This is a genomic window from Campylobacter sp. CNRCH_2015_0814 (assembly GCF_025772765.1).
In the GTDB taxonomy this organism is placed as follows: Bacteria; Campylobacterota; Campylobacteria; order Campylobacterales; family Campylobacteraceae; genus Campylobacter_D.
The window spans coordinates 1-57671 of the sequence record NZ_JAKMSR010000005.1; the positions used below are offsets into that span (position 1 = coordinate 1).

At 30.4% G+C, this 57671-nt stretch carries 59 protein-coding genes and 1 tRNA gene; 34 read left to right on the forward strand and 26 right to left on the reverse strand.

What is annotated here, in order from left to right; genetic code table 11:
• The 9 genes from L8X24_RS03465 to rpsU form a co-directional block, all read right to left on the reverse strand.
• Positions 1 to 415: PepSY-like domain-containing protein (locus L8X24_RS03465; RefSeq protein WP_263663656.1), on the reverse strand; the 415-nt coding region annotated here is incomplete at its 3' end.
• Between the two features lie 63 nt (positions 416 to 478).
• On the reverse strand, positions 479 to 2191 hold the full coding sequence (locus L8X24_RS03470; protein ID WP_263663657.1) for an ATP-binding protein: 1713 nt from the start codon (positions 2189 to 2191) through the stop codon (positions 479 to 481).
• Between the two features lie 8 nt (positions 2192 to 2199).
• A complete protein-coding gene (locus tag L8X24_RS03475) occupies positions 2200 to 2679 on the reverse strand; it encodes a hypothetical protein (protein ID WP_263663658.1) in 480 nt (159 codons plus the stop codon).
• The gene (locus tag L8X24_RS03480; RefSeq protein ID WP_257396434.1) at positions 2676 to 3167 is read right to left on the reverse strand and encodes a YajQ family cyclic di-GMP-binding protein; all 492 of its coding nucleotides are present in this window, start codon (positions 3165 to 3167) and stop codon (positions 2676 to 2678) included. Before L8X24_RS03480 ends, L8X24_RS03475 begins: the two co-directional genes overlap by 4 nt.
• On the reverse strand, positions 3157 to 4089 hold the full coding sequence (locus tag L8X24_RS03485) for a D-2-hydroxyacid dehydrogenase (protein WP_263663659.1): 933 nt from the start codon (positions 4087 to 4089) through the stop codon (positions 3157 to 3159). Before L8X24_RS03485 ends, L8X24_RS03480 begins: the two co-directional genes overlap by 11 nt.
• A complete protein-coding gene (locus tag L8X24_RS03490) occupies positions 4089 to 5261 on the reverse strand; it encodes a glutathionylspermidine synthase family protein (RefSeq protein ID WP_263663660.1) in 1173 nt (390 codons plus the stop codon). The genes L8X24_RS03485 and L8X24_RS03490 overlap by 1 nt, the downstream gene beginning before the upstream one ends.
• 9 nt (positions 5262 to 5270) lie before the next feature.
• The gene (locus L8X24_RS03495; protein WP_263663661.1) at positions 5271 to 5888 is read right to left on the reverse strand and encodes a UPF0323 family lipoprotein; all 618 of its coding nucleotides are present in this window, start codon (positions 5886 to 5888) and stop codon (positions 5271 to 5273) included.
• Positions 5889 to 5963: 75 nt separating this feature from the next.
• A complete protein-coding gene (locus L8X24_RS03500) occupies positions 5964 to 6569 on the reverse strand; it encodes a LysE family transporter (protein ID WP_263663662.1) in 606 nt (201 codons plus the stop codon).
• A 41-nt stretch (positions 6570 to 6610) separates the two neighbouring features.
• Positions 6611 to 6823 carry a 30S ribosomal protein S21 gene (gene rpsU, locus L8X24_RS03505; RefSeq protein ID WP_002780697.1) on the reverse strand — a complete coding sequence of 71 codons (213 nt, stop codon included), beginning with the start codon at positions 6821 to 6823 and terminating at the stop codon, positions 6611 to 6613.
• Between the two features lie 184 nt (positions 6824 to 7007).
• Between rpsU and ccoG the strand changes: the two genes are divergently transcribed.
• The 5 genes from ccoG (at position 7008) to L8X24_RS03530 (ending at position 14743) form a co-directional block, all read left to right on the forward strand.
• Positions 7008 to 8384 carry a cytochrome c oxidase accessory protein CcoG gene (gene ccoG, locus L8X24_RS03510; RefSeq protein ID WP_263663663.1) on the forward strand — a complete coding sequence of 459 codons (1377 nt, stop codon included), beginning with the start codon at positions 7008 to 7010 and terminating at the stop codon, positions 8382 to 8384.
• Positions 8381 to 9007: a TetR/AcrR family transcriptional regulator gene (locus L8X24_RS03515; RefSeq protein WP_263663664.1), complete on the forward strand. Its 627-nt coding sequence runs from the start codon at positions 8381 to 8383 to the stop codon at positions 9005 to 9007. The genes ccoG and L8X24_RS03515 overlap by 4 nt, the downstream gene beginning before the upstream one ends.
• Positions 9008 to 9088: 81 nt before the next feature.
• Positions 9089 to 10186: an efflux RND transporter periplasmic adaptor subunit gene (locus L8X24_RS03520; RefSeq protein WP_263663665.1), complete on the forward strand. Its 1098-nt coding sequence runs from the start codon at positions 9089 to 9091 to the stop codon at positions 10184 to 10186.
• Positions 10186 to 13308: an efflux RND transporter permease subunit gene (locus L8X24_RS03525; protein ID WP_263663666.1), complete on the forward strand. Its 3123-nt coding sequence runs from the start codon at positions 10186 to 10188 to the stop codon at positions 13306 to 13308. The genes L8X24_RS03520 and L8X24_RS03525 overlap by 1 nt, the downstream gene beginning before the upstream one ends.
• Positions 13301 to 14743, forward strand: a complete 1443-nt coding sequence (locus L8X24_RS03530) for an efflux transporter outer membrane subunit (RefSeq protein WP_263663667.1) — start codon at positions 13301 to 13303, stop codon at positions 14741 to 14743. The genes L8X24_RS03525 and L8X24_RS03530 overlap by 8 nt, the downstream gene beginning before the upstream one ends.
• A gap of 18 nt (positions 14744 to 14761) precedes the next feature.
• Here L8X24_RS03530 and L8X24_RS03535 read toward each other — a convergent pair whose 3' ends face one another.
• Positions 14762 to 14953 carry a mini-MOMP protein gene (locus L8X24_RS03535; protein WP_039627274.1) on the reverse strand — a complete coding sequence of 64 codons (192 nt, stop codon included), beginning with the start codon at positions 14951 to 14953 and terminating at the stop codon, positions 14762 to 14764.
• A gap of 74 nt (positions 14954 to 15027) precedes the next feature.
• Here L8X24_RS03535 and L8X24_RS03540 point away from each other — a divergent pair, with 74 nt between their 5' ends.
• Complete coding sequence (locus tag L8X24_RS03540) at positions 15028 to 16365, forward strand: coproporphyrinogen III oxidase family protein (protein WP_263663668.1); 1338 nt, start codon at positions 15028 to 15030, stop codon at positions 16363 to 16365.
• Between the two features lie 25 nt (positions 16366 to 16390).
• Here L8X24_RS03540 and hemJ read toward each other — a convergent pair whose 3' ends face one another.
• Genes hemJ through glmM form a run of 3 tightly spaced genes read right to left on the reverse strand, consistent with a single transcriptional unit; the run spans position 16391 to position 18619 of the window.
• Positions 16391 to 16840: a protoporphyrinogen oxidase HemJ gene (gene hemJ, locus L8X24_RS03545; protein ID WP_263663669.1), complete on the reverse strand. Its 450-nt coding sequence runs from the start codon at positions 16838 to 16840 to the stop codon at positions 16391 to 16393.
• Positions 16834 to 17289, reverse strand: coding sequence for a signal peptidase II (lspA, locus tag L8X24_RS03550; protein WP_263663670.1), 456 nt, complete (start codon positions 17287 to 17289; stop codon positions 16834 to 16836). The genes hemJ and lspA overlap by 7 nt, the downstream gene beginning before the upstream one ends.
• The gene (gene glmM, locus L8X24_RS03555) at positions 17282 to 18619 is read right to left on the reverse strand and encodes a phosphoglucosamine mutase (RefSeq protein WP_039629248.1); all 1338 of its coding nucleotides are present in this window, start codon (positions 18617 to 18619) and stop codon (positions 17282 to 17284) included. The genes lspA and glmM overlap by 8 nt, the downstream gene beginning before the upstream one ends.
• Before the next feature lie 131 nt (positions 18620 to 18750).
• Between glmM and L8X24_RS03560 the strand changes: the two genes are divergently transcribed.
• From L8X24_RS03560 to L8X24_RS03570, 3 genes are all read left to right on the forward strand, one after another.
• Positions 18751 to 19926, forward strand: a complete 1176-nt coding sequence (locus L8X24_RS03560; RefSeq protein ID WP_263663671.1) for a YdgA family protein — start codon at positions 18751 to 18753, stop codon at positions 19924 to 19926.
• Positions 19923 to 21113 (forward strand): replication-associated recombination protein A, encoded by a 1191-nt coding sequence (locus L8X24_RS03565; RefSeq protein ID WP_263663672.1) that lies wholly within the window; start codon positions 19923 to 19925, stop codon positions 21111 to 21113. Before L8X24_RS03560 ends, L8X24_RS03565 begins: the two co-directional genes overlap by 4 nt.
• Positions 21114 to 21158: 45 nt before the next feature.
• A tRNA-Val gene (locus L8X24_RS03570) sits at positions 21159 to 21234 on the forward strand.
• A gap of 25 nt (positions 21235 to 21259) precedes the next feature.
• On the opposite strand, the gene L8X24_RS03575 is transcribed toward L8X24_RS03570, so the two are convergent.
• On the reverse strand, positions 21260 to 21880 hold the full coding sequence (locus L8X24_RS03575) for a DUF305 domain-containing protein (protein WP_263663673.1): 621 nt from the start codon (positions 21878 to 21880) through the stop codon (positions 21260 to 21262).
• A gap of 121 nt (positions 21881 to 22001) precedes the next feature.
• Here L8X24_RS03575 and L8X24_RS03580 point away from each other — a divergent pair, with 121 nt between their 5' ends.
• Positions 22002 to 22634 (forward strand): hypothetical protein, encoded by a 633-nt coding sequence (locus tag L8X24_RS03580; protein WP_039668996.1) that lies wholly within the window; start codon positions 22002 to 22004, stop codon positions 22632 to 22634.
• A 2-nt stretch (positions 22635 to 22636) separates the two neighbouring features.
• Here L8X24_RS03580 and ruvC read toward each other — a convergent pair whose 3' ends face one another.
• Positions 22637 to 23113: a crossover junction endodeoxyribonuclease RuvC gene (gene ruvC, locus L8X24_RS03585; RefSeq protein WP_263663674.1), complete on the reverse strand. Its 477-nt coding sequence runs from the start codon at positions 23111 to 23113 to the stop codon at positions 22637 to 22639.
• A gap of 122 nt (positions 23114 to 23235) precedes the next feature.
• Between ruvC and dnaA the strand changes: the two genes are divergently transcribed.
• From dnaA to L8X24_RS03625, 8 genes are all read left to right on the forward strand, one after another.
• Positions 23236 to 24564: a chromosomal replication initiator protein DnaA gene (gene dnaA, locus L8X24_RS03590; RefSeq protein ID WP_087684857.1), complete on the forward strand. Its 1329-nt coding sequence runs from the start codon at positions 23236 to 23238 to the stop codon at positions 24562 to 24564.
• A gap of 131 nt (positions 24565 to 24695) precedes the next feature.
• Positions 24696 to 25763 (forward strand): DNA polymerase III subunit beta, encoded by a 1068-nt coding sequence (gene dnaN / locus L8X24_RS03595; RefSeq protein WP_039617031.1) that lies wholly within the window; start codon positions 24696 to 24698, stop codon positions 25761 to 25763.
• A 9-nt stretch (positions 25764 to 25772) separates the two neighbouring features.
• A complete protein-coding gene (gene gyrB, locus L8X24_RS03600; protein ID WP_263663675.1) occupies positions 25773 to 28091 on the forward strand; it encodes a DNA topoisomerase (ATP-hydrolyzing) subunit B in 2319 nt (772 codons plus the stop codon).
• 8 nt (positions 28092 to 28099) lie between these two features.
• On the forward strand, positions 28100 to 29095 hold the full coding sequence (locus L8X24_RS03605; RefSeq protein ID WP_263663676.1) for an adenosine deaminase: 996 nt from the start codon (positions 28100 to 28102) through the stop codon (positions 29093 to 29095).
• Positions 29092 to 29619, forward strand: a complete 528-nt coding sequence (locus L8X24_RS03610) for an adenylate kinase (protein WP_263663677.1) — start codon at positions 29092 to 29094, stop codon at positions 29617 to 29619. Before L8X24_RS03605 ends, L8X24_RS03610 begins: the two co-directional genes overlap by 4 nt.
• 26 nt (positions 29620 to 29645) lie before the next feature.
• Positions 29646 to 30032, forward strand: a complete 387-nt coding sequence (gene queF, locus L8X24_RS03615; protein WP_263663678.1) for a preQ(1) synthase — start codon at positions 29646 to 29648, stop codon at positions 30030 to 30032.
• A 53-nt stretch (positions 30033 to 30085) separates the two neighbouring features.
• The gene (locus L8X24_RS03620; protein ID WP_263663679.1) at positions 30086 to 30733 is read left to right on the forward strand and encodes a porin family protein; all 648 of its coding nucleotides are present in this window, start codon (positions 30086 to 30088) and stop codon (positions 30731 to 30733) included.
• A gap of 9 nt (positions 30734 to 30742) precedes the next feature.
• Positions 30743 to 30952 (forward strand): alkylphosphonate utilization protein, encoded by a 210-nt coding sequence (locus L8X24_RS03625; protein ID WP_039617052.1) that lies wholly within the window; start codon positions 30743 to 30745, stop codon positions 30950 to 30952.
• A 13-nt stretch (positions 30953 to 30965) separates the two neighbouring features.
• Here the strand turns inward: L8X24_RS03625 and thyX are convergent, their stop codons facing one another.
• Positions 30966 to 31598: an FAD-dependent thymidylate synthase gene (gene thyX / locus L8X24_RS03630; protein WP_039617054.1), complete on the reverse strand. Its 633-nt coding sequence runs from the start codon at positions 31596 to 31598 to the stop codon at positions 30966 to 30968.
• A 100-nt stretch (positions 31599 to 31698) separates the two neighbouring features.
• On the opposite strand from thyX, the gene L8X24_RS03635 reads away from it, so the two are divergent.
• The 3 genes from L8X24_RS03635 (at position 31699) to L8X24_RS03645 (ending at position 35544) form a co-directional block, all read left to right on the forward strand.
• Positions 31699 to 33336, forward strand: a complete 1638-nt coding sequence (locus L8X24_RS03635) for a CTP synthase (protein ID WP_263663680.1) — start codon at positions 31699 to 31701, stop codon at positions 33334 to 33336.
• Positions 33326 to 34897, forward strand: coding sequence for a single-stranded-DNA-specific exonuclease RecJ (gene recJ, locus L8X24_RS03640; RefSeq protein ID WP_263663681.1), 1572 nt, complete (start codon positions 33326 to 33328; stop codon positions 34895 to 34897). Before L8X24_RS03635 ends, recJ begins: the two co-directional genes overlap by 11 nt.
• 68 nt (positions 34898 to 34965) lie before the next feature.
• Positions 34966 to 35544, forward strand: a complete 579-nt coding sequence (locus tag L8X24_RS03645) for a lytic transglycosylase domain-containing protein (RefSeq protein WP_263663682.1) — start codon at positions 34966 to 34968, stop codon at positions 35542 to 35544.
• A gap of 9 nt (positions 35545 to 35553) precedes the next feature.
• Here the strand turns inward: L8X24_RS03645 and prfA are convergent, their stop codons facing one another.
• The 6 genes from prfA to rsmA all read right to left on the reverse strand — a co-directional run bounded on the left by prfA (position 35554) and on the right by rsmA (position 40695).
• Positions 35554 to 36621, reverse strand: a complete 1068-nt coding sequence (prfA, locus tag L8X24_RS03650) for a peptide chain release factor 1 (protein ID WP_263663683.1) — start codon at positions 36619 to 36621, stop codon at positions 35554 to 35556.
• A 6-nt stretch (positions 36622 to 36627) separates the two neighbouring features.
• Complete coding sequence (gene rpsT / locus L8X24_RS03655) at positions 36628 to 36891, reverse strand: 30S ribosomal protein S20 (RefSeq protein WP_039617063.1); 264 nt, start codon at positions 36889 to 36891, stop codon at positions 36628 to 36630.
• Between the two features lie 83 nt (positions 36892 to 36974).
• On the reverse strand, positions 36975 to 37115 hold the full coding sequence (locus L8X24_RS03660) for a hypothetical protein (RefSeq protein WP_257396458.1): 141 nt from the start codon (positions 37113 to 37115) through the stop codon (positions 36975 to 36977).
• Positions 37116 to 37178: 63 nt separating this feature from the next.
• Positions 37179 to 37940, reverse strand: a complete 762-nt coding sequence (locus L8X24_RS03665) for a pseudouridine synthase (protein WP_263663684.1) — start codon at positions 37938 to 37940, stop codon at positions 37179 to 37181.
• A gap of 9 nt (positions 37941 to 37949) precedes the next feature.
• Positions 37950 to 39908, reverse strand: a complete 1959-nt coding sequence (locus tag L8X24_RS03670; RefSeq protein ID WP_263663685.1) for a ribonuclease J — start codon at positions 39906 to 39908, stop codon at positions 37950 to 37952.
• Positions 39874 to 40695 carry a 16S rRNA (adenine(1518)-N(6)/adenine(1519)-N(6))-dimethyltransferase RsmA gene (rsmA, locus tag L8X24_RS03675; RefSeq protein WP_263663686.1) on the reverse strand — a complete coding sequence of 274 codons (822 nt, stop codon included), beginning with the start codon at positions 40693 to 40695 and terminating at the stop codon, positions 39874 to 39876. Before rsmA ends, L8X24_RS03670 begins: the two co-directional genes overlap by 35 nt.
• A gap of 90 nt (positions 40696 to 40785) precedes the next feature.
• Here rsmA and L8X24_RS03680 point away from each other — a divergent pair, with 90 nt between their 5' ends.
• Genes L8X24_RS03680 through L8X24_RS03690 form a run of 3 tightly spaced genes read left to right on the forward strand, consistent with a single transcriptional unit; the run spans position 40786 to position 42493 of the window.
• Positions 40786 to 41319 carry a purine-nucleoside phosphorylase gene (locus tag L8X24_RS03680; RefSeq protein WP_263663687.1) on the forward strand — a complete coding sequence of 178 codons (534 nt, stop codon included), beginning with the start codon at positions 40786 to 40788 and terminating at the stop codon, positions 41317 to 41319.
• Between the two features lie 8 nt (positions 41320 to 41327).
• On the forward strand, positions 41328 to 42398 hold the full coding sequence (rlmN, locus tag L8X24_RS03685) for a 23S rRNA (adenine(2503)-C(2))-methyltransferase RlmN (RefSeq protein WP_263663688.1): 1071 nt from the start codon (positions 41328 to 41330) through the stop codon (positions 42396 to 42398).
• Positions 42395 to 42493: a hypothetical protein gene (locus tag L8X24_RS03690; protein ID WP_087685297.1), complete on the forward strand. Its 99-nt coding sequence runs from the start codon at positions 42395 to 42397 to the stop codon at positions 42491 to 42493. The genes rlmN and L8X24_RS03690 overlap by 4 nt, the downstream gene beginning before the upstream one ends.
• Before the next feature lie 77 nt (positions 42494 to 42570).
• Here the strand turns inward: L8X24_RS03690 and L8X24_RS03695 are convergent, their stop codons facing one another.
• On the reverse strand, positions 42571 to 43476 hold the full coding sequence (locus tag L8X24_RS03695; RefSeq protein ID WP_263663690.1) for an RluA family pseudouridine synthase: 906 nt from the start codon (positions 43474 to 43476) through the stop codon (positions 42571 to 42573).
• 79 nt (positions 43477 to 43555) lie between these two features.
• Here L8X24_RS03695 and purB point away from each other — a divergent pair, with 79 nt between their 5' ends.
• The 10 genes from purB (at position 43556) to L8X24_RS03745 (ending at position 55252) form a co-directional block, all read left to right on the forward strand.
• On the forward strand, positions 43556 to 44884 hold the full coding sequence (gene purB, locus L8X24_RS03700) for an adenylosuccinate lyase (protein ID WP_039667804.1): 1329 nt from the start codon (positions 43556 to 43558) through the stop codon (positions 44882 to 44884).
• A 17-nt stretch (positions 44885 to 44901) separates the two neighbouring features.
• The gene (locus L8X24_RS03705) at positions 44902 to 47277 is read left to right on the forward strand and encodes a ribonucleoside-diphosphate reductase subunit alpha (protein ID WP_263663691.1); all 2376 of its coding nucleotides are present in this window, start codon (positions 44902 to 44904) and stop codon (positions 47275 to 47277) included.
• Positions 47278 to 47292: 15 nt separating this feature from the next.
• A complete protein-coding gene (locus L8X24_RS03710; protein ID WP_263663692.1) occupies positions 47293 to 49278 on the forward strand; it encodes an OPT family oligopeptide transporter in 1986 nt (661 codons plus the stop codon).
• The gene (locus tag L8X24_RS03715) at positions 49275 to 50081 is read left to right on the forward strand and encodes an undecaprenyl-diphosphate phosphatase (RefSeq protein ID WP_263663693.1); all 807 of its coding nucleotides are present in this window, start codon (positions 49275 to 49277) and stop codon (positions 50079 to 50081) included. Before L8X24_RS03710 ends, L8X24_RS03715 begins: the two co-directional genes overlap by 4 nt.
• Before the next feature lie 106 nt (positions 50082 to 50187).
• Complete coding sequence (thrS, locus tag L8X24_RS03720) at positions 50188 to 51999, forward strand: threonine--tRNA ligase (protein WP_263663694.1); 1812 nt, start codon at positions 50188 to 50190, stop codon at positions 51997 to 51999.
• Entirely contained in the window at positions 51996 to 52517 is a 522-nt protein-coding gene (gene infC / locus L8X24_RS03725; RefSeq protein WP_039617082.1) for a translation initiation factor IF-3, read from the forward strand. The genes thrS and infC overlap by 4 nt, the downstream gene beginning before the upstream one ends.
• 34 nt (positions 52518 to 52551) lie before the next feature.
• Positions 52552 to 53646: a DNA adenine methylase gene (locus tag L8X24_RS03730; RefSeq protein WP_263663695.1), complete on the forward strand. Its 1095-nt coding sequence runs from the start codon at positions 52552 to 52554 to the stop codon at positions 53644 to 53646.
• 76 nt (positions 53647 to 53722) lie between these two features.
• Complete coding sequence (gene rpmI / locus L8X24_RS03735) at positions 53723 to 53914, forward strand: 50S ribosomal protein L35 (protein ID WP_039617094.1); 192 nt, start codon at positions 53723 to 53725, stop codon at positions 53912 to 53914.
• Positions 53915 to 54012: 98 nt separating this feature from the next.
• A complete protein-coding gene (rplT, locus tag L8X24_RS03740) occupies positions 54013 to 54366 on the forward strand; it encodes a 50S ribosomal protein L20 (RefSeq protein ID WP_039617097.1) in 354 nt (117 codons plus the stop codon).
• Positions 54344 to 55252, forward strand: coding sequence for a DNA ligase (locus L8X24_RS03745; RefSeq protein ID WP_263663697.1), 909 nt, complete (start codon positions 54344 to 54346; stop codon positions 55250 to 55252). Before rplT ends, L8X24_RS03745 begins: the two co-directional genes overlap by 23 nt.
• 9 nt (positions 55253 to 55261) lie before the next feature.
• Here L8X24_RS03745 and L8X24_RS03750 read toward each other — a convergent pair whose 3' ends face one another.
• Genes L8X24_RS03750 through L8X24_RS03760 form a run of 3 tightly spaced genes read right to left on the reverse strand, consistent with a single transcriptional unit; the run spans position 55262 to position 57646 of the window.
• Positions 55262 to 56071 (reverse strand): metal ABC transporter permease, encoded by an 810-nt coding sequence (locus tag L8X24_RS03750; RefSeq protein WP_263663698.1) that lies wholly within the window; start codon positions 56069 to 56071, stop codon positions 55262 to 55264.
• Positions 56064 to 56813 (reverse strand): metal ABC transporter ATP-binding protein, encoded by a 750-nt coding sequence (locus L8X24_RS03755; RefSeq protein WP_263663699.1) that lies wholly within the window; start codon positions 56811 to 56813, stop codon positions 56064 to 56066. The genes L8X24_RS03750 and L8X24_RS03755 overlap by 8 nt, the downstream gene beginning before the upstream one ends.
• Positions 56810 to 57646: a metal ABC transporter solute-binding protein, Zn/Mn family gene (locus L8X24_RS03760; RefSeq protein ID WP_263663700.1), complete on the reverse strand. Its 837-nt coding sequence runs from the start codon at positions 57644 to 57646 to the stop codon at positions 56810 to 56812. The genes L8X24_RS03755 and L8X24_RS03760 overlap by 4 nt, the downstream gene beginning before the upstream one ends.
• Positions 57647 to 57671 lie beyond the last annotated feature (25 nt).

Genomic DNA, 57671 nt, shown 5'->3' on the forward strand with positions numbered 1-57671 from the left:
CATCAAATTTTTGACCTAAAATATTACCTTTAAAATCTGTATAAATTTCCATCATATTATTTGTTCTGAATTTATAACCATTAATTCTTTTATCTACTTCTACAATAGCTGCATTTGGTTGCGCTGCTTGCACTTTTGCAACAACTTCTTTTGGGATAAATCCTGTTGGAATGCCTTTGTATTTACCATCAACTTCTTTCCAGTCTCCATTAATGATAAAATCAATTTCTGTTCCATCAACCAAATTTACTTCGTAAGAATCCACGTCTTGTTTTACATAACCTACATTTACTCCTTTAAAATGAGTGTTTAAAAACTCTTGAGCCTTTTGAGGTAAAGCACTTGGACTAACAATCATATCTGCAAACATAGAACTTGCACAAACCAAACTAGCCAACATTAATTTCATTTTCATTTTTTCTCCTTTAACTAAAAGTTGAAAGAATGATATTATTTGCTTGTGAAATTTGTGTGAATTTTAATTTTTAAAGCCAACTATCTTATTTTTATCAAATGAAGATTCTATTTCTTTTTCTATGGTGTGTAAAAAATCACTCATTTTAAAAACACCATCTTTAGAAATAGCCGCTTTTAAAGCCGTATTTTTAACCACCATTACAATTTGAGCTCCACTTAATTCATATGAGGCTAATTTTTTTAAATCAAAACTATCATCAAATTTAGCATTTTTAGGCAAAGCTTTTTGCCATATCATTAAGCGTTGTTCATAATTTGGCTTTTTAAATTCAATTTTATACTCAAACCTTCTTGAAAAAGCCACATCTAAACTTTCTAAAAAATTAGTTGTTGCTATGATAACTCCGCTAAAACGTTCAATTTGTTCCAAAAAAATATTTTGCATTTGATTATGCATTTTATCAGCACCAGCGCTACTTTCTACTCTAGTACTTAAAAACTGATCTGCTTCATTTAAAAGCAAAATAGGACTTTGCTTACTTGTTTGACAAAGCTCTTTATAAGTATCAAAAATCTTTCTTACATTTTGCTCACTCTCGCCCACATATTTACTTAAAATTTTCGAGCAATCAAAACTCAAAATGGATTTTTTCATAGCTTTTGCCATACTTAATGCACTCATAGTCTTACCTGTACCAGCAGGACCATAGAAAATTATCTTAGCTTCTATGTTTTTATTGGTTTTTATACCCCATTTATTTAATCTTTCTAAAACCTTTTTATCTTGTTGTTTTAATATGCTTTCTAATAAATCTTTAGTACTTTGGGGCATAATAACATCATCTATATTGATATTTGGCTCGATTAGCTCAAAAATATCTTGCTCTTTAACCAAATTTTGAAGTTTAATTTTTTTATTCTTCTTTGGCTCTTTAAAATTAATAATTCTTTGTAAAATATCATCACTTAAATAAAAAATCTTAGCTATATCACCCAAAGAATTAACAAATTCATCATATTCTAAAAGATTTGAACTAAGTAGCTTAGAATCTTCTTCTAATAAGGCTTTGTTTTCTTGTTTTTGAGTCTCATCCTCGCTAATTAAATGAAGCAAAAAATTAAAATCTCTACTATAAGAATTTTCAGTATTTAGCAAATACTCTTCTTTTAACAAACTAACAAATATCAAGCATTCTTTATCATTTAAAGCATATTCTTTAAAAATCTCTGCTAAAACATTAGAAATTTTACTTTTCTTTAAACGCTCTTTAATGTATGCTTCAAATATAGCTATATCTTTTTTAATATTCTTGCTTTGAGAGCTTTTAGCAAAAAAACGCAATCTTTGATAAAGCTCGATTTTAAAAAATTCATCTTTTAAATATGCAATATGATCTTCATAAATTTGATCTTGCATATAATCTTGTATGGTTTTATTTTCTAAAACTTGCAAGAAGACTTCACTTAAACTTAACTCACATTGTAGCAAATTTAAAAGCAAGCTTGAGTTTTTACTTGCTTTAAAATCAGAAAAAATTTGAACAATAAAACCTTTTTCTATAAGATTTTTAAGATCTTTTAAATGATCTAAATACTCATACTCATCATTTTTAAAAACTTCGCTAAGAAGATTATAAGCATTAGTACTTGCATTTGCTTGCAAATAATTTTTGCATAAATGCTTTAAGATTAAAATTTCATCTTCACTACATTGTAAGTTTTTATAAATATTGCTTTTAAAAGTATCATTAAGAAAAAGTTTTAAATCTTTCATATTTTCCTTTATATTGACTTTATGCTAAATTTGATTTTGGATTTTTTATCATTAAAACTCATATTTTTATCACAAACCTCATAAAAAATATCATAATTTTTACTTACAATCTTTTGAGTAAAACCACAAGAAGTGGTTTGTTTATTTTTTCCATAAAAAATAGGTCTTTTGTAGATTAGATCTTGTAAAAAATCATCATAATATTCATTATTAAAAAATCTTTTATTAAAAAAAGTTTTTGCATAGCATATGCCATTAACACAAATTTTATCGCTAATTTTTAATTCAAGTAAGGCTTTAGAAGCACTATAAAGCTCTAAACTTGTAAAATTTTTTCCCTCATATAAAAAACCATAATCAGCAAATTTAAACTCTGGAGTTTTTAAAATAACATAAGCACTTTGTGCTTGTGTTTTACTTTTTAAAGCACAAGAGTTTAAAAAAACACACACAAAACACAAAAAAACTATTTGAAGTAAAGTTTTCATTTAAGATTTTTAAAACTAAGATTAAGTTCTAAATTGAGTTCTTTTACTATTTTCATCACGCTTTGTAAATCATCAATTTGCTTACCAACTACGCGAATTTCATTACCTCTAATGCTTGAAGTTACCTTTAACTTACTATCTTTTATAGCTTTGTTAATCTTCTTAGCACTATCAGCATCAATAGCGTCATTAACTTTTAAATTCAGTCTAAAATTTGCCCCACTTTCCCTGCTTAACTCTTTAATACCATTAGGGTTTATCCCTCTTTTAATAAGCTTTGAAATAACAATATCTTTTAACACTTCAAGCTTTGCTTCGCTAGAGCAAATAAGCTTATAAACACTTTCTTTTTCATTTAACTCTATTTCACTTTTAATGCCTTTTAAATCATATCTACTATCAAGCTCTTTTTTAGCTTGTTCTAAAGCATTTTTTAACTCTTGCTTGTCAATTTCCCCGCTAATATCAAAACTATGTTCACTTGCCATTTTCTATAAACTCCTTAAGATTATTAAATACAATTTGGACTAAATTTTGTATAGATTCTTCACTTGCCCATGCAACATGTGGAGTGATGATTAAATTTTCTTTATTTTTTATACTAAGTAAAGGATGATTTTTAATCATAGGTTCCATTTCAAGCACATCAAGTCCTACTTTGATATTTTTCTCATTCATAACTTGAGCTAAATCTGCTTCGTTGATGATTCCACCGCGTCCTACATTAATCAAAATAGCCTCATCTTTTAAAAGCATTAGTTCTTTTTTACTTAATAAATTTTTTGTTTTTTCATTTAAAGGTGCGTGGATGCTAATTACATCACAAGTTTTTAAAAGCTCTTCAAGACTTACTTTTTCATACTCATCATTATTGTTAGTTCCTGAAATAGAATAATAACAAATTTTAGAACCAAACATTTGAGAAACCTTAGCTACTTCCTTACCTATAGCTCCAAGTCCTATAATACCATGTTTTTTACCGGTTAAAGTATGTAAAGTCTTGCTAAAATCACAAAACATTTTACTCTCACACCATTTACCCTCTTTGCTCCATTTATCATAATATGGAATTTGATTTAAAAAAGCAAAAAGCAAGGCAAAGGTATGGCTTAAAACACTTTTTGTAGAATAACTAGCTGCATTTTTTACCACTATACCTTTAGAATTTGCATAAGCTACATCTATATTATTTACCCCTGTACCAAGTTGTAAAATAAGCTTTAGATTGGTGCTATCAATCACTTTTTTGTCAATGATGATTTTATTTATCATCACAACTTGTGCATTAGCTATTCTTGCAATAACCTCATCTTTAGAAGTTAAATCATAACTTATAAACTCACCAAGACTTTCAAAAACCGTTAAATCCGCTCCACCTAAGGTAGCAGCATCTAAGCATACTATTTTCATTAATCTTTTACTATATGTCCTACAAATTTAGAATAATTATCAAGTACCAAACCACCTTTTCTAAAACCTAATCCACAACCCTCATAAGCAAAGAAAACTCCTGCTTGATAATAATCACTTTCATTTTTATTAAACTCAGCAAATTCTTGATATACAAAGCGATTATTTTGATAATCTCCCTTTGTTTCAAAACTTACATCTCCATTAGCTTCTATAATAGAAACATTGGCTCCTTCTCTACCAAAAACAGGTTTTTTAACACATTTTTTACCCACTAAAGGTTGATCACTTGTTTCAAGTAATAAAGGATGATTTGGATAAAGCTCCCATAAAATTTTCATTATACCCTTACTTTGAAAAAGTAAAGTATAAGCAGGATTTAAAATGATTGCTTTTTGATTTTGCATGATTTGCGTTAAAAGCATAGCAAGCTCACCCTCTTCTATGGCTATACTTTCCCAAGGAATGAGTTTGAAAAAATACTCAAAATTTACATCATTTTTAAAAACACCTTCAGGCGAAAATTCAACCTCATCAATATAAGAAAACTCACTCTCAAAACCTGCTTCACTAGCAATGTGTGCTAAAAGTTTGGTTGTGATCATATCCTCATCACTGCCTGCAATTGAAGAAAATAATATCTTCCAACCTTCATAATATTTTTCAAACTCACTTACATCTTCTTCTAAAGTGATAAGTCTTTTAAAATTATCTTTTAAGGCTTCATATATATTATTAAATTGCGAGCTTTCATCTAGGTTATTTTGCTTTAAAATAGCCCATTGTAAAATAGCACTTTCAAATAAAGATGTTGGAGTATCAGCATTAAATTCTATTAGCTTTATAGGTTTATCATCAAGTCCACCTGCTAAGTCAAATCTGCCATATAAATGCCAATGCACATCATTTTCCCAACTCATCTTAATCGCATCAACCAAATTAAAAGGAATTCCAAGCTCATCAAAACGATCATTATCAATCACTTCTTGCGCAGCAGCTACAAACATATCATAAAGCTCATTCACTGCTTCATAATATGCATTTGCTTCATTTTCCCTCACGCAAACTAAGTTAGAATCTAAATAATCACTTCCATCATTATCTGTATGCCATGAAAAGCCTATTTGATCTAAATATGATTTTTCTAAAGGATTTACTTTTAAAAAATTCATTTTACACCCTTAAGAGCCAAAAGAGTTAGAAGAACTTGAGGTAGCCTTAGAGCCACCACCAAAAAAGCCTGATTTTTTCGCACTTGATCCTGAAGTAGCACTTGTACTTGCTTTATTAAAGCTATTTACACTTCTTTGATAAGCACTTTGATTTGAAAATGCTCCTCTTTGTTGATTTGCAAAATTTTGATTATTAAAAAGCTTTGAACCTATCCAACTACCAAGTATAGCACCAGCTGCACTTGCAAGCAATGTCTCACCCAAAGAAAGTCCTCCACTGCTCATTTGAGCGTTATTTGGATTTGTTAAATTTGAAGTGCCATTGTCTATTTTAGCAGCTTCTTCTTGGATTAATTTATCCATTTCTTCTTTGCTTAAAACTCTTTCTGTGCCATCAAGTTGTTTTAAAACCACCCTAGTTTCATCACTTGGAAATTGATCTTTGATTTTGTATTGATTTGGAGCGGTTTCTTCAATGATAACAAAAGCACCTTGAGTATTTGCTGCTTGGCTTAATGCATTATTAGAATCATTTGTATTGTTGCTACACGCACTTAAAGCACCGCCACTTATAGCAGCAATACCACTTATCATACTAAGCTTAAGTATAGTTTTAATGTGTTTCATAATCTTTCCTATAATTTAATAAGTTTAACTTAAATAAGATTTTAACAAAAAAAGTATTAATAAAAATTAATTGCTTTAATTTATCATAATCATTAAATTACTACTTAAAATAAATACAGCAAAAGCAAAAAATATAAAAGCACTTAAATAATCAATAAGTTTTAAATTCTTTTGATAAATTCTTACCATGAAAGGTTTTGAAAATAGTAAAGAAACTAAAGAAAAGTAAATTATAGTTTCTAAGATCAAAACAAAAATTAAAACTATCAACATCCATCGCATTTGGGCAAAATCAAAACTTGCAAAAACACTAGCAAAATAAAAAATAACTTTTGGATTAGATAAATTTGTAATCATCCCGCTTAAAAATGCAGATATGTGAGTTTTTTGAACTTTTATATTACCTATTTTTGCATTTTTGTAAATTCTATAAGCTAAATATAAAAGATAACAAGCCCCAAAACTTGATAAAGCAATCTGCAAAAATGGAAATTGATGAAACATAACACTCAAACCAAGTATAGAAAGTATAATCCACACACTCATAGCCAAACTCACACCCAAGCTAGCTTTTAAAGCACTCTTAATACCTTCTCTTAAAGCATAAGAACTTACTAAGAAAAAATCGGGTCCTGGTAAAATAAGTCCAAAAAAATGAATGATTAAAATCCAAAGAAACATAAAAATAATCGAAGAAAAGCCGAAAATTCGGCTTTTTGGTATTAGAGTCTTGACTCGTAACGTCTAAGCATATAAAGTCTTTTAAGCATTTTTTTGCGTGCTGAAATTTTTTGTTTTTTGCGAATTTCAGTCATAGGCTCAAAAAATCTTCTTGCGCGAACTTCAGTAACAACTAGATTTCTATCTACTTGTTTTTTGAATTTTCTATACGCTTCATCAAAAGACTCATTAGGATGTACCTTAATTCCTGGCACGACCCTCACCACCTTTCGTTAAAAATTTGAAAGTTTTGATTATACCATAATTTTACTTGAAAATAAAATTTATTTTTGTAATAATTACATAAATAAAAATTAAACATAAATTCTTAATTAAGACAAAGTTTGGTTTAATTTTTCTAGTATTACAATTAAAAAAATATTTTACAAGGAAATTAAAATGAGTGCCTGTGTCACTAATTATACTAAGAAAAGATATATAGCTTATATCGTTTCCATGGTTATTTTCATTGCTTTGCCTTTTATCAAAATCAATGGAAATCATTTCTTTTTATTAAGTTTTGATCATAAAAAACTTAATTTATTTTTTATAGCTTTTGATACCCAAGAGCTTTATTTAATGCCATTTCTTATTATGGGTATGTTTTTAACCATACTTTTTGTTACTACCTTAGCAGGAAGAATTTGGTGTGCATGGAGTTGTCCTCAAACCATTGCTAGGGTTATTTATAGAGATTTATTGCAAACAAAAATATTTAAAATACACAAAAGCACAGCAAACAAACAAAAACAAGTAGATGGATTTTTTATCAAAAAAGCTTTAAGCATTGTGATTTTTTATCTTTTTTCTCTATTAATGATGAGTGCATTTTTATGGTATTTTGTACCACCTGAAGATTTTTTTGTATATATTCAAAACCCTGCTGATCATTTATTGCTTTTGGGAATTTTGTTTTGTGCTTCTTTGGCCTTTACTTTTGATATAGTGTATTTGGGTGAAAAATTTTGTGTTTATGTATGCCCTTATGCAAGAATTCAATCTGTAATGTTTGACAATAATACTGTTCAAGTTATTTATGATGATAAAAGAGGTGGAGTGATTTATGATGGGCATACTAAACTTTATCAAAAACCACCACAAGGTGAATGCATAGGATGTGAAGCCTGTGTAAAAATTTGCCCTACACATATAGATATACGCCAAGGAATGCAACTTGAGTGTATTAATTGTCTTGAATGTGCTGACGCTTGCTCGAAAATTCAAGCTAAATTTGATCGCCCTAGTTTGATTAATTGGACTAGTGCAAAAGCTATTGAAACAAGAGAGAAGGTAAAATATTTTAGATTTAGAACTATCGGATATTTAGTAGTTTTATGTGGTGTTTTTGCAGCCTTAGTTTTAATGGGAAGCAAAAAAGAAAATATGCTTTTAAATATTAATCGCTCTAGCGAGCTTTATCAAATTAGAAAAGCACATGATGGAGAATTAATTATTAGCAATGCTTATGTATTTTTATTCCAAAACACTGATAATAAAGCACATGAGTATTATTTTGATGTGAAATTACAAGGCATTGATGATGGTTTAGAAATCATTAGACCAAAAAAACCTTTTAAATTAAAAGCTGGAGAAAAAGATAAACAAATAGTTGTACTAAAAGCTACTAAAAAACTAGCTGATAATGATAGAAAAGACACAGTGATACCTTTAACTATTCAAGCATATGCACTTGATGATAAAAATATCATAATCACAAGAGAAAGTAATTTTGTCTATCCTAAAAACTCAATTATAGAGCACAAAAAACACCAATGATAAAAAAACTTTCTTCAAAATCTCAAGCAAGGCTTGAAAAAATCAAACAAATTGCTGCGGAGTCGTTTTTAGAAAACGGCTACGAAGCAACTAATCTTAAAGATATTATCAAGCAAGCTGGTGGTTCATTTTCTTGTGTATATGAGCATTTTAAAAGTAAAGAAGGTTTATTTGAAGCGGTTTTAAATGATTTTGCAGAAAATCATTTTCTAGCTATTTTGAAAAAAAATATGCAACTTTCACCCAATGCTAATTTAGAAGAATTTTTACATCAATTTGCTAAAGCTTATTTGGGAATTTTTAATGACGCTAAAACCATAGCTATAGTAAGGCTTTTATATTCTGAAATTTATAATGAAAAATTTGATTTTGGGAAGTGGTTTAAAGGAAGCAATAGAAAAGAAGTAGAATATGTTCTTCAAAAAAGATTTGAAGAAGAAAATAATGAAAATTTAGCCAAAAATGCTGAATTTTTAAGCTATACATTTTGTGCTATGCTTAGGGGAACCTTTTTTATACAAAGTACTTTTGAAAATAAGGTTTTAATGAGTAAAAAAGAGCAACAAAATCATGCAAAAAAAGTTGTTAAGCTTTTTACTCAAGGAATTGTTAATTTTAATTAACCAAAGATTGATAGAATAACAATCATACAATTTTGTAATATAAATTACTTTTTTAGCTAAATAAATAATTTAAGGAAACCAATGAAAACAAAACTTTTAACTCTAGCTTGTGCCTCGCTGATATTTGTAGCATGCTCAAATGATAAAAACGCACAAGTTAAACAACTCCCTCCTCAACCTGTAAGTATTATGACTATGCAAAGTGCTAATTTACCTTTAGAATTTACTTATCCTGCAAGATTAAGCACTGAGTTAGATGTGGTGATCAAGCCTAAAGTAAGCGGTGAAATCAAAGCAAAATATTTCAAAAGTGGCCAAGCTGTTAAAAAAGGTGATAAGCTTTTTCTTATAGAGCCTGATAAATACCAAGCAACTGTAAATATGGCTTATGGAGATGCTTTAGTCGCAAGAGCAAATTTTGATGATGCTGAAAAAAATTTCAAAAGAGATCAAATTCTAATAGAAAAAAATGCTATTTCACAAAAAGAATTTGATGCAAGTTTGGCTAAATTTAATTCTACCAAGGCTAATTTAGAAAGTGCTAGAGCAAAGCTTGCCAATGCAAGATTAGACTTAAAATACACCGTGGTAAGCGCTCCATTTGATGGGGTTTTAGGAGATGCGCTAATGGATGTGGGTGATTATGTAAATGCTTCATCAACTGAGCTTGTACGCATTACAAACATTAACCCAATCTTTGCAGACTTTTATATTTCTGATGTAGATAAAATCAATATGAATAAAAATATTCAAAGTGGCAACTGGCAATTAGAAAATATCCAAGTGCAAGCTAATGTTGGCGGTGAGCTTTTCAATGGAAAATTGTATTTTATAGATAGCGTTATAGACACTCGCAGTGGTGGAGTAAAAGCAAAGGCTATTTTTGATAATAATAACTCAAGCTTAATGCCTGGTTCTTTTGCAAATGTTCATGTTGGTGGTTTTGTTCAAAAAGATGGTTTTGAAATTCCTCAAGCTGCGCTTTTACAAGATGATAGCGCTACTTATGTTTATACCTTAGTAGATGGAAAAGTAGTTAAAACTATTGTTAATGTTATCTATCAAACTTCTGATAAAGCGATCATCGATAAGGGCTTAAAAAATGGTGATAAAGTGATTTTAAATAACTTCAAAAAAATCCGACCTGGTGCAAGCGTTAGCGTAATGGAGAATAAATAATGTTTTCTAAATTTTTTATAGAAAGACCTGTATTTGCTTCTGTTGTAGCTATTATCATTTCTTTAGCAGGGATTATAGGGCTTTATTCTTTACCTGTAGAACAATACCCTTCTCTAACTCCACCCGTTGTAAAAGTAAGTGCAAATTACTCAGGTGCTGATGCTCAAACAGTGGCTCAAACAGTGGCTATTCCTCTTGAAGACGCAATCAATGGGGTTGAAAATATGATTTATATGGATTCAACTTCAAGCTCTTCAGGCGATATGAGCTTAAGTGTGTATTTTAACATAGGTACAGATCCTGACCAAGCAACAGTTGATGTTAATAATAGAATTTCAGCTGCTATGGCAAAACTACCTGAAGATGTTAAAAAAACCGGTGTTAGTGTAAGAAAAACTGGTTCAAGCATTTTAGAGGTTGCTACTTTATATTCCCCTGATGGTTCTATGGATTCACTTGAAGTATATAATTACGCTGCATTAAATATCTTAGATGATCTTGCCAGGGTTCCTGGTGTGGGTAATGCTGTAGCTATTGGCTCAAGAAATTATTCTATGAGAATTTGGCTTAATCCTGATTTATTAAACAAATACCAAGTTACTGCAACTGATGTTATCGCTGCAGTTAGTGAGCAAAATGCTCAATATGCTACTGGTAAGATAGGTCAAGAGCCTGTGGTAGAAAGATCTCCTTATGTGTATTCAGTAACTATGCAAGGAAGGTTAAAAAATACCAAAGAATTTGAAGATATTATCATAAGAGCAAATAGCGATGGCTCTTTTTTAAGACTTAAAGATGTGGCTGAAGTTTCTTTGGGCTCAAGAGAATATACATTCAATGGTAGATTAAATGGAAATGATGCAACTCCTATTTTGATTTTCTTGCAAACTGGAGCAAATGCAGTAAGTACAGCTGAATTAGTACAGAAAAAATTTGAAGAACTTTCTAAAAGTTTTCCTGAGGGCTTAGCCTATAAAGTGCCTTATGATACAACTATATTTATTAAAGCTTCTATTAAAGAAGTGGTAAAAACTTTTTTTGAAGCACTTATTTTGGTTGTGATTGTAATGTATTTATTCTTAAAAAATTTCCGCTCAACTATCATACCTATGATTGCTGTGCCTGTTTCTATTTTAGGAACTTTTGCAGGATTATATGTCTTAGGCTTTAGTATTAACTTACTTACACTTTTTGCTTTAGTTTTGGCCATTGGTATTGTTGTTGATGATGCGATTATTGTGGTTGAAAATATCGATAGAATCATGCATGAAGATCCAAATATAAGCATAAAAGAAGCAGCTATTAAAGCCATGGATGAAGTTGCTGCGCCTGTTGTATCTATCGTTCTTGTACTTTGTGCAGTATTTATACCTGTTTCATTTATATCTGGCTTTGTGGGAGAAATTCAAAAACAATTTGCTATAACCCTTGCAATTTCAGTTACAATTTCAGGTTTTGTGGCTTTAACTCTAACTCCTTCTTTGTGTGCGATTTTTTTAAGAAGAAATGAGGGTGAACCATTTTATTTTGTGAAAAAATTTAATGATATTTTTGATTGGTCTACTGAAGTTTTTGGAGCCGGAGTAGCTTATATACTTAAAAGAACTGTACGTTTTGTTATAATATTTTTTCTTTTAATAGGTGGTTTATATGGATTATTTAAATTAGTACCAAACTCACTTGTTCCAGCTGAAGATCAAGGAAATTTTTTAACTATTGTTAATCTACCTGCAGCATCTTCTCTTAATAGAACTACTCAATCCATGGATGCTATGGCAGAAGAACTACGCAAAAATGAAAACATAACAAATATTGTAGGTCTTATAGGTTATGATCTTTTCACAGGCTCTTTAAAAGAAAATGCCGGTGCAATGTTTGTGAATTTAAAAGATTGGAACGATAGAGATACTAGTAGTTTTGATTTAACAGGAATGTATAACAAACAATACTTTTTAAATCCAAATTTCCAAACTTTCTTTGTTAATCCACCGCCAATCCAAGGCTTAAGTTTAACTGGTGGTTTTGAAATGTATGCACAAAATCGTGGTGGTAAAAGCTATGATGAAATTCAAGCGGATGTAAATAAATTAGTTGAAGCAGCAAACAAACGTCCTGAACTTAACAACGTAAGAACAACGCTTGATACTAATTTCCCGCAATTAAAATTAGAAATTGATCGTGATAAAGTAAAACTTTATGGTTTAAATTTAGCTGATGTATTTAGCACGCTAAATGCTACTATAGGAACTTATTATGTAAATGATTTTTCTATGCTTGGGAAAAATTATCGTGTAAATATTAGTGCCATTGGAGATTTTAGAAATACTCAAAATGCTTTAAAAAACATCTTTGTTAGAGCAAAAGATGGTTCTATGATAGCCTTAGATAGCGTTTTAACACTTCATAGAGGGGTTGGACCTGATGATGTAAAACGCTTTAATATGTTCCCATCAGCACTAGTACAAGGTGATCCTGCTCCTGGTTATACTTCAGGACAAGCAATCGATGCTATTGCACAAGTTGCTAAAGAAACTTTGGGAGAGGATTATTCTATTGCCTGGGCAGGTTCAGCTTATCAAGAAGTTACAAGTAGTGGCGCAGGTCAAGTAGCTTTTGTGCTAGGACTTTTATTTGTATTTTTAATCCTAGCAGCTCAGTATGAAAGATGGCTCATGCCTTTAGCAGTAATCACTGCTGTACCTTTTGCGGTATTTGGATCTTTACTTCTTGTATGGCTTAGAGGCTTAGAAAATGATATATATTTTCAAACAGGGCTTTTACTTTTAATAGGTCTTTCAGCTAAAAATGCCATTTTGATTGTTGAGTTTGCCATGGAAGAACATCTTAAAAAAGGAAAAAGCATTTTTGAAGCTTCTATTAGCGCAGCAAAATTAAGATTTAGACCTATTGTAATGACTTCATTAGCATTTATTTGTGGTATTTTACCTTTATACTTTGCTTATGGAGCAGGAAGCGCTAGTCGTCATGCAATAGGTACAGGTGTCATAGGGGGTATGATAGCAGCTTCTACTATAGCCATTTTCTTTGTACCTTTATTTTTCTATTTACTAGAAAGTTTTAATAAATGGCTTGATAAAAAAAGAGGTAAAATCAATGCGTAAGTTAATAATTTTTGCAAGTTGTTTTTTAATAACAGCTTGTAGTTTAAAACCAAATTTAGAAATCAAAGATGTAAATTACACTAAAAGTTTAGATCAAAACATTAGCATTAATAAACAATGGTGGAAAGCTTTTGATGATAATTATTTAAACACCTTAGTCGATCAAGCTTTAAAAAACAATAACGACTTGCAAATTGCATATATGAATTTACAAAAAGCTTATGAAACTTTAGGTATAGCAAGAAGTGATTTACTTCCTAAGCTTGATGGAAGTGCTAGCGGTGCAAGAGGAAAAACTAGCATTAATGCTCCAAGCAATAAAAGCAATGAATTTGCTTATGGTAATGATTTTAACATGGGTTTAAATTTAAGCTATGAAGTGGATTTATGGGGCAAATATAGAGATACTTATGGTGCTTCAAAAGCAAAATTGCAAGCTAGTGAATTTGACTATGAAAGTGCGAGATTAAGCTTAATTTCTAATGTAGTAAAAACTTATTTTAATCTAGCAAGCTTAAGCGAGCAGGTAAAAATTTTAGAAGAAACAACTCAAAGTTATCAAAAAACTTATGAGTTAAAATTAGAGCATTTTAAACTTGGAGTGATTAGTGAGTATGAGCTTAACAAATTTAAAGCTGAGCTTGAAAATTCAAGAGTTTTACTCACAAATGCTAAAATTCAAAAAGAAGCTAACACCAAAGCTTTAAAAATCTTAACTTCAAATGATATTGATGATATACTTTATAATAGCATAGAGTATAAAAAAATAGGACAATACGAGCTTAGCATACCTGAGGGCATTGGCAGTGAAATTTTACTTCAAAGACCTGATGTGCAGGCTAGTTTAAAAACTTTAGAAGAAAAAAACTATCTTGTTGGAGTAGCTAGAACTGCATTTTTACCAAACCTTTCTTTAACAGGACTTTTAGGCTTTCAAAGTAATGATTTAGATCTTTTAGTCAAACATGGAAGCAATACTTGGAATGTAGCTGGAAATTTTGCAATGCCGATTTTTCATTGGGGTGAGATTATGAATAATGTTAATATTGCAAAACTTACCAAAGATGAAGCATTTTTACAATATGAAAATACCTTAAAAACAGCCTTTGGGGAAATAAGACTTGCTTTATTTAACCGCCAAAGCTATTATGAAAATGAGCAAAATTATAAAAATTTATTTCTAGCTCAAAGTAAAATTTATGAAATTTCTACCTTAAGATATGAAAATGGTGTGATTAACTTGGCTGATTTTTTACAAGATCAAAGAAATTACTTAAATGCTAAACTTTCTTATACTAACTCATCTTATGAGCTTGCAAATTCTATCGTAGATGTTATGAAAGCTTTTGGTGGAGGATTTAACGCTAAAGAAGAATCAAAAGAAAACATCAAAGCTATGGAAGAAAACTTAAAGGAAAACTTTTATAACAACTAAGTCTTTAAGGCTTAGTTGTTAATGCATTTGAATTTGAATTCTTTGATTAAAATTATTATTTCCTCTATCTTTTGGGCTATTATGCTCAAAACGATAACGCATACTACCTGAAACATTAACATCTTGGAAAATTTCATCTAAAGGCGCAGAATTTGACACACTTATAAGCCCTAATAAAAATACAAAAAATGCTATAAAAATCTTTTTCATTATAAAGCCTTTGTAAAAATATGATACAATTATAGTCTTTTTAAATAACTACAAAATGAAAATTTAGGAAAAATATGAATTTTTTACAAAACTTAGCTCTTTCTTACTCACACAAAGCTATGCAAAAATCTTTAGAAAATGGTTTTGATGTGAAACTTTTAAAAGAAGGACAAGAAAAAAAAGTTAATCCAAAAAAATCTTATATGCTTTATGCTCACATACCATTTTGTCATACTTTTTGCCCATATTGTAGTTTTCATAAGTATTATTACAATGAAGATTTAGCAAAAAGATATTTTGAAAGTTTAAGAGAAGAAATCAAACAAATCAAAGATAAAGGATTTGATTTTACTTCTATGTATGTGGGTGGTGGTACTACTTTAATCAACGAAGAAGAGCTTGCTAAAACTTTAGAACTTTGCAAAAAATTATTTAACATCAAAGAAATTTCTTGTGAAACCGATCCAAACCATATTGACCCGAAAAAATTAGAAATGTTTAAAGGGCTTATAGATCGTTTAAGTTGCGGTATACAAAGTTTTGATGATGATACTTTAAAAAAAGTAGCAAGATATCATAAATTTGGTTCAAGTAAAGAACTTCAAGAAAAACTTTCTAAAGCCATAGGTGTGCTTCCTATTATAAGTCTTGATTTGATTTTTAATTTTCCTTCTCAAACCAAAGAGCAATTACTCAATGATTTAGAAATAGCTAAGAGTTTAAAACCTCAACAAATCACAACTTATCCTTTGATGAAATCCAATTTAACCAAAGATAATATCGCAAAAACTTTAGGAGTAAGTTTTAAAGATAATGAATTTGAGTTTTATAAAATCATTGTAGATTTTTTCAAAGATTATGAAAGAAATAATGCATGGTCATTTTCTTTAGAAAAAAGTAGCTTTAATGATGAGTATGTAAGTAGCCATCATGAGTATTTAGGCGTGGGAAGTGGGGCTTTTAGCTTTTTAGATGGAGAACTTTTAATCAATGCTTTTAATTTAAATGATTATTCTAAACTCATCAAAGAAAAACAAAATGCAAATATTGCTAAAGCTAATTTTGGTAAAAAAGAAATCATCAAATATGTCTTTTTAACCGAAATGTTTACTGGTAAAATCGAAATTGATAAATTTAATAAAACTTTAGATTGTAATTTAGAAAAAGATCTTTTCATCGAGCTTTTAGGCCTTAAACTAAGTAAAGCTATAAAAAAAGAAAACAATACTTTATATACAAGTGAATTTGGACGTTATTTGTTTATGGTATTAATGAAAGATTTTTACACAGGTATGGATTTAGTGCGTGCTGTATTTAGAGATGATAAACGCTTACAAGATAAAGAACGCATTAATATCATGCAAGAAAATGTTGATCCACTTGATTTTAAAAGTATGGAGTTTAAAGGATAAAAAGCCTTTAAAAAAAGGCTTTTTACTAAAACGGTCTTACCACCATCATAATAGCGATGATTATAAATAATATTGTTGGAATTTCATTATAAGCTCTAAAGAATTTCCCACTTTTTTTGCAAGTATCATTTTGAAGTTGTCTATAATAATAATAATTTTGCAAATGATAAATGATTAAAAGTAAAGCACAGGTTAATTTAGCATGCATATATCCACCTACCATTAACACATCTTTATTGGCCATCATCATTAAACTTCCAGTGATTGCAGTAGCTATCATAGCAGGAGTTTGGATATAAAAATACAATTTTCTTTCTTGAATTTTCACCACTTCCACAAAGCCTTTATTGTCTTTATGCTCTGTGTGATAGACAAAAAGTCTTGGTAAATAAAACATTCCAGCCATCCATGAAACAAAAGCCAAATAATGCACCATTTTAATCCATAAATACCATTCATTCAAAAAATCTAACATTTTTCTCCTTTTTTATTAAAAATTTCTTTTATTAAAATCAAAGCTACGCTAATGTTTATCATCACATCAGCTAAATTAAACACAGCAAATTCAAACCACTTATGCCAAAATACAAAATCCACTACACCTATATGCACAAAGCGATCAAGTAAATTAGAGCACCCAGCAGATAGCATAATGGCAAAAGCGATCAAATGTGTTTTAAAAAACTCTTTTTGATAAAGTAAATACCCAAACAAAGCCAAAATAAAAACAAGCTGTATGTATTTTAAATACTCTCCCAAAAATGCAAACATTGAAAAGGCCACACCGGTATTATAGGTTAAAACTAAATCAAAAAATTCACCCTTATACTCAAGCCCTTGTAAAAACAAATACTTGCTTGCTTGATCTAATATAAAAATCAAAGCAAAAACAAGCCAAAATTTTAAAGGCAGGATTTTAAGCATTCAACGCTTTCATAAAAAAGCTTTCAACAGCTTTCATTTCTTTTTCTAAAAGCTTAATGTCTTTTGCTTCAAGCAATAAGCGTATTAAATTTTCTGTACCTGAATACCTAAACAAACTAGCAATTCCTTTTTTTTCTAAATCTTTTTTCAACTCTTCTAAACCTGCAAGCTTGCTTAAGTCTTTTTTCTCTGAAATTTTAAGATTATGTAAAAGTTGTGGATAAGGCTTAACTTGATTTAAAATTTCACTTGCGCTTTTTGCTTCACTAAGCATTAAAGCACTAAATTGTAAAGCAGCTACCAAACCATCTCCGGTTTTTGCATAGTCACTAAAGATAATATGCCCACTCTGCTCTCCGCCAAAATTTCCACCACATTCTTTGAGTTTTTCAAGCACGTATTTATCACCTACATTGCAAGTTTCATGTGTGATTTTATGTTTAGTTAAAAACTCTTTTAAAGCACCATTACTCATTATAGTGCTAACCACGCTTGATTTTAGCTTGCCTTGTTTTTTCAAAAATAAAGCTAAAACACCTAAAAGACTATCTCCATGAGCTACTTCGCCTTTTTCATCCACAACAACCAAACGATCCGCATCCCCATCAAAAGCAAAGCCCACATCTGCTCTAAATTTCTTTACTTCCAAAGCTAAATTTAAAGGATGCAATGCTCCACAATTTTCATTGATATTTAAACCATTTGGCTTATCATTGATCACAATCACATCTGCACCAAGTTCTTTAAAAACCGTAGGTGCTACCTTATAAGAAGCTCCATGAGCCACATCTAAAACAACGCGCAAAGATTTTAAAGTCAGCTCTTTAGGAAAAGAATTTTTTATAGAAACAATATATCTTCCTATCACATCATCAATTCTTTTTGCTTGACCAATTTGAGATTTTGTTGTTCTTGCTTCTTCTATGAGTTTATCATTAAAATAAATTTCTTCTATTTTTGCTTCTGCTTGCTCATCAAGTTTATTTCCATGGGCATCAAAAAATTTAATGCCATTGTCATAGTAAGGATTATGTGAAGCTGATATCATAATCCCTGCATCACAACGCATATCTTCAGTTAAAAACGCAATAGCAGGTGTTGGCATAGGGCCTATTTCTATAACATTATAACCTATAGAAGTAAGTCCCGAAACGATAGCATTTTCTATCATATAACCGCTTCTTCTTGTATCTTTTCCTACCAAGATATTATTTGTAAGGGCTTTGTCTTTAAAATAAATTCCAGCAGCCATAGCCAAACGCATTGCTAAAAACGAATCCAAAAATTCCCCTGCTTTACCGCGTACTCCATCTGTTCCAAAAAGTTTCATTTTTTTACCTTTGATTTTAAATAGTGCAATTATAAGAAAAAAAGTTAAGTAATGTATAAATGTAAGAATTTTATAAACATTAGTTAGTAATAAAAATATATAATTTTTAAAATTTCACTTAAGGAAAATGAATGAAAAAAATCATCGCAGGGGTTGTAGTAGTAGTTTTACTAGCTATAGGGTTTTTTGTTTCAACTTCTTACATTAACACTATCAATGGAAAAATATTTGCTCAAATGAGTCAAGATACACCATATTACAGCGTTGAAGATGCTAACTATACCAAAGGACTTTTAAATTCCAAAGGAAGTTTTATAGCTACACTAAATGACTTGCCTTATAGTTTTAAAGTGAATGTGGATTTTTCTAATAATTTTTTTGCAAGTAATAATGCCATCGTTTCTATTTTAAATGAAAATGAAGACTTAAAAGGCATTTTCCCAAATGAAGAAATCTTTAAAATATTAGTTAGCGCAAAAGGTGGAGACATTAACATCAATGCAAAAATAAATGATATTAATTTTACCCGCAATGATACAAATTTAGTTTTAAATAATACATCTTTTAAGATTATAGGCTCTGAGGAATTTGTAAAAAATATGGAGCTTAATCTAGGTTATGTTTTATTAGAACAACTATCTCATGAAGAAAAATTAGAAGCAAAAAATATCAAAATTTCTGAATTTCCTATACAAAAATTAAGTTTTAGTGATATTTTTAGCCCTAGTAGAAATAGTGAGCAAAATATAAGCATTGATAGTGCTAATTTTATAAGTTCTATTGCTTTTGACTTTGATAAATTAAAAATTTTTGCAAAAACAGCTCAAAATGCTCAAAATGATTATGATAGTGTTTTAAAACTAGATTTAGCTAAATTTAACCTTGCAAATGAAAACTTTATGCTAAATAACATTAACTTAGATATGAATTTTAATAATCTTTCTAAAAAAGCTTATGATAGCTTAGTGCAAAACTCAAATACTGATATTTTTTCTATGATGCTTTTAGCAAGTCAGTTTTTAAAAGCAAACCCACAAATCATCTTAAATAACCTAAGCTTTGAAAAAAAAGGTAAAAAATTTGACGCAAATGGACAAACTATTTTCACTGAAAACAATATAAAATCACAATTTCACGCAAACACAGAAATTCTTCCTAGTCAAATTTGGCCTGATTTTGCAAATTTTGATACTTATTTCGTAGATAATAATGGCTCTTATGTGCTTGATTTTATCTATGATGATTCTAATAAAAGTGATGTTACAACTATCATTAATGGTGAAAGACTTACCATAAATCCACAATGACAAATTTAAGCTTAACTTTTCGTCCTAAAACTTTAGATGAGGTTTTAGGACAAGAAAATTTAGTAGAAATTTTTAAAAAATTCATACAAGTTTCAAAACTCCCTCATAGTGTATTTTTTGGCCCAGCAGGTTGTGGGAAGACTTCTTTTGCAAGGACTATAGCGTATGAGTATAAACTTGATTTTTATGAGTTTGATGGAGGAAATTTTAAACTTGAAGAGCTTAGAAAAATACTAAGTAATTATGAAAATTCTTTATACAAACCTTTGATATTTATCGATGAGGTACATAGGCTTTCAAAAACCCAGCAAGAAATGCTTTTAATCCCTTTGGAAAATCAAAAATGCCTTTTCATAGGTGCAAGCACTGAAAACCCTTACTTTACTTTAACTTCAGGCATAAGAAGCAGAAGTATGCTTTTTGAATTTAAAGGTTTAGAGTATAAAGACTTAGAAAAACTTGCCACAAAGGTACAAGAAAAACTCCAATGTAAAATCGATGATGATGCCAAAGACTTTTTAATCACTTCTAGTGCAAATGATGCAAGAAGTTTTTTAAATTTATGTGAATTTGCTTTGGCTTTAGATAGCACTCATATCACGCTTGAAACTTTGAAAAAATTAAGAGCAAATGTTTTAAGCGATGGCACTTCAAGTAAAGATACACACTATAAACTAGCTAGTTCTATGATAAAAAGCTTAAGAGGAAGTGATGTAGATGCGAGTTTGTATTATCTTGCGAGGTTGATTGATGGGGGCGAAAGTGCGGATTTCATAGCTAGAAGATTAGTGATATTTGCAAGTGAAGATATTTCAAATGCAAATCCACAAGCACTTAATCTAGCCACAAGCACACTCATAGCAGTAAAAAACATAGGCTATCCTGAAGCTAGGATCATCTTAGCTCAATGTGTGGTATTTTTAGCAAGTTCGCCTAAGTCAAACTCAAGCTATCTTGCTATAAATGAAGCGCTAAATTATGTGCAAAACAATCCTGCGTTAAAAATACTTCCTTATCTTGATAATAACAACCCTCAAAGAAAAAACTACCTTTACCCGCATGATTTTGGTGGCTGGGTTAAGCAAAGATATCTAGAAAAAGATTTGAAATTTTATTATAGCAAAGGCATAGGTTTTGAAGCACAGCTAGACTTATGGCTAAATGATATGAAAAAAGTTAAAAAGTGATTTTAAGCACAATGTAAAAATATTTTTATATAATTTTCATTTTTTGGTTCCGTAGCTCAGTTGGTAGAGCACCACCTTGACATGGTGGTGGTCGTTGGTTCAAGTCCAATCGGAGCCACCATTTTTTATTTCTTGCGATTAATTCACTACATATATTTTAGCAAATTCGTAAATTCTTGAATTTCTTTTTCTTGATCTAAGATGATTTTTTTCGCAATATCAGTGATAGTTTTATCTTTAGAGTAAAATAAAATTTGTTTTGAAGCATCTACCGCACCTTGATGATGTGCTATCATCGCTTCTAGAAAGTCTTTATTGATGTTTTTGCTTTCTTTAACCGAACTCATTAAAATCATCATTTTTTGCATTAACTCTTTTTCTTCTTGAACAAATTTTTTATAAGTTTCTTCATCAATTTGAGTTTTTGTATAAAGATCTTTATCTAGAATTTCTTGAAATTCTTGAATTTCTTTTTCTTGAGCTTTGATGATATTTTGAGCGATTTTTTTCATCTCTTCACTTTTTGTATGCTCTAATAAAAGCTTAGATGAATCAATAGCACCTTGATGATGTGGGATCATATTAGCTAAAAAATCTCTTTCTATGTCATTGCTTTGTACTAAAGGATTTTTCATCATAGGTTCATGCATACTCATCATGATTTGTGATGAAATACTTCCAGAAGATCCATGATGAGCATGGTGAGAATTTGCAGCAAATAAAGCACTTGCTAAAACTAAACTTGAAACTATAGTTTTTATTTTCATTTTTTTCCTTAAACTTTTAATTTAAAATCAAAAATATATAAAAATATCACAAACTAAAATTAACAAAAAAATTCAATTTTTTTTTGTTATAATTTATATAAAAATATCACAAGGATGGAAAATGCTTAAAGAACTACTTGAAATAAAAAAAGAAATGGAACCTATAATTCATGATTGTTCAGTAAAAATTCAAGTAGCCGCAAGAGAAGTAATCGTAAGAAAAAGAGAATATGAAATTTATGGGCCTATGATAGATAGAGTATATCTTGATAATGCCATTTATATTAAAATTTTTGGTAGTGGGCGTGATACAAAAAGCACTAAAGTAGATATTAAAAACGGCTTATATATGGTGTATGTAGCTCCTGATAAACCAACTAATCAAGAAATCATGAATAAACTAAAAATCGCATTTGAAAGTATAGATAATAAATTCATTTCAAGAATTTTAGAACTCAATAGAAGAATGAAAGAAGTGATTAATAAAACCCAAGCAACCCTAGCAAAAGCATCAAATATGAATGTTTTAATAGAAACTAATCTAGGCGAAGCAAGTGCTGCACATAAGTTTGTAATAACCATCAAATACCTAAAAGATAATCAAAAATTAGAATTAAAAAATTCAAAATCTGCAGGTAGCTTTAGAGATACCAAAAATCACATCAATCTAGTAGTAGAAAAAAGTACTGATTCAGCTGTATGTGAAAAACTTTTACATGATGTTGAAATTTATTTTATAGGAAATGGAAAATAAAATTACTTTTTCACTCTCAAATTTGCTAAATGCGTCAAAGCCACCGCAATAGCATCTGTGATATCAAGTGGCTTAATATCTTTTGAAATTCCAAGCAATCTTTTCACCATAAAAGCTACTTGTTCTTTAGTAGCTTTTGCTTTACCTGTTACGGTTTTTTTTATTTGTAAAGGTGTGTATTCTGCAAATTCTCCATGGGTTTGTAAGATTTTTAAACTCAAAGCTCCACGAAATTGTGCTAGTTTTAAAACCGTTTTTGGATTATAAGCAAAAAATATATCTTCTATAGCTACCTCATCAAATTGATGATTTTTAAATATTAAATCAAGTCCTTCACATAATTCTGTGATTTGATACTGCAAATCATTAGGTTTGATTTTGATAAGACCTGCTTCTATGAGTTGATTTTTATTATTAATCCTTTCTACAATAGCATATCCACAATACCTAGAACCAGGATCTATCCCTAAAACTTTCAAACTTTTCACCTTTTTATTCACATAGATGTGAAATTTAAATTTTTATGTGAATAATTTTAACCATTTTTTATAAAAAATAAGCTAGAATTTTAAGTTTTACATCATAATTTATAAGAAAAATAATGAATATAAAAGATTTTTTACTTGAATTTAAAACTGAAATTAGCAATAACGAATACAATACTTACATTTCTCACTTACAATTTAGTGAAAAATTAAGTAAAAATAATATCTTAGTATTTATTGCACCAAATCATTTTTTGGCTAAATTTATACAAACAAAATACGCACAAAAATTAGCTTATTTTTATGAAGTAAAAACAGGAATTAATCCTCAAGTTAAAATCATCACGAACGATCAAAAGGTAGAGAAAAAACATTTTTCTACAGATATTTCACAGATTAAATTTCAAAGTACTATTTTAAACCCTTCTTTTACTTTTGAAAGTTTTGTTGTAGGAGATTCTAATCAATTTGCCTATGCAACCTGCAAAGCCATTACCGATAAAAGCAAACTTGGAAAATTATACAACCCTATCTTTATCTATGGCCCTACAGGACTTGGAAAAACTCACTTGCTCCAAGCTGTCGGAAATGTGTGTTTGGATAATGGATATAAGGTTATTTATGCTACAAGTGATAATTTTATCAATGATTTTACCATGCATTTAAATAACAAAACCATGAGTAAATTCCATGAAAAATATAAAAATTGCGATGTTTTACTCATCGATGATGTGCAGTTTTTAGGTAAAACAGACAAAATTCAAGAAGAATTTTTCTTTACTTTTAATGAAATCAAAGAAAAATTTGGACAAATCATCATGACAAGTGATAATCCTCCAAATATGTTAAAGGGCATAACAGAACGCTTAAAAAGTCGTTTTGCAAATGGGATCATCGCAGATATCACTCCACCTCAGCTTGATACAAAAATCGCAATTATCAAGAAAAAATGCGAATTTAATGCTATTTATCTTAAACCCGAAGTCATAAGCTACATCGCTACTTCAATGGGAGATAACATCCGAGAAATAGAAGGCATGATTACAAATTTAAATGCTCAAGCAAGACTTTTTAACCAAGAAATCACTTTAGAAATTGTTAAAAGCTTTATGAAAGATCACATTAAAGAAACAAAAGAAAATATTAGTGTTGAAGATATACTTGCTGATGTTTCAAAAAGCTATAATCTTAAACCTAATGATATAAAATCAAATAAAAAAACACAAAATATCGTTATGGCAAGAAGGGTTGTGATATTTTTAGCAAGAGAGCTAACGACTATGTCTATGCCTCAACTTGCTAGATTTTTTAATATGAAAGATCACACCGCCATTTCACATAATATTAAAAAAATTCAAGAACTAATGAGTGAAAATGAAAACTTAAAAGCCATAGTAGAAGAATTAAGAAATAAAATTTTGACAAAAATAAAAAGCACCCTGTGAATAAAAGTGAAAAACAAAAAATTTTATTCTACGAGTAAAATTTCTATAAAAAAGACTTTTAAAAAGCATTTCACATTTTCACATTGCCTATTATTATGATAAAATAAATTTAAAAAATAAAGGAAGTAAAAATGAAAATTAGCATTAACAAAAACACTTTAGAATCTGCCATAGTTTTAACTAATTCTTATGTAGATAAAAAAGACTCAAGCAATATCGCTTCTCACTTACTTTTTGAAGTGGTTGAAGATAAATTAATCATAAGAGCAAGTGATTATGAAATAGGTATTAATTATAAAATCAAAAAAATCAAAGTTGAAAGTGCAGGTTTTGCAACTGCTAATGCTAAAAGTATTTTAGATATTATAAAAAGTTTAAATAATGAAGATGTAGTCTTAGAAACCATAGAAAATTTCCTTTTTATTAGACAAAAAGGAACTAAATATAAACTTCCTATGTTTAATTATGAAGATTTTCCAAATTTCCCAAGCACAGAAGGAAAAGATAAATTTGATATTGATTCAAGTGATTTAAGTAGATCTTTGAAAAAAATCCTACCTGCGGTTGATACAAATAATCCAAAGTATTCTTTAAATGGTGCTTTACTTGATATAAAAACTACTCACATTAGCTTCGTAGGAACAGATACAAAACGCTTAGCAGTTTTCACACTTAATAAAACAAATGAAAAAGAATTTAACCTTTGTATCCCTAAAAAAGCTATTTTAGAAATGCAAAAAATCTTTTTTGAAAAAATTGAAATTTATTATGATGAAAATATATTGATTGCAAAAAATGATAATTTTGAGTTTTTTACAAAACTTATCAATGATAAATTCCCTGATTATGAAAGAGTAATTCCAAAAAATATCACAAAAGAATTTATTTTTAAAACTGAGGAATTTATGGACGCATTGAAAAAAATTAATGTAATTACTGAAAAAATGAAATTAAATTTCCATAAAGATAAACTTGTATTTGAAGGTATTAGTTTAGATAATATGGAAGCAAAAACTGAACTTGAAATGGAACTTAATATAGATGAAGAATTTAATCTTTGCATTAAAAATAAATTCATCACTGACTTTTTAAATTCTATTGAAAGTGAAACATTCAAACTTAGCATAAATGAACCTCATATGGCATTTTTAGTTTCAAGTGAAGAATTACAAACTGTAATTATGCCAGTTATCTTATAAGGAAAATAAATGCAAGAAAATCAAAACTATGGCGCAGGAAATATTAAAGTTTTAAAAGGCTTAGAAGCTGTTAGAAAACGCCCTGGTATGTATATAGGTGATACCAATATAGGCGGTCTTCATCATATGATTTACGAAGTAGTAGATAATTCTATCGATGAAGCTATGGCAGGTTTTTGTGATACGATCAATGTAGAAATTACCACAGAAGGTTCTTGTATAGTAAGTGATAATGGTAGAGGGATCCCTGTGGGAATTCACCCTACTGAAAATATACCTACTTTAACTGTAGTTTTAACCGTGCTTCATGCAGGTGGAAAATTTGATAAAGATACTTATAAAGTCTCAGGTGGTTTACACGGGGTTGGTGTGAGCGTTGTAAATGCTTTATCAAAAAAATTAGTTGCTACAGTACATAGAGATGGAGAAATTTATAGACAAGAATTTTCAGAAGGTAAAGTCACAAGTAATTTTGAAACCATAGGTAAAAGTAAAAAAACAGGAACAATCATAGAATTTTGGCCAGATGATCAAATTTTTGAAGTGACTGATTTTGATTATGAAATTTTAGCTAAAAGATTTCGTGAACTTGCATATTTAAATCCAAAAATTACTATAAATTTTAAAGATAATCGCGTAGGAAAAGCAGAAAGTTTTCATTTTGAAGGTGGTATAAGCCAGTTTGTTACAGATTTAAATAAAAAACAAGCTTTAACTAAAGCCATATTTTTCAATGTAGATGAAGAAGATGTAAATGTTGAAGTAGCATTGCTTTATAATGATAGTTATAGTGAAAATTTACTTTCTTTTGTAAATAATATCAAAACTCCAGATGGTGGAACGCATGAAGCAGGTTTTAGAATGGGTTTAACTCGTGTTATTAGTAATTACATTGAAGCTAATGCTAGTGCTAGAGAAAAAGATTCTAAAATCACAGGTGATGATGTAAGAGAAGGTTTGATAGCGGTTGTAAGTGTAAAAGTACCTGAGCCGCAATTTGAAGGACAAACTAAAGGAAAATTAGGTTCAAGTTATGTTAGACCTATAGTTTCTAAGGCTTCTTTTGAGTATTTGACAAAATATTTTGAAGAAAATCCTATTGAAGCAAAAGCTATCATGAATAAAGCTTTAATGGCTGCTCGTGGTAGAGAAGCAGCTAAAAAAGCTAGAGAATTAACGAGAAAAAAAGAAAGTTCAAGTGTAGGGACTTTGCCAGGAAAATTAGCTGATTGTCAAAGTAAAGACCCAAGTGAAAGTGAAATTTATTTGGTTGAGGGTGATAGTGCAGGAGGTTCTGCAAAACAAGGTAGAGAAAGAACTTTCCAAGCGATTTTACCTTTAAGAGGTAAAATACTCAATGTTGAAAAAGCAAGACTAGATAAAATTTTAAAAAGTGAACAAATTCAAAATATGATCACAGCTTTTGGTTGTGGGATCGGTGATGAGTTTGATATAGAAAAACTAAGATATCATAAAATCATTATCATGACCGATGCTGATGTAGATGGTTCTCACATACAAACTTTACTTTTGACATTTTTCTTCCGTTTTATGAATGATCTTGTAACAAATGGACATATTTATTTAGCTCAACCACCTTTATATCGTTATAAAAAAGGTCAGAAAAAAGAAATTTATCTAAAAGATGAAAAAGCTTTAAATGATTATTTGATCGAAACAGGTATAGAAAGCTCTACTTATGAGGGTATAGGGTTAAATGATTTAAAAGATTTTCTAAAAATTGTCGCAGCTTATAGAAGTGTTTTAAAAGAATTAGAAAAAAGATTTAATGTGATTTCAGTGATTAGATATTTGATAGAAAATCCTGATTTGATAAAAGCTTCTAATAAAGAATTATTTAAAGTTATAAAAGAATTTTTAGAAAAACAAAATCACAATATCTTAAATTCTTATATCAATGAAAATGAAATTCGTGTTTATGTACAAACTGAAAATGGTTTAGAAGAGCTTATCATCAATGATAATTTATTTGCTAATCCTTTATATGAAGAGGCAAATTATATTTATCAAAAAATCAAAGATAGAGATTTAAAATTTGATAAAGATATTTTAGAAATTTTAGATGAAGTTGAAAAAAATGCTAAAAAAGGTGCTTATATACAACGCTATAAAGGTCTTGGTGAGATGAATCCTGAACAACTTTGGGAAACAACTATGGATCCAAGTAATCGTCGTTTGTTAAAAATCACCATAGAAGATGCTCAAAGAGCAAATGATACTTTCAACCTTTTCATGGGTGATGATGTAGAACCACGCCGTGAGTACATACAAGCTCATGCTAAAGATGTTAAACATTTAGATGTTTGATTTTTAAAATGAAAACTTTTTTACAAAATATTCCAAAAGTAGAATTGCACTTACACATTGAAGGCTCATTAGAGCCTAAAATGATGTTTGAATTAGCTAAAAGAAATAATATTGTTTTAAAATATAAAAGTGAAGATGAGATACAAAAAGCTTATGATTTTTCAAATTTGCAAGATTTTTTAGATATATATTATCAAGGTGCAAATGTCTTACAAACTAGGCAAGATTTTTATGATTTAACCTTTGCTTATATGAAAAAGTGCAAAGAGCAAAATGTAGTTCATACTGAAATTTTCTTTGATCCTCAAACTCATACTGCTAGAAATATACCTTTAAAAGATGTTATAGAAGGAATTTGGCAAGCTTTACAAAAAGCAAAAGAAGAATTTGGAATTTCAAGTTTTTTAATCGCTTGTATTTTAAGGCATTTAAGTGAGGATGAGGGTTTAAAAACTTTAGATGAGCTTTGTTTATATAAAGATAAAATCAAAGCCATAGGACTTGATAGTTCCGAAATCAATAATCCTCCTTTTAAATTTAAAAATTTATTTCAAAAAGCTAAAGAAGAAGGTTTTTTGTTAGTTATGCATGCGGGTGAAGAAGGAAGTAGTGAGTATATCAAGCAAGCTTTAGAGCTTGGTGTAAGTAGAATAGATCATGGTGTAAGATGTGAAGAAGATTTAGAGCTTGTAAAACAATTAGCAAAAAGTCAAATTCCACTAACAATGTGTCCTTTATCAAATATAAAATTAAAAGTTTTTCAAAATATGCAAGAACATAATATTTTAAAACTTTTAAAACAAAATCTTTGTGTTTGTGTAAATTCAGATGATCCTGCGTATTTTGGTGGATATATCTTAGAAAATTTTATAGCCTTAGATGAAACTTTTAAGCTTAGTAAAGATGAGGTTAAAAAACTTTGTATTAATGCTGTAAATGCTTCTTTTTTACAAGAAAATGAAAAAGAAAATTTAAGAAAGCTAATTTTTAATTTTCAAGAATGATTTTTTTAATTAGCGGAGAAAGTCATACAGGTAAGACCTTGCTTGCTCAAAAACTTCTTGAAAAATTTTCTTATCCTTATTTGAGTTTAGATCATCTAAAAATGGGTTTGATTAAAGGAATGAAAGATTTTCCTTTTAAAGTAGATGAGGATGAAAAAATAGCTGAGTTTTTATTTCCTATTGTAGATGGTATAATTCAAACTTGTATAGAAAATAAACAAAATTTAATCATTGAGGGAATTTATCTTACTCCTAAAAGAGTTCAAAAATTTAAAAATAATTCTTTAATAAAGATATTTTATATTATTTTTTCAAAAGAATATATCCTACAAAATTATAAATTAATATATCAAAAAGAAAATATTATAGAAACTCGTTTAACCAGTGAAAAAGAAAATATAAATATTTTAATATCAAATCATCAGTATTTAAAATCACAATGTGAAAATTTTAATTTACCTTTTTTAGAAATCAAAAAAGACTATGAAATTGAAATTCAAAAAGCTTTTGAAATTTTTGTATAATTTTAATTTTAAATAGGAGAAATTGTATGAGATATGGTGAAAAAGAAATCAAAGAATTTAGTGTAGAAAATATGGAAGTTTGGCCAAATGATGCTAAAAATGATTATGTGATTAAAATCACTTTGCCTGAATTTATGTGTTGTTGTCCACGTAGTGGATATCCTGATTTTGCTACAATTTACTTAGAATACATTCCAAATAAATTAGTAGTAGAACTTAAAGCAATCAAACTTTATATCAATACCTTTATGTATAGAAATGTTTCACATGAAGCAAGTATTAATGAAATTTACAATACTTTAAAAGATAAACTTGATCCAAAATGGATAAAAGTAGTAGGCGATTTTAACCCTCGTGGTAATGTGCATACTGTGATTGAATGCAGATCTGATTTAGTAGTGCCACAAAATTAAATTTTTATTAAAAATAAAAAGATATATTAAGTCTTATTTTAAAGGAGGAAAATATGAAATTAAAATTATTTAGTCTAGTTGCAAGTGTTGCTTTGGTTTCAAATTTAGCTTTAGCAGATGAAAATTCAGGTTTACTTTTAGGTATTGATGCGGGATGGTTTCATACTAAGGTAAAATCTGATCTTGATCATAGTAAAACAAAAAATATTAAATATAACGGTAATTTAGAAGGTGATGTTCCTGTTTTTGGTTTAAGAGTTGGTTATCGTTTTAGTGAAAATCATAGACTTTATGGTGCTTATAATTACTCAAGTGAATTTAGTGATGTAATCAATACTACAAGATTAAAAATTGATGGAGAATTTACCACACATAAGTTTTTACTTGGTTATGATTTTACTCCAAAAATTTTTGAAAAAACAAGAGCAGTTTTAGGTGTATATGGTGGTTATGCAAGAACGGATATGACTTTAAAAACAAGCTTTTTATCTTTATCTCAAGACTTTGATGGTTATACGTATGGGGCAAAAATCGGTGCTTTATATGAGTTAAATCAAGCAAATGAAATTGAGTTTGGTTTTAAAGCCGAGCAAACTCATTACAATACAAGAAATTTTTATCAAAATATGGTAGGTTCAAACTTTTACGATCCTAAACAAACAAATTATGGTTTATATCTAGGATATACTTATAAATTTTAAGGAGAATTCATGCCAAAAGATGCAAATGGAACCGAGCTTAATGCAGGTGATAGTGTAAGTGTTGTGAAAGATTTAAAGGTTAAAGGTGCAAGCACTACTTTAAAGCGTGGCACGACTATAAAAAATATTAAACTTACAAACAAAGACACTGAAATTGAAGCTAAAGTAGATAAATTTGGTGTGATTGTTTTAAAAACTGAATTTCTTAAAAAAATATAGTAAAAATTCCCAATCAATCTTGGGAATTTTCTTCTTGATAAACACAATGTTTAAAAATAAATTGATGTTCCTCAGGCAAATTTTCAAATAAAGCATTTGCGAGTTGTCTTATCTCCCAAAGAGCTGATTTTGAGCTTCTTAGAGTAATAAAATTTTGCAAACTTCTTGCATTAATCGTTAAAGTTAATTCTGTTTTATAGCTTTCTGGTAAGCAGTATTTTGCTATATCTAAACTAATGCTATTTTGCAAAATCAAACGCAAATTTTCTAAAGCTTTAATACTTGCATTATCTACTACTTCATTTCCAGTTAATACCAAGTATCTTTTAGCATTTTCAAAGTCATTTTCTTTAAATTCACTTTCATTTCTTAGTTCTTTTAAAGTATATCTTGTGCTTTTTACACTAGGACTAGTATGGCGGTGTCTTGCAACTTCTTGTAAGCATGCTCTTGAAATACCTTGTATATAAAAAGTATAGTTTAAATGCTCTAAGGTTGAAGCATGTTTGAATTTATTTCCCACACGATCTATTAATTCTTTATCTTTTTCGCCACCACAATCGCCTTTGTCAAAACTTTGCCAACATGTTCTTGTCGCATGAGAGCATACAGAAAGTGGAGTATGGTTTAATAATGTGATTTTCATCGAAAAATTCCTTCAAAAATAATTGAATTTTACACAAATGTTTATAAAAATAAAATTTTTTATTCGTTATAATTTCAAAAAAAGAAATTAAGGTTATTTTATGAAATTAAAACAAACTAAGTATATTTTTGTAACCGGTGGTGTTTTAAGCTCATTAGGAAAAGGTATAGCAGCAGCTTCTATAGCTACGATTTTAAAAAATTCAGGTTTAAAAGTAAGTATTTTAAAAGCAGATCCTTATATCAACGTAGATCCTGGTACTATGAGTCCTTTAGAGCATGGAGAAGTTTTTGTAACTGAAGATGGAGCTGAGACAGATTTAGACTTAGGACATTATGAGAGATTTTTAAATGAGAGCTTATCTCAAGATAATAACTTCACAACAGGTAGAGTTTATCAAAGTGTTATAGAAAAAGAAAGAAGAGGAGATTACTTAGGAAAAACCATACAAGTAATCCCTCATATAGTTGATGAGATAAAAGATCGCATTAAAAAAGCCGGAGTTGATAAAGATATTTTAATCGTTGAAATAGGTGGCACAGTAGGAGATATAGAAGGCTTACCATTTTTAGAAGCTATTAGAGCTTTAAAGCTTGAAGTGGGTAAATATAACGCTATTAATATTCACTTAACTTTAGTGCCATTTATCAAAGCAGCAGGAGAACTTAAAACAAAACCAACTCAACATAGTGTGGGAGAATTACGCCGTATAGGTATAAGCCCTGATATGATTATTTGTAGAAGTGAAAAATCTTTAGATAGAGAGTTAAAAGACAAAATCGCAATTTCATGTGGAGTTGAAAAAAATTGTGTTATAGAAAGTGTGGATGCAGCTAGTATTTATCAAATTCCATTAAATTTTTTAAAACAAGATATTTTAAATTCTATTGCAAGTTTATTAGATCTTCAAAATTTAAAGCCAAATATGAATGAATGGGATTCTTTAGTAAAAAGAGTCATCGCTCCAAGTAATGAACTTAGCATTGCTTTTGTAGGAAAATATGTAGATTTAAAAGAAAGCTATAAAAGTTTAACAGAAGCCATTATCCATGCAGGTGCAGCACTTGATGCGAGAGTAAATTTAAAATGGATCGATAGTGAAAAATTAGAAAATGCAAATATTGAAGAAAGTTTTAAAGATGTAAGTGGGATTTTAGTAGCAGGTGGTTTTGGTTACCGCGGGGTAGAAGGAAAAATCAAAGCCATACAATATGCAAGAGAAAATAAAATTCCATTTTTAGGAATTTGTTTGGGTATGCAGCTTTCTTTAGTTGAATTTGCACGCAATGTTTTAAAACTAGAAGATGCAAATTCTCATGAGTTTAATCCAAATTGTAAAAATCCTATCATCTTTTTGATTGATGAATTTATTGACGCAAGTGGAGAAAAGCAAATTAGAACAAGTAAAACTCCACTTGGTGGAACTATGCGTCTTGGGGCTTATGAGTGTCATATTAAGCCAAATACACTTTTAAGTAAGGTTTATGATAATCAAAAAAGCGTAAAAGAACGCCACCGCCACCGCTATGAAGCAAATCCAAAATACAAAGAAATGTTTGAGAAAAATGGGCTTATTATAAGTGGGGAGAATGAAGGTTTGGTTGAGGCTGTGGAGCTTAAAGATCATCCATTTTTCTTAGCAGTGCAGTTTCACCCTGAATTTACTTCACGCTTAGTTAGGGTTAATCCGGCTATTTTTTCTTTTATCAAGGCATCTTTAACAAATCATGCTAAATAAAGCCAAAATAAAAGAAATTTTACATCAGCGTTTTATCAACGATACGCATGTAAAGCTTTGTGATTTACCTATGCCATCTTGTTTAAAAGATGTCTATAAGGGTGCTTTGCGTATCAAAGAAGCGATTGAAAAAAATCAAAAGCTTGCTATTGTTGGGGATTATGATGTAGATGGGGTAATTTCTTGTGTGATTTTATCTGAATTTTTTGATGATATCGGATATGACTATGTGGTAAAAATTCCAAATCGTTTTAAAAATGGATATGGTCTAAATGAAGAAATCATCAATGAACTTGATGGGGTAGATTTAATCATCACTGTAGATAATGGCATAGCAGCATTTGATGCAGCAGAGCTTTGTTTACAAAAAGGAATTGATTTAATCATTACCGATCATCATATGCCTCCAGCTACTTTACCAAAAGCTTATGCGATCATTAATCCTAAACAACAAGATTGTGATTTTCCTGATATTGAAATTTGTGGGGCTCAAGTGGCTTGGTATTTAGTCGCTGCGATAAAAGAAGTGTGTAAGATTAATTATAATATGTGTAAATTTATAGAGCTTTTATCAATTGCAATTATCGCAGATATGATGGAGCTTAGAGATTTAAATAGAGCCTTAGTTAGAAAAGGTATAGAGTGTATTAATGATTCAAAGCGTGTGGCATTTAAAGCGATTAAGCAGTATTTTGGTAAGGATAAATTTGAACTTGATAATATCAGCTTTTTAATCGCACCTTTGATTAATAGTGCAGGTAGAATGGATGATGCGATTATTTCTTATAAATTTTTACATTCTAAAAATATCGATGAGGTTATGGGTTATTTAGAGCAAATTATTACTTATAATAATAGCCGTAAAGATGAAGAACGTGAGCTTTTTAAGCAGTGTTTAGAACAAGTTGATGAAAATGATCCTGTGATTATTGTCAATGGCCAAAATTGGCACGAGGGTGTTTTGGGTATAGTTGCAAGTCGTTTGGCAAAGCATTTTAACAAACCTGCCTTTGTTTTTTCAGAATGTGAGCAAAAGGCTAAAGCTAGCGTTAGAAGTGTGGGTAGGATAGATATTTTAAATGTTATAGAACAAGCTAAAGAATTTGTTTTAAGCTATGGCGGACATAAAGGTGCAGCTGGAGTTTTAGTAGAGCTTGAAAAATTTGGTGTTTTTAAAAGCAGGCTTTATGAAATTTGCCAAAATATCCCTAAAGATGACTTTTATAATGCTGATGAGGTTTTAGGTAGTATTGATCCAAATGAAGTTGATTTTGAACTTTTAGAGATATTAGAATTTTTTGAGCCTTTTGGGCATAAAAATCCAAGGCCATATTTTAAATTTGATAAGCTTTTTGTAAAAAATAAAAGAAAGCTAGGCAAAGATGAAAATCATATGAAGCTTATTTTAACTCAAGGAAATAAAACTCTAGAAGCTTTATTTTTTAATTTTGACTATGAGCCAGAACTTGGAGAAAGCATTGATCTTATAGCTAGTGTTTCTAAAAATAATTTTAGAGGATTAATCACCCCGCAACTTACTATAAAAGAAATTCTTAGATAATTCATTAACTTAGCTACATAGTTTTTATTTATAAATTTGCTATAGTATAAGTACTTTAAAGGAGTAAAATGTTAAAAAAATTTTTATTATTAGTAGTATTTTTTAATTTTACTTTTGCTTTTGATACCAAAATTTTTATAGGCGATACTTATATACCTGAAGATTTTTATAAGTACGATAAAGACTTTAAAACTGCAGCTAGAAAGTACAATATACCGACGGCTTTACTCAAAGCCATAGCTTTAACAGAAAATGCAGCTTATAAGCATAATATCACTAGCAAAAATAAAAATCAAACAAGAGATTATGGCTTAATGCAAATTAATAGCATTCATTTAAAACGCTATGGAATTAGTGAGAGTGAGATTACAAAAGCTAGTGTAAATATTGACATAGCAGCGAGATTACTTCATGAGATTATACAAAAACATGGCTTTAGTTGGAATGCCATTGGAAGGTATCATTCAGCAAATGATAAATATAAAAATATTTGGCTTGATAAAGTGATGAAAAATTTAGTTGCTATAGTTTTAAAAGATAGTAAAGATCTTTTTATAATGGAAAAATTCAGAGCTTTTAAACTTGCTTCTCTTTTGATGAATGTAGATAAAGAACAATACAGAATTTTGCTAGCAAGTAATAATTAAAACAAGAAATTATAAATTTTCTTGTTTTAAAGCTTCTGCTTGGTAATAAGCGATTAATGGCTCGATGATCTCATCAAAAAGACCACCTTCTAAAATCGCATCAAGTCTATATAAAGTAAGATTTATTCTATGATCGCTAATTCTATTTTGAGGGAAATTATAAGTGCGTATGCGTTCGCTTCTATCACCGCTTCCAACTTGAGATTTTCTTGCCTGGCTTTCTTTTGCTAAGCGTTCTTGTTCTTGCATTTCAAAAAGTCTTGCTTTTAAGACTTTCATAGCACTTTCTTTGTTTTTATGCTGGCTTTTGCCATCTTGATTTACTACAACTATACCTGTTGGAATATGAGTGATTCTTACAGCACTATCTGTGGTATTAACGCTTTGTCCTCCATGACCACTACTACGCATTACATCGATTTTTAAATCATTTGGATTGATTTGAATTTCAACATCATCAACTTCTGGCATAATAGCCACTGTAATAGCTGAAGTATGAACTCTACCTTGAGATTCTGTTTCAGGTACTCTTTGAACTCTGTGCGTTCCACCTTCGTATTTTAGCCTCGAATAAGCCCCATTTCCTTTGATGAGAATAATAATTTCTTTAAATCCCCCTACGCTACCTTCGCTTGAGCTTACTATTTCGTATTTATAATCACGATTTTCTGCATAGCGTATATAAGCTTTTACTAAGTCCCCAACAAATAAAGAAGCTTCATCTCCTCCTGTTCCAGCACGAATTTCTAAAAATATATTTTTATCATCGTTTGGATCTTTAGGCAATAAAAGAATTTTTAATTCTTCTTCAAGTTGTGGCTTTAAGACTTCGAGATTTTTAAGCTCTTCTTTTGCAAGCTCCCCTAGTTCTGCATCAGATAAAAGAATTTTATTTTCTTCGATTTCATCTAAAGTTTTAAGGTATTCTTTTGCTTTTTCTACTATGGGTTCTAAATTCTTTTGCTCTTTAGATAGAGCTGTCATTTTAGAAATATCATTAGAGATATTAACATCGCTAAGAAGAGTATTTAGCTCATCAAAGCGTGTTAAAAAAGGTTTGAGTTTATCAGCTAACATTAAAAATTATGCTAATTTATTTACCAATAATGCTAATCTACTCACACGGCGTGATGCAGTTTGTTTTTTCAAAAATCCACGGCTTACCATAGCGTGAATGCTTTTATTAGCTACTTTTAGTGCATTTTGTGCAGCTTCTTTGTCATTGTTTGCTGCTGCTTCGCGAACCGCTTTTGTAATGTTTTTTAATCTTGTTCTATAAAATCTATTTCTTTCAGTTCTTTTGATAGTTTGTCTTGCTCTTTTTTCAGCAGATTTATGGTTTGCCATAATTTTCCTTTTTTATATAAATTAAATTGCTAATTATACAAGATTAAAATTAAAATTTAATTAATTTAAGTAATTTTAAAGTATCAATTAATCATATTCATGGCTTTTACTATGCAAGATTTTTGATCTTGACATTGATTTTCTAATTTTTCCGCAAGAGTTTCTTCATGTGTGACTGCAATAAAAACCATAATTACACTAAAAAGAGTAGTTAGAATTTTCATTAATTTTTCCTTTTTTAAATATTTTGAAAAATTATAAAAATTCTTTGTGGAAATAATGTGAATTTAATATTTTATATTATTTGACTTTAAAAAATCGCGTAGTTTTTCATACTCGCCATTTTCCAAATAACGATATTTTCCTGCTTTTAACATACCAAGATCTAATGCTCCAAAAGCTACTCTTTTAAGATCCATCACTTCTAAATCAAAATGCCCAAAAAAGCGTCTTAGTTCTCTATTTTTACCTTCATTAATGATTACTTTTAGCTTTGTATAGCCACCACTTGAGCCAAAAATTTCAAAGCCTAAAAATGGAGCAAAACTCATTGAGGTTATTTTAGTTTTAGCATGAGCTCCCTTTTTTTCATTTTGAATTTCTAAGCCATTTTGCATTGCTTCGATAACATTTTTATCTATATTACCTTTTACTTTTAGGTAATATTCTCTTTCTAAATCACTATGCATAAGCGCATCTGCTATCACAGGTGAATCAGTTAACAAAAGCAATCCCTCGCTTGCAAAGTCAAGCCTTCCCACGCTAAGCCAAGTGCTAAATTGTTTTGGCAGGGTATGATAGATGGTTTTTCTACCTCTATCATCTTTTTTACTAACTATTTCACCTTTTTGTTTGTGATAAATAATGACTGAAAATTGTGTTTTTTTATGGAGTTTTTTACCATTGATAAAAACTTTATCTTCAGCATTTACACTATCACTTAGTAAGGCTGTTTTTTTATTGATTTTTACTAAGCCTTGCTTGATTAGCTCATCAGCCTCACGGCGAGAGTATTTGCTATTATGTGAGATGAATTTATTAATTCTCATAATTTTTCTTTACATCACAAAAATAGTTGGTACTATGGTTGGATATTTTTTGATTTTTCTAAAAATATGTTTTCTTAGTACTTGTCTAATTTGAGCTTCTAAAACTTTTGGATTATCTAAAATTTCATCTTTTACATTTGGGAAAAATTGACTTAAAACATCACTCATTTCTTTTGAGAATGCTCCATCTTGTTTATCAGCTACCAAGCCATAACTAAATACTCTTGGTTTATTAATCAGTGTTTTACTTGCTTTATCAAGCTGGGCGATGATGACAACTATACCGCTATCTGCTAATTTTTGCCTATCAATTACCACATCATCTGCGATTTGTTTGTTGATTTGATTATCTACAAAGACTTTTCCTGTTTTAACTGTTTTAACGCGTTTGATGTATTTTTGACAAAGCTCTACTTGATCCCCATCACTCATTAAGTAGATGTTTCTTTCAGGTATACCACATTTTAGAGCAGTTTCTTTGTGTTTATTGATATGATTATACTCTCCATGCACTGGTAAGAAAAATTTAGGTTTTACCAAAGTTAGCATGAGTTTTTGCTCTTCTATACTAGCATGTCCGCTTACATGGATTTCGCTAAATTCTTGATAGGCTACTTTGGCCCCTGCTTTTAAAAGAAAATCAAGCACAGCAGAAACATTTGCTTCGTTGCCTGGTATTGCTTTAGCTGAAATGATAACTTGATCGCTAGGTTTGATTTTGATAAATTTATGCTCATCAGTTGCCATTCTATATAAAGCACTCATAGTCTCGCCTTGACTTCCTGTGGTAACAATTAGTACTTCATTATCTTTATATTTGCTTACTTCATCAGCGTCAATGAAAATTTTTCTATCAAGTTTGATATAGCCAAGTTCCATAGTGGTATAGAGATTTCTTTCCATAGAGCGTCCTATAACACACACTTTTCTGCCGTATTTTAAACCATAGCTAATAGCTTGATATACGCGGTGGATATTAGAACTAAAGGTACTCATGATCACCCTGCCTTTGGTTTTGGCAAAAATTTGATCAAAAGTAGGTCCTACGGAGCTTTCACTTTTTGTATAACCCTCTTTATATGAATTTGTGCTATCACTTAAAAGACAAAGCACGCCTTCTTCGCCATATTGAGCTAAACGACTTAAATCCGTTGGATAGCCATCAATTGGTGTTTGATCTATTTTAAAATCGCCAGTGTGTATGATGGTTCCTGCTTTAGTTTTAATAGCTAAAGCACAAGCATCAATGATAGAGTGGGTTATATGAATCCATTCTAAGTTAAATTCACCTATTTCATAAATTTGTCTTTTTGTTATAGGTCTAAACCATTTACGCTCAGCCTTTAAACCATGCTCTTCAAATTTATTTGAAATCATACCTAGGGCTAAAGGTGTTGCGTAGATAGGAAATTGAAATTCTTTGAAAAAATACGGCACAGCACCGATGTGATCTTCATGAGCATGAGTGATGATGATAGCGCGAATTTTATTTTTAATTTTTCTTACATAGTCAAAATCAGGTATGATAATATCTACTCCATGCATGGTTCCATCTGGAAAACTCATACCTATATCAACAATAATCGCATCGTTGTTGGTTTCAAAAACAGTGATATTTCCACCGATTTCTCCAAGTCCACCCAAAGGTGTAATACGAATTTTATGTTCGCTTGAGTTGTTGTGTTTTAAAGGGTGAAGCCTTAGCTCGTGCATGATTTTATTAGCTTCTATGCTTTTGGCAAGTTCTATTTGCCATTCTTCATTACCACTTAATTTAGATGGTAAATTTCTATTTTTTTTCTTTTTCTTTTTTTCTTCGCTAGCTTCAGTTTGAGTATTTTCTACTTTTATTTCGTTTTTAGTTTCACTATTTTGATCTTGATTTTGTGAATCTTTTTTTCTTTTGTTTCTAAATTTATTAAATCTTTTAGTTTTATTTTGCTCTTGAGTTTTGTTTTCTTCGCTCATAGTCATCCTTTAAATAGTCATAAATTTTAAGGTATGAATCAACGCTAATTTCATGAGCTCTTGAGGTAGAAGAGAGATTTAGTGCTTCAAATGCTTTTAGAATTTTTTCTTTTTTATTTTTAAAATTAGATAAGAGTTGTTTTCTAGGATTTTGAAAACAAGCTCTAAGAAATTCTTTAAAAGCTTCTATATTTTCACATTTTTGCTGATAATGAGTAGTTTTTATTAACTTCATTACAGCTGAAGTAACTTTTGGTGGAGGATTAAAGCTTTGTGGTTGTATATCAAAAAGCATTTGTCTTTGGCATATCAATGCACAAAGCACCCCTAAAGCCGAAAAATTACTTTCTTTTTCATTTGCACAAAATTTCTGTGCTACTTCTTTTTGCACCATTACTATAAGCCCAAGACAATTTTGATCTTCTAGGGCTTTTAAAATCAAATTTGTAGCAATATAATATGGTAAATTTGCTACCAAAAAGTACTCTTTATCGCTTAAACTTCCTTGATCAAAAGCATCACTTGCATTTTGATGAATAAGCTCAAAATTTCCACCTTCAATCTCATTTTGAAATTTTTTATTTAAAATAGGAATTAAATCTTTATCAATCTCATAAGCTCTAATATGAGCTTGTGGGATTTTCAAAAGTTCTTGCGTTAAATCACCTAAGCCAGGCCCAATCTCAACTATATTTTTAGTATCTTTGGGTATGGCTTGGATGATTTTATCTACCACGCTTTTATCACATAAAAAATTTTGCCCAAAATGTTTTTTTGCTTTTATCATAAATTTATTTTATCTAAAAAATATTAATTATAGCATTATTTTAAGCGCTAATTAGATAAAATTTGAATTATTTTTTATAAAGGTTAATTTTTGAAAAATCTTATAGTATGTGCAGGAGGAAATGAAGATTTTAAATTTGCACAAAGTATTGGCATAGGTTTGGTTAATTCTGCTTTTTCTCTAGGTAAAATTTTAAGTCAAGTAAAAGTAGATAGAGTGATTTTTATAGGTACATGTGGAATTTACCAAGAAGGAAAAATTTTAGATATTTATGAAAGTTCTAACGCAGCGAATTTAGAATACGCAGATTTATTTGATAGTTTTTATACGCCTATAGCAAATGAGATTAGATTAAATGTTTCACATGAAACTATGATTAATTCTTCAAATTATATTTGTAAAGATGAAAATATCGCCCAAGAATTTTTTAAAAGGGGTGTACATATAGAAAATATGGAAGCATACGCAGTGCTTTCTTGTGCAAAAATGCAAGGGATAGAAGGAATTTGTTATTTATGTGCGACAAATTTTTGTAATGAATTTGCACATGAGGATTTTTTAAAAAATCACCAAAAAGCAAAAGAATTATTAAAAGATTTTTTGTTAGATAAAAAACTTATATAGGAAAAAAATTGAGTGAATTAAAAAATATATTAGATTTTACTAAAGAAGAATTAGAAAATTTAGTCCAACCAAAATTTAGAGCAAAGCAAATTTTTGAATGGGTATATAAAAAATATGCAGATGATTTTTTACAAATGTCATCTTTGCCAAAAGATTTTAGAGCGCACTTGCAAGAAAATTTTCATTTTTCACCTCTAAAATGTGTGAAAGATGAAAAAAGCAAAGATGGTAGTATAAAATATCTTTTTGAACTTTTAGATGGTAAAAAAATCGAAGCTGTTTTGCTACCAATGAAAGAAGAACTTGTAGATGAAAATGGAAAAATCATCAAACATGCAAGATATACTATTTGTGTTTCCTCTCAAGTGGGGTGCAAAAGTGGGTGTAGTTTTTGTCTGACTGCTAAAGGCGGCTTGAAAAGAAATTTGACTGCAGGAGAAATAGTAGGACAAATTTTATGGATTAAAAAACACAACAACATACCTTATGAAAGAAGGGTTAATATAGTCTATATGGGCATGGGAGAGCCTTTGGATAATCTTAAAAATGTTTCTAAAGCAGTTAAAATTTTAGCTGATAATGATGCCTTAGCGATAAGCCCTAGAAGACAAACTATAAGCACTAGCGGTTTAGCAAAACAGATTAAAGAGCTTGGAGAAATGAATTTAGGTGTACTTTTGGCTATTTCGCTCCATGCTGTAAATGATGAGCTTAGAAGTGAATTAATGCCTATTAATAAAGCTTATAATATAGCAAGTATTATGGAAGCAGTGAGAAATTTTCCTATAGATCAGCGCAAAAGAGTGATGTTTGAATATCTTTTAATTGATGGGATAAATGATAAAATAGAACATGCAAAAGAACTAGTCAAGCTCTTAAATGGTATAAAAGCTAAAGTAAATTTAATACTTTTTAATCCACACGAAGGAAGTTTATATAAAAGACCAAGTGTTGAAAATGCGGTTAAATTTCAAGATTATTTAAGTGCAAAAGGTGTTACTTGTACGATAAGAGAAAGTAAAGGGCTTGATATTTCAGCTGCATGCGGACAGCTTAAAGAAAGGCAGAGTAAACAATGACTTTTTTAGATATAGCTCAGCTTATTTTTATAAGTATAGTGGTGATCATAGGACTTGGTGGGATTATTTATGTATTAAAAAATGAAGATAAATGATTAGTTGATATATCAATATTGCTTATCATGATTATATATCATCATGGATAGTGTTATCTTTAATGGTATAGAGAATTTTAAACTATAATTTCTTTTAAAAATTCACCTTTTATATCTTTTTGAGATTGTATCAAAAATTTTTGATTTTTATATGTAAATTCTAAGCTAGAAGAGTGTAAAAGCAGTCTTTTAGCGCCTGTGATGTGAGCTCTTTTGATATCACTCATTTTTCCATCAAGTATTTGCTCTATTTGTGTTTTTTCTAAACCATATAAAGGTTCACCTAAAATTTTATGTTTCACATGAAACAAATGTAGTCTTATTTGGTGTTGTCTGCCTGTTAGAGGTTTAGCTAAAACTAAACTAGCATCTAAATTTTCAAAATATTCTAAAGTGTAAAATTGCGTTAAAGCTTCTTTACCATTTTCACAAATATGCATTCTAGTTTTGACTGTATCATAGTCTTTAGCTAAATCCATACTTTTATCTACTATAAATTCTTTTTTAGTTTTTCCTTTTACTAGAGCAAAATAGCCTTTTTGCACTAATCTTTTTTCAAACATGGTTTTTAACTCAATTTGTGCATTTTTATGTTTAGCTATGAGTAAAAGCCCGCTTGTTTCTTTATCTAATCTATGAGCTACGCAAGCTTTTTCACCCCATAAATGCCAAATTTCATCACAAAGACTATAAGTACAATTGCGTCCATTAGGATGAGTTAGTACCCCGCTTGGTTTTTCTACTACAGCAAAATCTTCATTTTCATAAACTATTTCCAATCCTTTAGGGTTATTTTCATATACGATTAATTCCACTAAGCCATCTAAAAATTTGTTTTTTTCTTCTACCAAATTTCCATTACAAAATAGTCTTTTTTTGTCAATGAGTTTTTGTGCTTCACGCATAGAAATTTTTAACTCATCCATAAGTAGTCTAAATGCCTTTTTTCCATTATTTGCTAGTTTCTTTTTTATGTATGCCATTTAATAACTTTCTTAGGTAATTTATAATAAAATTCAAGCTATTTTTTCATAAAAAATTATATAAAAAAAGGTCTTGAAAATGGTTGAAAGATATAGTAGAGAAATCATGGCTAAAAAATGGGACATGCAAGCAAAATATGACGCATGGTTAAAAGTGGAATTAGCTGCTGTGAAAGCGTGGAATAAACTTGGTCTTATTAAAGATGATGATTGTGAAAAAATTATAAAAAATGCAAAATTTGATATAGCAAGAATAGATGAAATAGAAAAAACTACCAAACATGATGTTATCGCTTTTTTAACTAGCGTAAGTGAAAGTTTGGGCGAGGAAAGTCGTTTTGTACATTATGCAATGACAAGTTCAGATTGTATTGATACTGCAGTTGCTTTGCAGATTAAAGATAGTTTAGAATTAATCTTGCAAGATTTAGATCAAGTTTTAGCAGCGATTAAAACAAGAGCGTATGAGCATAAAAACACTTTAATGGTAGGAAGAAGTCATGGAATTCATGGAGAGCCTATAACTTTTGGCTTAGTTTTGGCTATTTGGTATGATTCGCTAGTTCATGCAAAAGATTTAATCATTCATGCAAAAGAAGTGATTAGCTATGGAAAAATTAGCGGTGCTATGGGAAATTTTGCTCATGCTCCGCTTGAATTTGAAGAAGAAGTTTGTAAAAACTTAGATTTAAAGCCGGCACCAGTTTCAAACCAAGTTATACAAAGAGATCGTTACGCACAGGTTATCTCGGCTTTAGCTATTTTAGCTTCAAGTTGTGAGCAAATCGCTGTTGCTATCCGCCATTTTCAAAGAACAGAAGTATATGAAGCTGAAGAATATTTTTCTCAAGGACAAAAAGGAAGCTCAGCTATGCCTCATAAAAGAAATCCTGTTTTGAGTGAAAATATTACCGGTCTTTGCAGGATGATAAGAGCTTATGTAACACCTGCTTTAGAAAATGTAGCATTGTGGCACGAAAGAGATATATCACATTCTAGTGTAGAAAGATTTGTATTGCCTGATGCTTTTATCACGACTGATTTTATGCTTTCAAGATTATGTGGTGTGATAGAAAAGCTTTTGGTGTATCCAGAAAATATGATGAAAAATTTAAATTTAACCGGAGGACTTGTATTTTCTCAAAGAGTGTTGCTTGAACTTCCATTTAAAGGTATAAGTAGAGAAGAAGCTTACAAGATCGTTCAAAGAAATGCTATGAAAGTTTGGGCTGATTTACAAAATGGCAAGCCTGCTTTAAATGAAAAAGGCGAGAGTTTGTTTTTGCTGGCTTTATTAGCTGATGAGGATTTGAAAAAGTCTTTAAGTGAAGCAGATATTAGAAATTGCTTTGACTATAACTACTACACAAAAAATGTAGATAAAATTTTTGCAAGAACTTTTAAATAATAAACTAGGGGTTGTGAGTGAAAGTATTAAAAAGAAATGGTAGAACTGAAGAATTAGATGTTTCTAAGATTAAAAAATATACCACCGATGCGGTGGCAAATTTAGAAAATGTTAGCCAAAGTGAGCTTGAAGTAGATGCAAAAATTCAATTTCGTGATGGCATAACAACAGAAGAAATCCAACAAACTCTCATAAAAACAGCAGTAGATAAAATAGATATTGATAGACCTAATTGGACCTTTGTTGCTGCAAGATTATTTTTATATGATTTGTATAAAAAAGTAAGTGGTTATAGTGGTTATAAACATTTAAGAGAATACCTTGAAAAAGGTGAAAAAGAAGGTAGGATTTTAATCGGCTTAAAAGAAAAATATGATTTAGATGATCTTAATGCATATATCAAGCCAGAACGCGATTTGCAATTTACTTATCTTGGTATAAAAACTTTATATGATAGATATTTGATTAAAGATTCTAAGGGCATGCCTATAGAATTACCACAGCAAATGTTTATGGCTATTGCGATGTTTTTAGCGCAAAATGAGTTAGATTCTCAAACTTGGGCTAAGAAATTTTATGATTTAATCTCAACTTTTGAAGTAATGCTTGCAACCCCAACCCTTTCAAATGCAAGAACCACAAGACATCAATTAAGTTCATGTTATATAGGAAGCACACCTGATAATATAGAAGGGATTTTTGATTCTTATCAAGAAATGGCACTTTTATCTAAATTTGGTGGTGGTATAGGCTGGGATTGGTCTAAGGTGCGTGCTATGGGTGGAAGCATAGATGGACATAAAAATGCAGCAGGTGGGATTATACCATTTTTAAAAATCACCAATGATATAGCAGTAGCTGTTGATCAACTTGGTACTAGAAAAGGCGCAATTGCTGTATATATTGAACCTTGGCATATGGATATTAATGACTTTTTAGATTTGCGTAAAAACTCAGGCGAAGAAAGAAGAAGAGCGCATGAGCTTTTCCCTGCTTTGTGGATTAATGATTTGTTCATGAAAAGAGTAAGAGCAAATGACAAATGGACGCTTTTTGATCCTGCTGATACAGCAAGTTTGTGTGATTTATACGGTGAAGAATTTGAGAAAAAATATGAAGAATTTGAAAAAGATGAAAGCATAGTCAAAGAAATTGTTGATGCTAAAGAGCTTTGGAAAAAAATACTTTTATCTTATTTTGAAAGTGGCTTGCCGTTTTTATGTTTTAAAGATAGTGCAAATAGAACAAATCCAAATTCCCATGCAGGAATTATAAGAAGTTCAAATTTATGTACAGAAATTTTTCAAAATACAGAACCAAATTATTATCAAATCAAAATCGTATTTGATGATAAAACAGAACTTCATTTAGATGAGGATGAAGAGCTTACAATAGATGGAGGATATAAAAAGCTTGCTAAAAAAGTTTCTACTTTAGATAGTATTAATGGTAAAAAAGTCTATATAGTAGAAAAATATAAAAATGAAGGAAAAACCGCAGTTTGTAATCTTGCAAGTATAAATTTAAGTAAAATCAATACCAAAGAAGATATCCAAAGAGTAGTGCCAACAGCAATAAGAATGCTTGATAATGTGATTGATTTAAATTTTTATCCTCATGTAAAGGTTAAAAATACCAACCTAAAATCACGCGCTATAGGACTTGGTGTGATGGGTGAAGCGCAAATGTTAGCTGAAGCTCAAATTTATTGGGGTTCTAATGAACATTTTGAAAAAATTGATCGCATTATGGAAATGATTAGCTATGAGGCTATTTTAGCTAGCTCAAATTTAGCCTTAGAAAAAGGAAGTTATCCTGACTTTGAAGGATCAAACTGGAGTAAAGGTATAGTGCCAATTGATGTAGCAAACGAAAATGCCAAAAAGCTTACCGCAAGCGAAGGTTTATTTGATCAAAGTGAGTGTGATTGGGAAAAATTAAGAGAAAAACTAAAAAGAGATGGTATAAGAAATGGTTATTTAATGGCTATAGCGCCAACTTCTTCTATTTCTATTTTAGTGGGTACTACTCAAACAATTGAGCCTGTATATAAAAGAAAATGGTTTGAGCAAAACTTAAGCGGTATGATACCAACCGTGGTGCCAAATCTAAGTGCTAATACTTGGCAGTATTATACCCCTGCTTATGAGCTTGATCAAAAAATCTTAGTAAAAGCAGCAGCGATTCGTGGTAAATGGATTGATCAAGGTCAATCTTTAAATATCTTTGTTTCTTTAGATAAAGCAAGCGGTGGATATTTAAATGAAATTTATCAACTTGCTTGGGAATTAGGTGTTAAATCAACTTATTATCTAAGAAGCGAAAGCCCTGATAGTCAAAAAGTAAATGATGATGTGGTTGATAGAACTATAGAATGTGAAGGTTGTCAATAAAAATGGAGAAACAAAATGTATACAAAAAACTCACTACCGGAGCTTACGCTTAGGGGTATAATACTAGGAAGTATTTTAACGATTATTTTTACTGCCTCAAATGTATATTTGGGGCTTAAAGTTGGTCTTACTTTTTCTACTTCTATTCCTGCTGTTGTGATTGCAATGGCCGTTTTAAAAATCTTTAAAGACTCTAATATTTTAGAAAATAATATGGTTCAAACTCAAGTTTCAGCCGCAGGTACGCTTTCGGCTGTGATTTTTGTTATACCAGGTCTTTTTATGTGTGGATATTGGTTTGAATTTCCACTTTGGCTTACTTTTATGCTCTGTCTTTGTGGGGGTGGATTGGGCGTGCTTTTTACCATACCTTTGCGTAGAGCTATGGTGGTAGAGAGTAAATTAGCTTATCCTGAAGGAAGAGCTGCTGCTGAAATTTTAAAAGTAGCTAATAAAGATCAAGCTGATAAAAAAGGAAAAGTAGGCTTAAAAGAAATCACACTTGGCGTGGCTTTTGCTTCTGTGATAAGTCTTTTTTCAAGTGGTTTTAAACTACTTTCAAGTGGAAGTAGTTTTGCGTTCATCTGGCAAAAAATGACTTTTGGCTTTTCTATGGGTTATTCAGTGGCGCTTTTGGGTGCTGGATACTTAGTAGGTATAGCCGGAGGTGTTGCATTACTTGCGGGTATGGTACTTGCTTGGATGGTTTTTGTGCCATATTTTTCTGCTAAAGAAAGTTTTGACGCGAGTTTAAGTGCACTTGATATAGCTAATCAAATTTGGGCTCAAAAGGTGCGTTTAATAGGCACAGGAGCTATTGCCATAGCAGCATTATGGACTTTAATAGAACTTGCAAAACCTGTATATGATGGTATGAAAAATATGCTTAAAAAAACCTCGTTAAATCTTTCACAAGATCCTAAAGATATGGATTTATCTTTAAAAGCTATGCTAGGTTTATTTGTACTTATGTGTATAGGTTTGTTTGTCTCATTTTACGCTTTTGTGGCTGATTCAAATTTAGCAAGTGGCTATCAAATTCTTTTTGCCTTAGTAGGAACTTTAGTGGCTATTTTTATAGGCTTTTTTGTAGCTTCTGCTTGTGGATATATGGCAGGTTTGGTGGGTTCATCATCTTCTCCTATTTCGGGTATAGGGCTTATTGGGATTATGATTTCTTCTTTGATTATTTTACTTTTGGGTTATCAAGTAGATTTATTTAGTGATCCTTTAATGTCTAAATTTGCCATCGCTTTTGCTATATTTACTACTAGTGTTATTTTAGCAACTGCTGCTATTTCTAACGATAATTTACAAGATTTAAAAACTGGCTATTTAGTGGGTGCAACTCCTTGGAAACAACAAATTTCCTTGATAATAGGTTGTGTGTTTGGTGCTTTAGCTATAGCTCCTGTTTTAAATTTATTATATCAAGCTTATGGTTTTGTGGGTGCAATGCCAAGAGAAGGAATGGATGAGGCAAATGCACTTGCTGCACCACAAGCAAATTTGATGAGTACTATAGCACAAGGCATTTTTAACGCTAATATCGATTGGAGTTATATTATAGCGGGAGCTTTTGTGGGTGTTGGTATAATCATTGTTGATCGTTTGTTAAGAAAGAAAAATATGTCTTTGCCACCTTTAGCTGTGGGTATAGGTATATATTTACCACCTGCTGTTAATATGCCTTTGTTTATAGGTGGATTATTAGCGTATTTAATCAAAAAGCGTTTAGAGCAAAGATATACTAAAAATGCTCATAAAAAAGAACTCATTCAAGAGCATGAGCAAAAAGGAACCTTATTTGCCTCTGGTTTGATAGTAGGTGAGAGTTTATTTGGAGTGTTAATAGCTGGTTTAACCGTGCTTTCTATTAGTAGAGGTGGGGCTGAAGATCCACTTGCTATTGCAACTTCATTTAAAGATGATGGGATTATAGGTTTTGTAGTTTTTGTAGCGATTATGCTAATTTTTGCAAGAAGAGTACTTAAAAAATGAATTTAGATTATTATTATGCTTTGATTTTAGGAATCATTGAGGGTCTGACAGAATTTTTGCCTGTTTCATCTACAGGGCATATGATCTTGGGTGCTGAAATTTTGGGTTTAAATATAGATGATTTCTGGAGAAGTTTTTTTATCATTATTCAACTCGGTTCTATACTAGCGGTGATTTTTATTTTCAAAGATAAACTAACTCAAAAACTTGATATTTGGTTAAAACTTGCTGTGGGCTTTTTGCCAGCAGGTGGAGTGGGTTTTATAGCATATAAGTTTTTAAAAGAGATATTTAATGGCTATACCGTGGCTACTATGTTAATCATTGGTGGGATTGTTTTTATCATCATAGAGCTTAAACATAGAAAAAAAGACTATGATATACATTCTTTAGATGAGGTAAGTTATAAACAAGCTTTTTTGATAGGTTTAACCCAAGCTCTTGCTATCATACCAGGTACTTCAAGAAGTGGAGCAAGTATCATAGGTGGCTTATTGCTCGGACTTGATCGCAAAGTGGCTTCTGAATTTTCGTTTTTGCTTGCAATTCCTACTATGATTATAGCAACAGCTTATAGTATTTATAAAGAACCACAGGTTTTAAGTAATATGAATAATTTCATTCCTTTAGCCATAGGTTTTGTAACAGCTTTTATAGTGGCTTTTGTGGTAATTAAAATATTTTTAAAATTAATCAGCAAGATAAACTTTATACCTTTTGGAATTTATAGGATAATTTTAGGTTTTGTATTTTTATACCTTTTTATGAGTGGTGTTTTAGATATATCAAGAACGGGTGTTTGAAATATAAAAATATCCTTTATTTAAAAAAAGTTTAAGTTTTTCATAGCTAAAATTAGTCTTATATTTTAATTTAAGCTCACAAGGTTAGTGAGTGTTAAGGGTAGAAATGACAAAAGATATAATTGCATATGCAAATAATGAAACTTTGGTAGATACTCAAAGTTTTAACAATGATACAAATTTAACTCCGATTTATTTTGATAATTCTAAAGAAAGTTTAGAAGTTATCCGCCATTCTTGTGCGCATTTAATGGCTCAAGCGATTAAAAGTTTATATCCAGAGGCTAAATTTTTCGTAGGACCTGTGATAGAAGATGGGTTTTATTATGATTTTAGAGTTGATAGCAAGATTTCAGAAGAAGATTTAAGCAAAATCGAAAAGAAAATGAAAGAACTAGCAGAAGCAAAGCTAGACATCATAAAATACGAACTTTCAAAGACTGAGGTTAAAGAAAAATTTGCTAATGATGATTTAAAACAAGAAGTTTTACTAAGAATTCCTGATGGAAAAGTAAGTATTTATAAGCAAGGCGAATTTGAAGATTTATGCCGTGGGCCTCATGTGCCAAATACTAGATATTTAAGATTTTTCAAGCTTACTCGTGTAGCTGGTGCGTATTTGGGTGGTGATGAAAAAAGAGAAATGCTCACAAGAATTTATGGTACTGCCTTTGCAGATAAAGAAAGTTTAAATGAATACTTAAAAATCATTGAAGAAGCTAAAAAAAGAGATCATAGAAAACTTGGTAATGAAATGAAGCTTTTTGCCTTTGATGATGAAATAGGCGGTGGGCTTCCTATATGGCTTAGCAATGGTGCAAAATTAAGAAGTAAATTAGAGCATTTGTTATATAAAGCACATAGATTAAGAGGCTATGAGCCTGTGCGTGGGCCTGAACTTTTAAAAGCTGATGCGTGGAAAATTAGCGGGCATTATGCAAACTATAAAGAAAATATGTATTTTACGCAAATTGATGAGCAAGAATACGGCATTAAGCCGATGAATTGTGTAGGGCATATTAAAATTTATCAAAGTGATGTTAGAAGTTATCGTGATTTACCTTTGAAATTTTTTGAATATGGCGTGGTGCACCGCCATGAAAAAAGTGGAGTTTTACACGGGCTTTTTAGAGTAAGAGAATTTACTCAAGATGATGCGCATATTTTTTGTATGCCAAGTCAGATAAAAGAACAAGTTTTAGAAATTCTAAGCTTTGTTGATACTTTGATGAAGGCTTTTGAGTTTGATTATGAAATGGAAATTTCAACACGCCCAGCAAAAGCAATAGGCGATGATGAAATTTGGGACATAGCTACAAAGGCTTTAAAAGAAGCTTTAGATGAACAAGGTTTAAAATATGGCATTGATGAGGGTGGTGGAGCTTTCTATGGTCCAAAAATCGATATTAAAATTACCGATGCGCTAAAAAGAAAATGGCAGTGTGGAACTATACAAGTGGATTTTAACTTACCAAGCCGTTTTAAACTCGAATACACAGACGCAGATAATGAGAAAAAACAACCTGTAATGCTTCACCGTGCTATTTTGGGTTCTTTTGAAAGATTTATAGGAATTTTAGTAGAGCATTGTGCGGGTGAGTTGCCATTTTTCATAGCACCAACTCAAGTAGCTATAGTGCCTATTTCGCAAAATCACCATAATTATGCAAAAGAAATAGCAAGAAAACTTTTAGAACTTGGCATTGATAGTGAAGTGTATAATAAAAATGAAAGCTTAAATAAAAAAATCCGCACCGCTGAAAAAGCACATGTGCCTATGATACTTGTTTTAGGTGATGAAGAAGTAGCAAACAAAAGTGTGGCTTTAAGAGATAGAAGAGCAAAAGAACAAAAAACAATGACTTTAGATGAATTTATAACCCTAACAAAGGAGAAATTAAGTGAGGTACGCTTTTGAGTAAAGAAAAAGAAGTATTGCTAAATGAAGAAATTCAAGCAGATGAGATCAGATGTATAGGTGATGATGGCAAGGTTTATGGCATTATTAGTAGTGATGAAGCGCTAGATATAGCAAATAGGCTAGGGCTTGATTTGGTGATGATAGCCCCTGAAGCCAAACCACCTGTATGTAAGATAATGGATTATGGAAAATTCCGTTATCAACAAGAAAAGAAGCAAAAAGAAGCAAAGAAAAAACAAAAAGTTATTGATATAAAAGAAATCAAACTTTCTGTGAAAATTGCTCAAAATGACATTAATTATAAAGTCAAACATGCAAGCGAGTTTTTAGAGCAAGGCAAGCATGTTAAATTTAGAGTGTTTTTAAAAGGTCGTGAGATGGGCTCTCCTGAAGCAGGGGTAGCTTTGCTTGAAAAAATTTGGCAAATGGTTGAAGATATAGCAGATAGAGACAAAGAGCCTTTACTCGAAGGACGCTATGTAAATATGCTAGTAACTCCTAAAAAGAAAAAATAATCACAAGCCTTTTTAAGGCTTGTATTTTAAACTTATGCTAGAAGAAAATCCACAATTTTTAAAAGAACAAATCATAACTTATCTTGGCAATAAAAGATCCTTGCTTGATTTTTTAAATCAAGGCTTTAAATTCGCACAAAATGAGCTTAAAAAAGACAAATTTAGTTTTTGTGATGTATTTAGCGGTTCAGGTGTAGTTTCACGTTTTGTGAGGCCTTATGCGAGTTTTATTATGGCAAATGATTTGGAAGATTATTCTAAAATCATCAATGAGTGTTATTTAAGCAATCAAAATGCACAATTTTTACAAGAATTACAAAAATATTACGCTTTTTTAACTTCTGATTTAAAACTCAAAAAAGGCTTTATAAGCAAGCTTTATGCACCAAATGATGATGAGTATATCCAAAAGAATGAAAGAGTTTTTTATACGCTTAAAAACGCTATGTATTTAGACTCTATGCGAGAAAAAATTTCAAGCCTGCCAAGTAATATACAAAAATACTTCATCGCACCACTTATTTATGAAGCAAGTGTGCATGCAAACACAAGTGGGGTTTTTAAGGGCTTTTATAAAGATAAAAATGGCATTGGTAAATTTGGAGGAAATGGAGCAAATGCGCTTAGTCGTATAAAGGGTGATATAGCTTTAAAAATGCCTATTTTTTCAAATTTTACTTGTGAGTATGAGGTTTTTCAAAAAGATGCAAATATTTTAGCTAAAGAGCTTGATAGCTTTGATGTAGCGTATTTAGACCCACCTTATAATCAACACCCTTATGGATCAAATTATTTTATGTTAAATTTAATCGCTAATTATAAAAAGCCAAAGGAAATTTCAAAGGTTTCTGGCATACCAAAAGACTGGAACCGCAGTGCTTTTAACAAAGAAAAAAAGGCCGAAGATGCTTTGTTTGATTTGATAAATGATTTAAAAGCTAAGATTGTATTGCTTTCTTATAATTGTGAGGGTTTTGTAAAAAAAGAAAATTTCACAAAAAGACTTCAAAGTCTTGGAGAATGTTTTGTGCTTGAGCAAAAGTATAATGCCTTTAGAGCTAGTAGAAACCTTTCTAAGCGCTCTATGCATATACAAGAACAACTTTATGTATTAAAAAAGAAGAATTAGAATTTAATTTTTCTAAAGCATAGTTGTAGTAAAATGATAGCTTTCTTTTATGAAAAAATTTATCCAAAGGATACACATGCCAAAAATGAAAAGCGTTAAAAGTGCTGTTAAACGCTTCAAAGTAGGTAAAAATAAAATCAAAAGAGGCGCTGCTTATAGAAGCCACATTTTGACTAAAAAACCTGCTAAAAGAATGCGTGATCTTCGCACTTCTAAGTATGTTCACTCAACCAATGTTAAAGCAGTTGAAAAAATGTTAGGAATTTAAGCTCGCTTAAATTTAGTTTTTGACGAAAGTCATTCAAACTCCCCTTATTTTAAAGGGCAAGATTCGTTTAACGAACGCCAATTTGTGAAAGGATAAATATGGCAAGAGTAAAAACAGGTGTTGTAAGACGCCGCAGACATAAAAAAGTTTTAAAACTTGCGCGTGGTTTTTATAGTGGTCGCCGCAAACACTTTAGAAAAGCTAAAGAACAATTAGAAAGAAGTTTGGTTTATGCGTATCGTGATAGACGCCGCAAAAAACGTGATTTCCGTCGTCTTTGGATAGTACGTATCAATGCAGCTTGCAGACTAAATGATATTAGTTATTCAAGATTTATAAATGGTCTTAAAAAAGCAGGCATTGAGCTTGATAGAAAAATCTTAGCTGATTTAGCGATGAACGACGCAGCTGCTTTTGCTAAAATAGCAGATGCTGCTAAAAAAGCACTTTAATCTTACTGCAAGGCTTTTTATAAGCCTTGTTTTTCTCTTTACTTTCTTTTTAAATCCTCTTTTTGCAAAAGATATTTTACTTTTTAAAGTTTATGATGAAAAATCATTTAAAGATATAAATTTAAGCCATTATCTCATGAGCGAAAAACTCGATGGCGTAAGAGGACTTTGGAGTGGTAAGTCTATGCAAACAAGAGCAGGAAATGCCATAAAACTCCCTTCATTTTTCACAAAAAAATTTCCTAAATTTGAGTTAGATGGAGAACTTTGGATAAAAAGAGCTTCTTTTGAAGAAATTTCATCTTTAATACGCCAAGAAAATCCTGATGAAAAACTTTGGCAAAAAGTAAGTTATAATGTCTTTGATGTGCCAAATGCTTGTGAGGAATTTAAACTTGATCCTTGTACTTTAGAAACAAGATTAGAAGTTTTAAAAAGGTATTTAGCAAAAAACTCAAATGATTTTATAAAAATCATCCCACAAATTCGCATTAAAGATAAAAATCATTTAAAGCAGTTTTACCAAGATATCATTTCGCATAAAGGCGAGGGCGTAATCATAAGATTAAACAACGCACCTTATGAAAAGAAAAGATCAAACAATGCTTTTAAACTAAAACCTTTTGATGATACAGAATGTGTTGTAAAAAAGCATTTTGAAGGTAAAGGAAAATTTGAAGGCAAAATGGGATCTTTGCTTTGTGAAGCAGTGATTGAGGGTAAAAAAGTAAGTTTTAAGATAGGCTCGGGCTTTAAAGAAAGTGATCGCTTAAACCCTCCGCCAGTTGGTGTCATCATCACTTTTAAATACAATGGCTTAACCAAAAATGGCAAGCCAAAATTTGCTAGTTTTTTAAGAGTGCATGAAAATAGCGTTTTAAGATAAAAGTAAATTTCAACTTTTCTTTAAAAAAGCACTAAAACAAAGATAAAACACAAAAGCTATACAAGCGCTAGCTATAATGCATGCTCCACTTGCAAGATTATAATAAAAACTCACAAAAAGCCCTATCACACAAAAACTTATACTCAAAAGAGTAGAGATGATCATCATTTGACCAAGCTTTTTAGAAAAGCTCTCAGCGATAAATGCAGGTATACTAAGTAAAGCTATCACAAGTATAAGTCCTACTACTTTGATACTTATAACGATACAAAAAGCCATCATCGCGATTAAAAGATAGTGAAAAAGATTGGTTTTAACCCCTCTTAAGCTTGCAAATTCTTTATCAAAACTTAGAATTTCAAATTGGCGGTAAAAAAGCAATACTAAAATGATAAAAATCACATCAATCACTGCAAATAAAACTATATCTTGCGTAGGTACAGACAAAATACTACCAAATAAATACCCCATTAAATCACCATTATACCCAGGGGTTAAGTCTATGAGTATGATACCAACAGCCATTCCAAAAGCCCATATAACACCGACTATATTATCGCTTCTAAAAGGATATTTTTGTACTAAAAACGCTACAAGCAAGGCTAAAAAAAGAGTAAATAAACTCGTACTAACAAGTACTGGCAAACCAAAATAAAATGCTATACCTATACCCCCAAAAGCCCCATGCGTAATGCCTCCTGCCATAGAACTTAAGCGGTTGATCATGATCAAAGTCCCCATAATCCCACAAGCAATGCTGGTTAAAAATGCAGCCAAAAAAGCATTTTGTATAAAAGAGCTAGATAAAAGTTCAAGCATGGTTTTTTCCTTCACAGCAACACTGCTCCAAGCTAAGCTCCACATCACAAAAATGCGTGTGATTTTGGCTTAAATGTGCTAGTAAGTGTGCCTTTTTTTCAGGGGTGTTTTCATGTAAGAATAATTCTTTGTTTAAATATGCGATTTTATTTGCATAAGCTAAGCTTACATTTAAATCATGGCATATTACTATCACGCCAACCCCACTTTCGTGTAATTTTTTCAAAAGCTCAAAAATCTGCACCGAGCCTTTGGTATCTATACTTGCAGTAGGCTCATCAAGGATCAAAAGCTTGCATTCACTTGCTAGAGCTCTTGCTATATAAACTCTTTGTCTTTGACCTCCGCTTAGTTCGTTGATTTTTTTATCCCAAAAATTTCTCATACCTACTTTTTCTAATGCTAGCAAGGCTTGATCTTGATCTTTTTTGGTATAAAAACCAAAGAATTTTTTATCCACCCTACCCATCATCACTACTTCTAGCACGCGCACTGGAAAGTTTGGATTAGCTAAAGTATTTTGTGGGACATAACCTATATCTTTTAAGCTTAAGTTTTCAAAGTTTATGTTTTTATGGCTATTTAGTAAACCTAGTATGAGTTTTAAAAGTGTAGATTTACCCCCGCCATTTGGCCCTACTATGGCTAAAAAGTCTTTGCTTTCATAGTTTAGGTTGATATTTTTTAAAACCTCATCTTGATTATATGAAAAGTTTAAATTTTTAATATTGATTTTTATCATTGTAAAACGCTTGCTATATTTTTTGCATCTTTTAAAAGCTCATTTTTATAATCACTTGGCAAATGATCAAGTTCTATGATTTTAAGATTATAATTACTCGCCATAGCTTTAATGGTATTGTTATTAGCTCCTTTTGGTACAAAAATAGCTTTTATTTGCTCTTTTTGTATGAGTTTTGCAAGCTTGGCTAAGTCTTTTGGTTTAGGTTCTTTTCCTTCTATTTCAACAGGAATTTGGCTTAGATGATATCTTTTGGCAAAATACCCCCAAGATGGATGATAGACTAGAAAATGCTTGTTTTTTACATTTTTAAATAAAGCTTGTATTTGTAAATTTAATGTATCCATTTCTTTTAAGAAATTTTCTAAATTTTGCTCATAAAATGCTTTATTTTGTGGGTATTGTTCTATAAGTGCTAAAGTGATATTTTTAGCATGAGTTTTTGCTAAAAGTGGATCAAGCCATGTGTGAGGGTCATCTCCATGATGATGGTGTCCTTCGTGAGCATGCTCTTGCAAAGGTATAAAATCAATACCATTTTGAGTAGAGATGATTTTGGTATTTTTGAGATTATCTTTAAGTTTTAAAATCCAAATTTTTTCAAATTCTAAATTGGCTGTGAAGTAAATATCGCTTTTTTCAAGTTTTAAAATACCACTTGGTTTAAATTCGAAAGTATGCTCATTTGCATTAGGTGGTATGACTATATTTATATCCAAAGTATCTTTGGCAATTTGCTTTACAAAGTAAGCTTGTGGGGCTATACTAACACTTACCAAATCTTTGGCATATATACTTAAAAATGAAATCAAACACAAAAACACTACTCGCATAATTTTCCTTTCTAAAAACAAAAAA

What these genes read in the sequence shown, in the direction of transcription:
- L8X24_RS03470 (WP_263663657.1), bottom strand. Translation starts at nt 2,191, where the DNA reads ATGAAAGATTTAAAACTTTTTCTTAATGATACTTTTAAAAGCAATATT.
- L8X24_RS03475 (WP_263663658.1), bottom strand. Translation starts at nt 2,679, where the DNA reads ATGAAAACTTTACTTCAAATAGTTTTTTTGTGTTTTGTGTGTGTTTTT.
- L8X24_RS03480 (WP_257396434.1), bottom strand. Translation starts at nt 3,167, where the DNA reads ATGGCAAGTGAACATAGTTTTGATATTAGCGGGGAAATTGACAAGCAA.
- L8X24_RS03485 (WP_263663659.1), bottom strand. Translation starts at nt 4,089, where the DNA reads ATGAAAATAGTATGCTTAGATGCTGCTACCTTAGGTGGAGCGGATTTA.
- L8X24_RS03490 (WP_263663660.1), bottom strand. Translation starts at nt 5,261, where the DNA reads ATGAATTTTTTAAAAGTAAATCCTTTAGAAAAATCATATTTAGATCAA.
- L8X24_RS03495 (WP_263663661.1), bottom strand. Translation starts at nt 5,888, where the DNA reads ATGAAACACATTAAAACTATACTTAAGCTTAGTATGATAAGTGGTATT.
- L8X24_RS03500 (WP_263663662.1), bottom strand. Translation starts at nt 6,569, where the DNA reads ATGTTTCTTTGGATTTTAATCATTCATTTTTTTGGACTTATTTTACCA.
- ccoG (WP_263663663.1), top strand. Translation starts at nt 7,008, where the DNA reads ATGAGTGCCTGTGTCACTAATTATACTAAGAAAAGATATATAGCTTAT.
- L8X24_RS03515 (WP_263663664.1), top strand. Translation starts at nt 8,381, where the DNA reads ATGATAAAAAAACTTTCTTCAAAATCTCAAGCAAGGCTTGAAAAAATC.
- L8X24_RS03520 (WP_263663665.1), top strand. Translation starts at nt 9,089, where the DNA reads ATGAAAACAAAACTTTTAACTCTAGCTTGTGCCTCGCTGATATTTGTA.
- L8X24_RS03525 (WP_263663666.1), top strand. Translation starts at nt 10,186, where the DNA reads ATGTTTTCTAAATTTTTTATAGAAAGACCTGTATTTGCTTCTGTTGTA.
- L8X24_RS03530 (WP_263663667.1), top strand. Translation starts at nt 13,301, where the DNA reads ATGCGTAAGTTAATAATTTTTGCAAGTTGTTTTTTAATAACAGCTTGT.
- L8X24_RS03535 (WP_039627274.1), bottom strand. Translation starts at nt 14,953, where the DNA reads ATGAAAAAGATTTTTATAGCATTTTTTGTATTTTTATTAGGGCTTATA.
- L8X24_RS03540 (WP_263663668.1), top strand. Translation starts at nt 15,028, where the DNA reads ATGAATTTTTTACAAAACTTAGCTCTTTCTTACTCACACAAAGCTATG.
- hemJ (WP_263663669.1), bottom strand. Translation starts at nt 16,840, where the DNA reads ATGTTAGATTTTTTGAATGAATGGTATTTATGGATTAAAATGGTGCAT.
- lspA (WP_263663670.1), bottom strand. Translation starts at nt 17,289, where the DNA reads ATGCTTAAAATCCTGCCTTTAAAATTTTGGCTTGTTTTTGCTTTGATT.
- glmM (WP_039629248.1), bottom strand. Translation starts at nt 18,619, where the DNA reads ATGAAACTTTTTGGAACAGATGGAGTACGCGGTAAAGCAGGGGAATTT.
- L8X24_RS03560 (WP_263663671.1), top strand. Translation starts at nt 18,751, where the DNA reads ATGAAAAAAATCATCGCAGGGGTTGTAGTAGTAGTTTTACTAGCTATA.
- L8X24_RS03565 (WP_263663672.1), top strand. Translation starts at nt 19,923, where the DNA reads ATGACAAATTTAAGCTTAACTTTTCGTCCTAAAACTTTAGATGAGGTT.
- L8X24_RS03575 (WP_263663673.1), bottom strand. Translation starts at nt 21,880, where the DNA reads ATGAAAATAAAAACTATAGTTTCAAGTTTAGTTTTAGCAAGTGCTTTA.
- L8X24_RS03580 (WP_039668996.1), top strand. Translation starts at nt 22,002, where the DNA reads ATGCTTAAAGAACTACTTGAAATAAAAAAAGAAATGGAACCTATAATT.
- dnaA (WP_087684857.1), top strand. Translation starts at nt 23,236, where the DNA reads ATGAATATAAAAGATTTTTTACTTGAATTTAAAACTGAAATTAGCAAT.
- dnaN (WP_039617031.1), top strand. Translation starts at nt 24,696, where the DNA reads ATGAAAATTAGCATTAACAAAAACACTTTAGAATCTGCCATAGTTTTA.
- gyrB (WP_263663675.1), top strand. Translation starts at nt 25,773, where the DNA reads ATGCAAGAAAATCAAAACTATGGCGCAGGAAATATTAAAGTTTTAAAA.
- L8X24_RS03605 (WP_263663676.1), top strand. Translation starts at nt 28,100, where the DNA reads ATGAAAACTTTTTTACAAAATATTCCAAAAGTAGAATTGCACTTACAC.
- L8X24_RS03610 (WP_263663677.1), top strand. Translation starts at nt 29,092, where the DNA reads ATGATTTTTTTAATTAGCGGAGAAAGTCATACAGGTAAGACCTTGCTT.
- queF (WP_263663678.1), top strand. Translation starts at nt 29,646, where the DNA reads ATGAGATATGGTGAAAAAGAAATCAAAGAATTTAGTGTAGAAAATATG.
- L8X24_RS03620 (WP_263663679.1), top strand. Translation starts at nt 30,086, where the DNA reads ATGAAATTAAAATTATTTAGTCTAGTTGCAAGTGTTGCTTTGGTTTCA.
- L8X24_RS03625 (WP_039617052.1), top strand. Translation starts at nt 30,743, where the DNA reads ATGCCAAAAGATGCAAATGGAACCGAGCTTAATGCAGGTGATAGTGTA.
- thyX (WP_039617054.1), bottom strand. Translation starts at nt 31,598, where the DNA reads ATGAAAATCACATTATTAAACCATACTCCACTTTCTGTATGCTCTCAT.
- L8X24_RS03635 (WP_263663680.1), top strand. Translation starts at nt 31,699, where the DNA reads ATGAAATTAAAACAAACTAAGTATATTTTTGTAACCGGTGGTGTTTTA.
- recJ (WP_263663681.1), top strand. Translation starts at nt 33,326, where the DNA reads ATGCTAAATAAAGCCAAAATAAAAGAAATTTTACATCAGCGTTTTATC.
- L8X24_RS03645 (WP_263663682.1), top strand. Translation starts at nt 34,966, where the DNA reads ATGTTAAAAAAATTTTTATTATTAGTAGTATTTTTTAATTTTACTTTT.
- prfA (WP_263663683.1), bottom strand. Translation starts at nt 36,621, where the DNA reads ATGTTAGCTGATAAACTCAAACCTTTTTTAACACGCTTTGATGAGCTA.
- rpsT (WP_039617063.1), bottom strand. Translation starts at nt 36,891, where the DNA reads ATGGCAAACCATAAATCTGCTGAAAAAAGAGCAAGACAAACTATCAAA.
- L8X24_RS03660 (WP_257396458.1), bottom strand. Translation starts at nt 37,115, where the DNA reads ATGAAAATTCTAACTACTCTTTTTAGTGTAATTATGGTTTTTATTGCA.
- L8X24_RS03665 (WP_263663684.1), bottom strand. Translation starts at nt 37,940, where the DNA reads ATGAGAATTAATAAATTCATCTCACATAATAGCAAATACTCTCGCCGT.
- L8X24_RS03670 (WP_263663685.1), bottom strand. Translation starts at nt 39,908, where the DNA reads ATGAGCGAAGAAAACAAAACTCAAGAGCAAAATAAAACTAAAAGATTT.
- rsmA (WP_263663686.1), bottom strand. Translation starts at nt 40,695, where the DNA reads ATGATAAAAGCAAAAAAACATTTTGGGCAAAATTTTTTATGTGATAAA.
- L8X24_RS03690 (WP_087685297.1), top strand. Translation starts at nt 42,395, where the DNA reads ATGACTTTTTTAGATATAGCTCAGCTTATTTTTATAAGTATAGTGGTG.
- L8X24_RS03695 (WP_263663690.1), bottom strand. Translation starts at nt 43,476, where the DNA reads ATGGCATACATAAAAAAGAAACTAGCAAATAATGGAAAAAAGGCATTT.
- purB (WP_039667804.1), top strand. Translation starts at nt 43,556, where the DNA reads ATGGTTGAAAGATATAGTAGAGAAATCATGGCTAAAAAATGGGACATG.
- L8X24_RS03710 (WP_263663692.1), top strand. Translation starts at nt 47,293, where the DNA reads ATGTATACAAAAAACTCACTACCGGAGCTTACGCTTAGGGGTATAATA.
- L8X24_RS03715 (WP_263663693.1), top strand. Translation starts at nt 49,275, where the DNA reads ATGAATTTAGATTATTATTATGCTTTGATTTTAGGAATCATTGAGGGT.
- thrS (WP_263663694.1), top strand. Translation starts at nt 50,188, where the DNA reads ATGACAAAAGATATAATTGCATATGCAAATAATGAAACTTTGGTAGAT.
- L8X24_RS03730 (WP_263663695.1), top strand. Translation starts at nt 52,552, where the DNA reads ATGCTAGAAGAAAATCCACAATTTTTAAAAGAACAAATCATAACTTAT.
- rpmI (WP_039617094.1), top strand. Translation starts at nt 53,723, where the DNA reads ATGCCAAAAATGAAAAGCGTTAAAAGTGCTGTTAAACGCTTCAAAGTA.
- rplT (WP_039617097.1), top strand. Translation starts at nt 54,013, where the DNA reads ATGGCAAGAGTAAAAACAGGTGTTGTAAGACGCCGCAGACATAAAAAA.
- L8X24_RS03745 (WP_263663697.1), top strand. Translation starts at nt 54,344, where the DNA reads ATGCTGCTAAAAAAGCACTTTAATCTTACTGCAAGGCTTTTTATAAGC.
- L8X24_RS03750 (WP_263663698.1), bottom strand. Translation starts at nt 56,071, where the DNA reads ATGCTTGAACTTTTATCTAGCTCTTTTATACAAAATGCTTTTTTGGCT.
- L8X24_RS03755 (WP_263663699.1), bottom strand. Translation starts at nt 56,813, where the DNA reads ATGATAAAAATCAATATTAAAAATTTAAACTTTTCATATAATCAAGAT.
- L8X24_RS03760 (WP_263663700.1), bottom strand. Translation starts at nt 57,646, where the DNA reads ATGCGAGTAGTGTTTTTGTGTTTGATTTCATTTTTAAGTATATATGCC.